The 57,671-nt window shown below is 44.0% G+C and carries 47 protein-coding genes and 1 pseudogene (2 of these 48 cut by a window edge); 34 read left to right on the top strand and 14 right to left on the bottom strand.

From position 1 onward, the window contains the following. A protein-coding gene (locus RQP50_RS21030; RefSeq protein WP_315746642.1) for a phosphodiester glycosidase family protein crosses the window boundary here: on the top strand, positions 1-3,767 show its 3' portion. 2,419 nt of this gene lie to the left of the window's left edge; the window shows 3,767 of its 6,186 coding nt (coding positions 2,420-6,186); the start codon falls outside the window, past its left edge; it ends in the stop codon at positions 3,765-3,767. Between the two features lie 90 nt (positions 3,768-3,857). On the opposite strand, the gene RQP50_RS21025 is transcribed toward RQP50_RS21030, so the two are convergent. Beyond that, the gene (locus RQP50_RS21025; protein ID WP_155987339.1) at positions 3,858-4,025 is read right to left on the bottom strand and encodes a hypothetical protein; all 168 of its coding nucleotides are present in this window, start codon (positions 4,023-4,025) and stop codon (positions 3,858-3,860) included. Between the two features lie 217 nt (positions 4,026-4,242). On the opposite strand from RQP50_RS21025, the gene RQP50_RS21020 reads away from it, so the two are divergent. The 12 genes from RQP50_RS21020 (at position 4,243) to RQP50_RS20965 (ending at position 19,861) form a co-directional block, all read left to right on the top strand. Next, the gene (locus RQP50_RS21020; protein WP_251482000.1) at positions 4,243-4,866 is read left to right on the top strand and encodes a TetR/AcrR family transcriptional regulator; all 624 of its coding nucleotides are present in this window, start codon (positions 4,243-4,245) and stop codon (positions 4,864-4,866) included. A 107-nt stretch (positions 4,867-4,973) separates the two neighbouring features. Then, positions 4,974-5,834, top strand: a complete 861-nt coding sequence (locus RQP50_RS21015; RefSeq protein WP_315746640.1) for a PEP/pyruvate-binding domain-containing protein — start codon at positions 4,974-4,976, stop codon at positions 5,832-5,834. A gap of 33 nt (positions 5,835-5,867) precedes the next feature. After that, the gene (locus tag RQP50_RS21010; RefSeq protein ID WP_315746639.1) at positions 5,868-7,334 is read left to right on the top strand and encodes a PEP-utilizing enzyme; all 1,467 of its coding nucleotides are present in this window, start codon (positions 5,868-5,870) and stop codon (positions 7,332-7,334) included. A gap of 154 nt (positions 7,335-7,488) precedes the next feature. Continuing rightward, positions 7,489-7,968, top strand: a complete 480-nt coding sequence (gene rlmH / locus RQP50_RS21005) for a 23S rRNA (pseudouridine(1915)-N(3))-methyltransferase RlmH (protein WP_072730943.1) — start codon at positions 7,489-7,491, stop codon at positions 7,966-7,968. Positions 7,969-8,170: 202 nt separating this feature from the next. Beyond that, positions 8,171-10,027: a DEAD/DEAH box helicase gene (locus RQP50_RS21000; protein WP_315746637.1), complete on the top strand. Its 1,857-nt coding sequence runs from the start codon at positions 8,171-8,173 to the stop codon at positions 10,025-10,027. Beyond that, a complete protein-coding gene (locus RQP50_RS20995; RefSeq protein WP_315746636.1) occupies positions 10,014-10,436 on the top strand; it encodes a hypothetical protein in 423 nt (140 codons plus the stop codon). The genes RQP50_RS21000 and RQP50_RS20995 overlap by 14 nt, the downstream gene beginning before the upstream one ends. A 193-nt stretch (positions 10,437-10,629) precedes the next feature. After that, positions 10,630-12,195 (top strand): HD domain-containing protein, encoded by a 1,566-nt coding sequence (locus tag RQP50_RS20990; protein WP_315746634.1) that lies wholly within the window; start codon positions 10,630-10,632, stop codon positions 12,193-12,195. A gap of 56 nt (positions 12,196-12,251) precedes the next feature. Next, complete coding sequence (locus RQP50_RS20985; protein WP_315746633.1) at positions 12,252-12,854, top strand: CYTH domain-containing protein; 603 nt, start codon at positions 12,252-12,254, stop codon at positions 12,852-12,854. Positions 12,855-13,393: 539 nt separating this feature from the next. After that, a complete protein-coding gene (locus RQP50_RS20980) occupies positions 13,394-13,882 on the top strand; it encodes a hypothetical protein (protein ID WP_072730945.1) in 489 nt (162 codons plus the stop codon). Positions 13,883-14,095: 213 nt separating this feature from the next. Beyond that, complete coding sequence (locus RQP50_RS20975; protein ID WP_394358423.1) at positions 14,096-17,236, top strand: hybrid sensor histidine kinase/response regulator; 3,141 nt, start codon at positions 14,096-14,098, stop codon at positions 17,234-17,236. 294 nt (positions 17,237-17,530) lie between these two features. Beyond that, a complete protein-coding gene (locus RQP50_RS20970; protein WP_315746630.1) occupies positions 17,531-19,270 on the top strand; it encodes an ABC-F family ATP-binding cassette domain-containing protein in 1,740 nt (579 codons plus the stop codon). A gap of 234 nt (positions 19,271-19,504) precedes the next feature. Further along, a complete protein-coding gene (locus tag RQP50_RS20965) occupies positions 19,505-19,861 on the top strand; it encodes a nucleotide excision repair endonuclease (RefSeq protein WP_072730988.1) in 357 nt (118 codons plus the stop codon). A gap of 205 nt (positions 19,862-20,066) precedes the next feature. Here RQP50_RS20965 and RQP50_RS20960 read toward each other — a convergent pair whose 3' ends face one another. Beyond that, entirely contained in the window at positions 20,067-21,512 is a 1,446-nt protein-coding gene (locus RQP50_RS20960; RefSeq protein ID WP_315746629.1) for an alpha/beta hydrolase family protein, read from the bottom strand. A gap of 169 nt (positions 21,513-21,681) precedes the next feature. Continuing rightward, a complete protein-coding gene (locus tag RQP50_RS20955) occupies positions 21,682-22,230 on the bottom strand; it encodes a DsbA family oxidoreductase (protein WP_315746628.1) in 549 nt (182 codons plus the stop codon). Positions 22,231-22,509: 279 nt separating this feature from the next. On the opposite strand from RQP50_RS20955, the gene RQP50_RS20950 reads away from it, so the two are divergent. From RQP50_RS20950 to RQP50_RS20885, 14 genes and pseudogenes are all read left to right on the top strand, one after another. Next, the gene (locus RQP50_RS20950) at positions 22,510-24,639 is read left to right on the top strand and encodes a methyl-accepting chemotaxis protein (RefSeq protein WP_315746627.1); all 2,130 of its coding nucleotides are present in this window, start codon (positions 22,510-22,512) and stop codon (positions 24,637-24,639) included. Positions 24,640-24,766: 127 nt separating this feature from the next. Continuing rightward, positions 24,767-25,210, top strand: coding sequence for a cell wall hydrolase (locus RQP50_RS20945; RefSeq protein ID WP_065291060.1), 444 nt, complete (start codon positions 24,767-24,769; stop codon positions 25,208-25,210). A gap of 244 nt (positions 25,211-25,454) precedes the next feature. Further along, a complete protein-coding gene (locus RQP50_RS20940; protein ID WP_394358421.1) occupies positions 25,455-26,669 on the top strand; it encodes a hypothetical protein in 1,215 nt (404 codons plus the stop codon). Between the two features lie 70 nt (positions 26,670-26,739). After that, positions 26,740-27,183, top strand: a complete 444-nt coding sequence (locus RQP50_RS20935; protein WP_174810225.1) for an SMI1/KNR4 family protein — start codon at positions 26,740-26,742, stop codon at positions 27,181-27,183. A gap of 225 nt (positions 27,184-27,408) precedes the next feature. Next, positions 27,409-28,182: a GMC family oxidoreductase gene (locus tag RQP50_RS20930; RefSeq protein WP_315746625.1), complete on the top strand. Its 774-nt coding sequence runs from the start codon at positions 27,409-27,411 to the stop codon at positions 28,180-28,182. A gap of 710 nt (positions 28,183-28,892) precedes the next feature. Next, positions 28,893-30,023, top strand: coding sequence for a hypothetical protein (locus tag RQP50_RS20925; protein ID WP_315746623.1), 1,131 nt, complete (start codon positions 28,893-28,895; stop codon positions 30,021-30,023). Between the two features lie 140 nt (positions 30,024-30,163). After that, a complete protein-coding gene (locus tag RQP50_RS20920) occupies positions 30,164-30,517 on the top strand; it encodes a thioredoxin family protein (protein ID WP_315746622.1) in 354 nt (117 codons plus the stop codon). A gap of 334 nt (positions 30,518-30,851) precedes the next feature. Further along, entirely contained in the window at positions 30,852-32,132 is a 1,281-nt protein-coding gene (gene codB / locus RQP50_RS20915; protein ID WP_315746620.1) for a cytosine permease, read from the top strand. Beyond that, positions 32,107-33,375: a cytosine deaminase gene (locus tag RQP50_RS20910; RefSeq protein WP_315746619.1), complete on the top strand. Its 1,269-nt coding sequence runs from the start codon at positions 32,107-32,109 to the stop codon at positions 33,373-33,375. The genes codB and RQP50_RS20910 overlap by 26 nt, the downstream gene beginning before the upstream one ends. Before the next feature lie 224 nt (positions 33,376-33,599). Next, positions 33,600-34,448, top strand: a complete 849-nt coding sequence (locus RQP50_RS20905) for an AraC family transcriptional regulator (RefSeq protein ID WP_174809545.1) — start codon at positions 33,600-33,602, stop codon at positions 34,446-34,448. A 165-nt stretch (positions 34,449-34,613) separates the two neighbouring features. Then, positions 34,614-35,303 carry a lysoplasmalogenase gene (locus tag RQP50_RS20900; RefSeq protein ID WP_315746618.1) on the top strand — a complete coding sequence of 230 codons (690 nt, stop codon included), beginning with the start codon at positions 34,614-34,616 and terminating at the stop codon, positions 35,301-35,303. A 241-nt stretch (positions 35,304-35,544) separates the two neighbouring features. Next, a complete protein-coding gene (locus RQP50_RS20895; RefSeq protein WP_315746617.1) occupies positions 35,545-37,101 on the top strand; it encodes a hypothetical protein in 1,557 nt (518 codons plus the stop codon). 143 nt (positions 37,102-37,244) lie between these two features. Next, positions 37,245-37,769: pseudogene (locus tag RQP50_RS20890) on the top strand (ABC transporter substrate-binding protein); the annotation flags it as partial. A 40-nt stretch (positions 37,770-37,809) separates the two neighbouring features. Beyond that, positions 37,810-38,124: a cupin domain-containing protein gene (locus RQP50_RS20885; RefSeq protein WP_315746616.1), complete on the top strand. Its 315-nt coding sequence runs from the start codon at positions 37,810-37,812 to the stop codon at positions 38,122-38,124. An 82-nt stretch (positions 38,125-38,206) separates the two neighbouring features. Here the strand turns inward: RQP50_RS20885 and RQP50_RS20880 are convergent, their stop codons facing one another. Both RQP50_RS20880 and RQP50_RS20875 read right to left on the bottom strand, forming a co-directional pair. After that, positions 38,207-39,346 carry an agmatine deiminase family protein gene (locus RQP50_RS20880; protein WP_174809551.1) on the bottom strand — a complete coding sequence of 380 codons (1,140 nt, stop codon included), beginning with the start codon at positions 39,344-39,346 and terminating at the stop codon, positions 38,207-38,209. Positions 39,347-39,415: 69 nt separating this feature from the next. Further along, complete coding sequence (locus RQP50_RS20875; RefSeq protein ID WP_315746615.1) at positions 39,416-40,252, bottom strand: MerR family transcriptional regulator; 837 nt, start codon at positions 40,250-40,252, stop codon at positions 39,416-39,418. Between the two features lie 521 nt (positions 40,253-40,773). Between RQP50_RS20875 and RQP50_RS20870 the strand changes: the two genes are divergently transcribed. Further along, the gene (locus tag RQP50_RS20870) at positions 40,774-41,832 is read left to right on the top strand and encodes an ATP synthase beta subunit C-terminal domain-containing protein (protein ID WP_174811160.1); all 1,059 of its coding nucleotides are present in this window, start codon (positions 40,774-40,776) and stop codon (positions 41,830-41,832) included. Positions 41,833-41,987: 155 nt separating this feature from the next. Here the strand turns inward: RQP50_RS20870 and RQP50_RS20865 are convergent, their stop codons facing one another. Together RQP50_RS20865 and RQP50_RS20860 are read right to left on the bottom strand one after the other, a co-directional pair. After that, positions 41,988-42,776: a TIM barrel protein gene (locus tag RQP50_RS20865; protein WP_315746614.1), complete on the bottom strand. Its 789-nt coding sequence runs from the start codon at positions 42,774-42,776 to the stop codon at positions 41,988-41,990. A 19-nt stretch (positions 42,777-42,795) separates the two neighbouring features. After that, complete coding sequence (locus RQP50_RS20860; protein WP_315746613.1) at positions 42,796-43,773, bottom strand: Gfo/Idh/MocA family protein; 978 nt, start codon at positions 43,771-43,773, stop codon at positions 42,796-42,798. A gap of 131 nt (positions 43,774-43,904) precedes the next feature. On the opposite strand from RQP50_RS20860, the gene RQP50_RS20855 reads away from it, so the two are divergent. The 4 genes from RQP50_RS20855 (at position 43,905) to RQP50_RS20840 (ending at position 47,344) form a co-directional block, all read left to right on the top strand. After that, positions 43,905-44,741 (top strand): AraC family transcriptional regulator, encoded by an 837-nt coding sequence (locus RQP50_RS20855; protein ID WP_315746611.1) that lies wholly within the window; start codon positions 43,905-43,907, stop codon positions 44,739-44,741. Between the two features lie 156 nt (positions 44,742-44,897). Next, positions 44,898-45,605 (top strand): DNA alkylation repair protein, encoded by a 708-nt coding sequence (locus RQP50_RS20850; protein ID WP_315746610.1) that lies wholly within the window; start codon positions 44,898-44,900, stop codon positions 45,603-45,605. Positions 45,606-45,641: 36 nt separating this feature from the next. Beyond that, positions 45,642-46,607 carry a helix-turn-helix transcriptional regulator gene (locus RQP50_RS20845; protein WP_315746609.1) on the top strand — a complete coding sequence of 322 codons (966 nt, stop codon included), beginning with the start codon at positions 45,642-45,644 and terminating at the stop codon, positions 46,605-46,607. Positions 46,608-46,717: 110 nt separating this feature from the next. Beyond that, positions 46,718-47,344: a type 1 glutamine amidotransferase family protein gene (locus tag RQP50_RS20840; RefSeq protein WP_315746608.1), complete on the top strand. Its 627-nt coding sequence runs from the start codon at positions 46,718-46,720 to the stop codon at positions 47,342-47,344. Between the two features lie 161 nt (positions 47,345-47,505). On the opposite strand, the gene RQP50_RS20835 is transcribed toward RQP50_RS20840, so the two are convergent. The 7 genes from RQP50_RS20835 to RQP50_RS20805 all read right to left on the bottom strand — a co-directional run bounded on the left by RQP50_RS20835 (position 47,506) and on the right by RQP50_RS20805 (position 54,008). Further along, entirely contained in the window at positions 47,506-48,657 is a 1,152-nt protein-coding gene (locus tag RQP50_RS20835; protein WP_315746607.1) for an ABC transporter permease, read from the bottom strand. Position 48,658: 1 nt separating this feature from the next. Continuing rightward, positions 48,659-49,783 (bottom strand): ABC transporter permease, encoded by a 1,125-nt coding sequence (locus tag RQP50_RS20830; protein ID WP_072730962.1) that lies wholly within the window; start codon positions 49,781-49,783, stop codon positions 48,659-48,661. Between the two features lie 27 nt (positions 49,784-49,810). Next, the gene (locus RQP50_RS20825) at positions 49,811-50,746 is read right to left on the bottom strand and encodes an ABC transporter ATP-binding protein (RefSeq protein WP_315746606.1); all 936 of its coding nucleotides are present in this window, start codon (positions 50,744-50,746) and stop codon (positions 49,811-49,813) included. A gap of 147 nt (positions 50,747-50,893) precedes the next feature. Continuing rightward, entirely contained in the window at positions 50,894-51,997 is a 1,104-nt protein-coding gene (locus RQP50_RS20820) for a sensor histidine kinase (protein ID WP_315746605.1), read from the bottom strand. 19 nt (positions 51,998-52,016) lie between these two features. Beyond that, positions 52,017-52,742: a response regulator transcription factor gene (locus tag RQP50_RS20815; protein WP_021257471.1), complete on the bottom strand. Its 726-nt coding sequence runs from the start codon at positions 52,740-52,742 to the stop codon at positions 52,017-52,019. 16 nt (positions 52,743-52,758) lie between these two features. Then, positions 52,759-53,271, bottom strand: a complete 513-nt coding sequence (locus RQP50_RS20810; protein WP_315746604.1) for a GNAT family N-acetyltransferase — start codon at positions 53,269-53,271, stop codon at positions 52,759-52,761. Positions 53,272-53,405: 134 nt separating this feature from the next. Next, complete coding sequence (locus RQP50_RS20805; RefSeq protein ID WP_315746603.1) at positions 53,406-54,008, bottom strand: DUF4062 domain-containing protein; 603 nt, start codon at positions 54,006-54,008, stop codon at positions 53,406-53,408. A 311-nt stretch (positions 54,009-54,319) separates the two neighbouring features. Between RQP50_RS20805 and RQP50_RS20800 the strand changes: the two genes are divergently transcribed. After that, on the top strand, positions 54,320-56,881 hold the full coding sequence (locus RQP50_RS20800; protein ID WP_315746602.1) for a DUF4855 domain-containing protein: 2,562 nt from the start codon (positions 54,320-54,322) through the stop codon (positions 56,879-56,881). Positions 56,882-57,313: 432 nt separating this feature from the next. After that, a protein-coding gene (locus RQP50_RS20795; protein WP_394358420.1) for an FAD-binding oxidoreductase crosses the window boundary here: on the top strand, positions 57,314-57,671 show its 5' portion. The gene runs 1,064 nt beyond the window's last position; 358 of the gene's 1,422 nt are visible here — the first part of the coding sequence; its start codon is at positions 57,314-57,316; the stop codon falls past the right edge of the window.

The raw sequence follows: 57,671 nt of genomic DNA, 5'->3' as shown, positions 1-57,671 counted from the left end.
ATGGATTTTATCCACCTAAGGGCGAAATTCACTACACACCAAGTGTACCTTTGGCAGACGGGGTTCATGTCGTGATGGTCAAAATTCGTGACCTAAACGGGAATCGAGCAGAGAAAGAATGGATGTTCACAGTCGATACTGGGGCATCGAGGCTGGTATATACGGGAGCAGACAATGCATATGCAGGCAATGTTTATAAGGTAGAGGTCAAAGGATATAAGCCTTCCAATATTAAACGTGCTGAAGTCGGATTTAAGGTTGACCCGAATTTGATAGAAAAAATAGAAGTAGTTGCAGGCGATAAACTTGCTCCCGCTAATATCGAGCATCATATTGCCCCGGATGGGAAAGTGAACCTGAAGCTGTCTGATGTGAATCAGTTGAACTTGAAGGATGACGAAGCGCTTGCACGGATTGAATATCACCTGAAATCGGATGTGTCGGGCACATTTAAGGTTGAATTTCAATCCGGAAGCATTGCATTGGCAGATAAGGGAAATACCGATTTTAGCTTCTTCGGTCTGCCTATGCACGCAGCTATTCAGTATCATTTACGCTTGAATTGGAATGCAGACGGTGTAGCTGAGGGGCAAGACACTGTGCTTGGGGTTGTAGATGAGGTTGGTGCTCCGGTGCAGGGAGCGCGTATCGTGACACGTGATGGAATAGAGTTAGGTGTAACGGGCGCTGACGGCAAGCTTACCACGAATAAACTGACGGGGACGGTACGCGAATACGAGCTGCAAGCGAACGAGGGAGTACGCTTCAGTCCGGTTGTGAAGTTCAAGGTATCTCCACTAGCGGGCAGCGAATTGCCTTACAACATCAGTGTGTCGATGGGAGAGGATCCTGCAACCTCTCGCGGATTTACATGGCATTCGAAGATTAACGTGGATGCTTCAATAGTAGAGCTCGTGAAGAAGAAAGACTTCGTCGATTTTAACAATGCGAATGTCATTCGTGTGAACGGTACGAGCAATATGTTCCATACGTGGGATATCGGTACGGTTCGTGTACACAAGGCAGTTGTGCAAGGACTTGAGCCGGGAACGGATTATGTATACCGTGTTGGCAACGGCAGCGATAAGGTGAGTGAGCAGGGCGCATTCAAGACGGCTGAGCTGGACGGTACACGTACAAAATTCCTCTTCTTCGGCGATTCCCAATCCGAAGATGAGGCAGGGTTCAAACTATGGAGCAATATTGTGCGAAAAGCAGTGACCGATCAACCTGATTATGACTTTATCCTTCAGGCTGGCGATATGGTAGAGAACGGATTTAAAGAGGCCGAGTGGAATATGTGGTTCAAGGCCGTACAGGATACGTTCTTGAAGACGACAGTTGTATCGGTGGTCGGCAACCACGAGGTAACGGGAACTCGGAAAAATGATGATTTCCTTGCCCATTTCAACAATCCTCAGAATGGAATAGACAGCTTAAAGGGCAGCAATTATTCATTTGATTATCATAACGCTCATATTGCAGTGCTGAATAGTGAGTACGACTTCGAGGAGCAGAAGGAATGGCTGCGCCGTGACTTGGCTGCAACGGATAAAACGTGGAAAATCGTCACGTTCCATCGTGGTCCATATGGCAGCAAGAATAATGAGAAGCGGATTCGCGAAGCTTGGACATCCGCATTTGATGAACTGAATGTGGACGTAGCCTTGAATGGCCATGATCATGTTTACCTGCGTACGTATCCACTCCGCGGCGGCAAGCCCGTCGGGGAGGGAGAGGGTACAACCTACATCATTGCAGGCTCTTCTGGGCCGAAGTTCTATGAGGTTGTTGCACAAGACTGGCAGTACAAAATAGACGGAACGAAGGCGCAAATTTATGTAGCCGTTGAGGTTGTTGGCAACGAGATGAAGTTCCTCGTGAAGAATATCAATGATGTAGTCATTGATGAGTTCTCGATTCGGAAGCTGGAGCGTAAGCCTCCTACTTCGGTAGTGCTTGATCAGCCGAGTGTAAACTTGGCTGTGAACGAAAGCGTTAAGCTGAATGCAAAGGTTCTGCCAGACCAAGCGTATGATCGTTCTGTTACGTGGTCGGTCTATGGATCGTCAGAGGATGGCGTTGCGGCGGTAAGCGCAGATGGAGTGGTAACCGGACTTAAGCTGGGGACTGCAATCGTACGGGCGACGAGCGTCGTAGAATCGGTGTATGCAGATAGTCTTATTACGGTCGATCGCTTGCCAGAGGTTCGCATTGACGAAGTTCGAATTGACCGTAACGAAGGAACGTTGAAAGTCGGAGATACGTTGCAATTGAATGCAACGGTATTGCCGGACAACGCAAGCAATAAATCTGTTGTATGGTCTGTGTATGGTTCTTCTTCAGAAGGAGTCGCAAATGTATCGCTGAATGGACTTGTGAAGGCATTGAAGCCGGGCACAACTGTCATTCGGGCGATGAGTGCGGCAGATGCAACGAAGTATGCAGACTTTCAACTGAAGGTAGAACTAGAAGATAAGCCAAATATTCCGGATCCGTCAACGGACAATTCGAGTTCGAACGGTTCCAAAGAAGAGAACAAGCGTCCAGAGCCGCCGAAGCCAGATCCAGGAGCAGCGAAGCTGGAGAATGGCAAGATTGTGGTACAAGCGAAGCGGGATGCAGGTAGTACAACAGCGAAGGCAGTCATCCCTGCTGAGGTATTGGGGGAAGCTGCTGACAGCTTGAAGCCGGACTCGAATGGTGTGAAGAAGGTTCGGATTGAAGTGTCGGCAGACAAAGAGGCTCAGAATATTCTTGTATCCATGCCAACATCAGCATTGACGGATACAGCGTTGAGGCAGCAATTTGAGATCGTTACACCTCATGCAGGTGTGACGCTTCCTTCGAATGTGGCGAATGGGAAAACTCCTCAAGGAGCTAAGACGATTGATGTTGCCATCGTTCAACCAGATCAAAGTGCATGGGGAACAGAGTTGCTTAGACGTACTGCAAATCGTCCGGCCGTTCAGTTGGAACTGCGCGTAGATGGAAAAGCGCTGAAGGACATTGCAGTCGGAGCAGCTATGCAGGTAGCGATTCCGTATCAGCCAAGCACAGATGAGTTGACTCGTCCACATGCAATCGTTGTATGGGGTGTAGATGAGCAAGGACGCCCTGCTATCATTCCAAATGCAAAGTATGATGCAAAGACAGGAACGGTACAATTTGCAGTGAAGCAGCTTGGTACGTATGCAGTTGGCTTCTCTGCGGTAACGTTCCATGACATCAATAAGCTGGAATGGGCGAAAACAGCTATTGAGTCATTAGCTGCCAGAGGAATCATTCAGGGTCTTGGAGCGGATCGCTTTGCTCCGAATACGCAAGTTACACGTGCAGACTTCATCGTCCTGCTGACACGCGTGTTGAATCTGCAATCTGTGCAGTCGATGAGCGGATTTGAGGATGTTCCTGCGAATGCCTATTACGCAGATGCTGTTGCTGCTGCGAAAGAGCATGGAGTTGTGCAGGGTAGGGACGCACGGACATTTGGCCCGAACGATAAGATTACACGGCAGGAAATGTTCACGATTACGGCGCGTGCACTTGTGCAATTCAGCAAGTTGAGCTCGACAGGGGATGCAAATGCGCTTCAGGCGTTTACAGATTACCGTGAAATTCAGGATTATGCGAAGGAAAGCTTGGCAAGTCTGCTTCGTGAGGGATTGATCCAAGGCAACGGACAGAAGCTTGTTCCGCAGGGACATGCTACGAGAGCAGAGGCTGCTGTCTTCTTGGAGCGAATCATGAACCGTGTATCAGAATAAGACATAACCTAACACGGTAGCACAAATAAAGGGGCTGGATATCCAGCCCCTTTTGCATGTCAATTTTGTAAAAAAATAATGGTTGCTAGGTTACAGTTGGCCCGACAAGAACACGATGAAGCAGAATGCCGACATCACGGATGCGTAGGTGACGGAGTATTGTGTTCTCTTCTTATTGTTGTCGAGCAGGTTGAACAGAAACAGGAAGCTGAGTACGGGAATAAGCAGGTAAGCCATGTACAGAATGATCGTCGCCATTCTTAACACCTCCAAGTAGTAGTTGTTGATAAATACCATGTAAATATTTGCATAGACGTATTCTATCATGCTTTTACGCGTTTGGGTATAAAAGTTTTTATTTTTTTGTGAAAGAAGAGCAAAGCTTTTCAATTTGCATATTGACCAAAGTGGTCAATACAATTATGATAATAATTACCAAATACTCGAAGTAAACAACTAAAGGGTGACAGTCGCGATGAATTCGAAGTTTATGACCCTATCTACAGAAAAGCAGGATCGAATCATAAACGCATCCATGAAGGAATTTGTACGAAAAGGATATGAGCATGCATCGACCAATGAGATGGTGAAAGGGGCTGGGATATCGAAAGGCTTATTGTTCCATTATTTCAATAACAAGCAGGAGCTGTTTCTCTCTTTGTATGATTATGGGGTTGAGAAGGTTATGAGCCTTTTTTACGGTAGAATCGATCTAGAGGAGAAGGATTTCTTTATTCGATTTAGGCAGGTTCAACAGGTGAGATGGGAGCTGCTTATGCAGTATCCGGAGCTGTTCGAATTTCTAAACGCCGCATATATCGAGACGGCAAGCGACATTAGGCCGCACATCGAGCAGCGAAATAAGGGACTGACGCAGGAAGCGTTCGGCAAAGTGCTTGCAGGGTTCGATCGTTCTAAGTTCAAGGAAGGCTTGGATATCGACAAAGCAATTAATATCATCGTCTGGACGTTCCATGGATTTCTAAAGGATAAGATGAAACGTGCAAATGCAATGCAGATAAACTCTGATGACTATGTGCATATGGTGAAGGAAGCGGACGAATATATCGACATGTTTAGACAGAGCTTTTACAAATAAGGGAGAAAGCGATATTTCTCGAATAACGATTATCATCAATCGCCATCATGAGGTTCAATCAGCATCCGTATGTATTCGGGGAAAGCATATGGGAGGAGCAGCTGCTCATGGGAAAAATGGTTGTGCATTTCGAGGAATTAACGCCAGCATTGCAAGCAGATGCCGGAGGCAAAGGAAGCATGCTGGCTTGGATGTATCAGCATAAATATCCTGTGCCGGAGGGTATCGTCGTACTGACGTCGGCTTTTCAGGATGGGGAGCTACATGTACAGGCTTGGTCAGCCGTGCAAGTCTATGTGAAGCGTATGCGCAGCCACCATGGGGAGGTGGCATTCGCGGTAAGATCTTCGGCGCTTAGCGAAGATTCTGCGCAAGCATCTTATGCAGGGGAGTTCGAGACGGTACTAAACGTAACGACGGATGAGCAAATCCGAGAGGCAATTAGGAGGGTATATGACTCCAAAAGCTCTGAACGGGTGGAGGCTTATAGTGCCGTAAAAGGAATGGAGCAGGCGCATGAAATCGCGGTCGTCATTCAAATCATGGTTCGTTCCGAGCTATCGGGTGTCCTTTTCACTGCTGATCCGATTACAGGCAGCTATGCAGCTATGGTAGGCAATTATGTGCATGGATTGGGAGAACAGCTCGTATCGGGTGAGGCGAATGCTTTGTCATTTGTGCTCCAAAGACCAAAGGGAAGGTACGAAGGCCCAGATGAGTGTAAGCGGCATGCATCCAAGCTGTATCGATTAGCGTCTAAGCTGGAAGAAGAACTGGGAAGTCCACAGGATATCGAGTGGGCTGTAGCAGAAGGTAAACTATATATTCTCCAGACGAGACCGATCACTACGCTAGTGCTGGGGAATCTGGATACGTATGAATGGAATGAAACGAACTCCGGCGATTTTCTATGGACGAATACGAATATCGGTGAAGCCACTCCAGACGTCATGACGCCGCTGACATGATCCGTATTAAGAGCTCTTGATGAGGAATCGAATATGATATCGGGCTTCCGCATTATGTCGGGCAATATATGTGGGAGGGCATATACAAATATAAGTTTGCCAGTGTCTATATTTCCGGCATTGGGAATACCGCTAGACATCAGTCTGGATAAATTGTCCCAAACACTTGGCAAGATTCCAGAGGGAATGGAATTTCCCGTATACCCTTATTCTCGTTGGCATGTGTTTACAAAAATAACTCCGTCTATTTTTCGTTTTGCGAAGAAGGTCAAGACTACGCTTGAGGATATCGAGCAGTACCTCGCCGACAATCCCGATTGGTGTGCGAGGATGACAAAGCGTATTCAGGCAACAAGTTCGTGTGAGGAACTGTGTAGCATATGGAGTGATGAGCTGTGGCCTTATACATGCAGGTCATGGTGGGGCTTAATAGCAGGCGGACGGAAATTCGGGGATGCGAGTTATAAGCTGAATAAGGAACTTACTAAGCTCTCTGGTACGGAGACTGCGAATGCGTTAATGTCGAATTTGCGAGGAAAGTCCGGATTGGCCAGCCTTGGGCCGGTTATCGGCATATCACAGGTGCTCCAGGGGACGATGAGTCGAGAAGAATACTTGAAGCAATACGGCCATCGCGGCCCGCATGAATTTGAACTATCTCTTCCTCACCCGGGAGAGGATTCGAAGTGGCTAGAGATTCAAATCGAAGAATATGAGAGATCGGACACGAATGTGGAGCAGCTTCTGAACCGTCAGCGGTCGCAATATGAAGCTGCTTGGGAACGGTTTGAGCAGAAATATCCGCAAAAAGCGAAGCACATAAAGAAGCAGATTGCCAAGGCTTCGGAGTATGCTCATCTAAGAGAGGAGACGCGATCCGAATTTGTGCGGGTGTACCGCGTTATTCGTGCATTTGCGTTGCGGGCGGGAGAGATTAGCGGGGCGAGGAGCGACGTGTTCTTTCTGTATATGGAAGAAGTGCAGAGGTTGCTTGCGGGGGATGGCGCAGGTATGAAGCATGTTGCTGCCCGTAAGGAGACATACGAGAAATACTTGGCGCTGCCGCCGCTGCCTACGTTGATTCGTGGGCGGTTCGATCCGTTTCAGTGGGCGAACAATCCAGAGCGAAGAGTCGATGTCTTCGATGCATCCATGCCTCCAGTTGTGGAAGAAGGGAATGGGCTCACGGGTTTTGCGGGCGCTTCAGGCAGAGTAGAGGGAACTGTCCGGGTTCTGAACCGACCTGAGGAAGGCAACCACCTGCAATCGGGCGAGATTCTAGTGGCATCTACGACAAATGTTGGCTGGACGCCATTGTTCCCAAGAGCGGCTGCCATTATTACGGATGTCGGAGCACCTCTCTCTCACGCGGCTATCGTGGCACGGGAATTGGGTATCCCCGCTGTCGTAGGTTGTGGCAATGCAACAACGAGATTGAAGACAGGGGATCGGGTCATCGTGGATGGGGGCCATGGCATCGTTCAAATTTTGAAGGGGTAGTGGACGTTGCGATCAAGCAGCGAGAGTACCAACATGGACGAAGGAAGCAGATGTCGGGTACACTAGAAGCATAATGGCTGTATTAAGGGAGAGCGTGCGCTGCTCTCCTTTTCTATATTACGATCAAGATCAGGAAACGGGGTAAACGACAACAATGAACATTCAATTGGTATGCGTAGGGAAACTGAAGGAGAAATACTTGGTGCAGGGCATTGCGGAGTACAGCAAGCGGCTGGCACCGTATGTAAAATTCCAAGTGTCCGAGGTACCGGACGAGCAGGCACCAGAGAAAATGAGTGATGCCGAACTGGAGCAGGTTAAGGATCGTGAGGGCGAGCGTATTCTTGGTCATATTAAGCCGGATGCCCATGTCGTGGCGCTGGCGATTGATGGTCAGCTCTGGTCGAGCGAGGACTTGGCCTCGCAGCTCGATCGATTGGCGACATACGGGACAAGCAATGTAGCCTTTGTGATCGGCGGTTCCAACGGGCTATCCGATGCGGTTCTCCGTCGAGCCAATTCGAAGCTGTCCTTCGGCCGTATGACGCTGCCGCACCAGTTGATGCGCTTGGTACTCGTGGAGCAAATTTACCGTGCCGTGAAGATTAATCGAGGGGAACCGTATCATAAGTAGGGCGGAGAATGATATTGTGGTTAGGAATGGAGAAGTGAAGCAGTTGTAAGTACAGACAGAGTGTATTCATAATTAATTTTATATGGTAATATTGCCCTAAAAGACGACACCGTTCTATGACGGATGTCGTTTTGTAGTTTATAAGAGTATGTCGAATTAAGTCATATTTTGAAATTATAGAGGGAAGGATGCGGATGGGACTATGTATTTCAGAGAGACCCCCTGCTTTATTGAAGGAAACAATAAGCTTCGTAAGCCTCAAATTGAGGCTTATTTAAGAATTCAATCTCATTTTGCATTGAGCCCACAAGAAGAGGCTTTAGTGGTACTTCCAACCGGGACAGGAAAAAGTGGATTAATCGCTATCGCTCCTTTTGGTATATGTGAGGGAAGGGTGCTAATCATTACACCGGGGCACGTAACAAAGAAAAGTATTGCCAAGACTATAGAAGCCCTAGACGAAAATTTCTGGATTAATACAAATGTGTTATTCGATATACAAGATAATCCTGTTCTTATCTCCTTTGAGAATGAAGTGTTTGATAGCGAGTTAAATAACGCCAATATCATCTATACCAATGTTCAACGTTTAAATTCTAGTAATGGTTTATTGAGCCGAGTTCAAAGGGACCATTTTGATATGATAATAATTGATGAAGCACACCATGCACCTGCCGATTCGTGGCAGAGAGCATTAAATTACTTTTCAAACGCGAAGGTACTGCATGTAACTGGGACACCATATCGAGGAGATGGGGTTGCTGTTCCTGGAAAAAAAGTACATGAAACAAAGTTATCTGAAGTAATGGAGAGCAGGTACGTTAAATGGCTTAGAAACAAAACCATAGAGTCAGAGAAAATAACTTTTTACCTAGAAGACGGAACGATACTCTCCCTTGAAGAGGCTAAAGATTTAAAAGATGAGGCATGGGTGCAGAAATCCGTTGCTATGTCTGATGCATGTTCTTTGGAGATAATAAGAAAAAGCATTGAAGAGTTAAATCAACTTCGAAAAGTATCTCCTCAAGTGCCACATAAAATCATGGCTTCTGCGTGTAGTATAAAGCATGCAGAAAAATTAGAGCAGTTGTTCAGATCGGAAGGCATGAATGCCGTGTTAATTCATAGTAAAATGCCGCGCGATGAGCAAGATATTAAGTTCCAAGAAATCGAACAGCATAAATATAATGTAGTAGTTAACGTAGATATGATGGGTGAAGGGTACGATCATAAATATTTGACAGTTGCCGCATTGTTCCGTCCATATAAAAGCCTAAATAGGTTTGCACAGGTAATTGGACGAGTATTAAGAGCGATTCCTGATAATGAGATTACGCGATATGAAGTTGATAATAATGCAATAGTAATTTACCATGATGAACTAGGATTAGATGAACTTTGGGAGTTCTTCAAAAGGGAAGTTGAGGATATTGGCCGATATAAAAAGGTTCGTGAAATTGAATTTGGTGACGACGAATATGAAAAGCGGGAAGTTTTCTATGGGCAAGCTGTAATACATGGGGAGTCTACTGAGCAGATTGACTCCTACAGTGGACTTATTGACTTTCACAGTGAATTTGAAAAAGCGAGAATCTTAATTCTAGAGGAAACCGAAGTTAAAAGACAAGAGTTAAAAGCCATTGGTATGGATGATGAACTTATTGAGGAAACATTGGAGAAGATGGCTCGAAAGAAAATTAGAGCTAAAACTGATGAATTTAATCATATCTATAATGAAAAGAGACCCCTTGAACGAAGAAAAATGATAAGAAGAATACTAACTGAAAAAATTCAGTTAGTGGCGGTTGATCTGCTTGAAGAGTTTAACATCGAACCAAAGGCAAACACGCTCTATCCGAAGTTCAAACGTTTACTACCGCAGTTTACGAAGCCGACAACAAATAATGATGGCGTACTGGTCATCTTTATGAATACAAAAATTAAAATCAAATTTGCAGGAAGAGACGTAATGGAAATTGAAGATTTAATAAGTGCACAAGAGTATCTGGAGGATATTTTACGACCAGAACTGGAGAGGATATTACATGGGATTTCTTGATGTTCTAAAAATGAAAGTGGAAGAGCTGGTGTATTTTGAGCTGGATAAAGGGGTAACCCCAATTGAGTTGGCTTCAAGCATTTACGAAGAAGACTATACAGAGGTAAAGATAAAAAGACAATTTGGAAATATTCATTGTAGTGTACAATTTTTTGACGCAGGTTTTTTTAATGATAGGAAAGTCAAGCATGAGTATCGTTACATTTATGACTGTAATAATTATCTTCAAGAAATTCATCATGTTTTAAATAAAAAGAATAGTCTCCTCTGGTCACGAGCCGATGAACGGGCAAAATTACTTAATACGATATTTGAAATTGCAAGTTATACGGATAAAGCCCAATTGGTTAATTTCCCAATAGAGGGACTGCCTGAAGGAGTTAGAACTCATTTGAGAAGCATACTGTAAATTAAAGAGATAGCCCGGTTTCGGGCTATTTTATTTTCCCCTCGTACTTAATTGATTAATTGTAATGTAATTATATTAGTGCAGGAAAATTTTATTTTTGGATGAAAGATACCTATTGTAGAAATATGGAAGGTTTTTCGGGAGGGTTTGAAGAATGATAATAGTAAATATTGTGAAAGGGTGTTAGTGTGCTATGAATCTCTTAAAAGACTTGCAGTTAGTACGCAGTATAATCGATCCAATCCATGGGGTAATCAAACTAACCATGGACGAAATGTTAGTAATAGAAGATCCGCTTTTTCGTAGATTACATCATGTTAGACAAAATTCGTTTCTATATAAGGTGTTTCCATCAGCTAAGCACACTAGATTTGAACATTCTATTGGAGTAATGAACTATGCACATAAAATGCTGCATTCGATCATAGAAAATGGTTATATTGCATATTTACGAGGAGATATTGCCGAAGACGTCCAATCGTTTGAAGGTGGTATAGGAGTAAACTTAGGAGAGTTACTTCATAACAATGGAGATGCCTTAAAGGAAACTTTCATTGAACTACGCTTAGCAGCTTTGTTACATGATATTGGCCATGGCCCGTTATCACATCTATTTGATGCTTTTGCTCCTAATATTGAGGAGTTCATGGAGATTATGTGTAGTGACGAACTTGCTGGCGCAGACAAAGAATTTATAGACAATATGGGAATAGTACTTTTTCGATTTGAAGAAAAGCAAAAGAAAAAAGGGAAATCGGATGTAAGGATTGAGCATGAACATGTGTCTTCATATTTTGCTTATAAGGTTTTGAGTAAAATTGATGGAATTAGTAAGGAACAAATTCGTAATGTGCTTACAATATTGAAACCTGAGCTAGAATTAGGAACCAGAAAGATTAAAGCATTTAATAGAGACGTTGATGTGCTACCTTTACTAAATGACATAGTGGCAAGTGCACCAATAGACTGTGATAGAATGGATTACCTTAAGCGCGATAGTTATTTTGCAGGAGTCCCATATGGTGATTATTCTGAAAGCAGAGTACTTAAGTCTATGTTAGCCTATGTAAATAATGAAGGGGATTTAAGACTAGGATTAAAACAAAGTGGACTTCATGCTGTAGAGAATTTTCTTCAGGCTAGATATGAGATGTATGTTCAGGTTTACGGTCATAAAACTAATGAAGCATGTAGAGCAATGCTAAACTTTGTTGCAGAAGAAAAAGGGCTTACTTATACTAGTTGGTCTAAAAAACAATTAACAGCTAAGGAATTCGAAGAACTGTATATTTCCTTAAGTGATGAGCAGTTTATTGATAACTTACTTTCAGTATTGAGTAGGGAGAGAAAAGACACACTACAGGCTGTGAAGGATAGGGATTTATGGAAGAGGATATATGAGTTTGAAGAGTTCATTGACGAGAAAGATAAAGTTACAGAAATAAGTAAACATTTTGCTGAGAGTTTTATAACAATGAAAAAAGAATTCGGAGAAGGGGAATTTAGAGAATTTAGAGATGAACGGTTCCCATTAAAAGATATGGATTCCGGTGCGTTGCTGCTTGAAAAATCAAGTAGAGGATATTATGTTGTGTCTCCCCAAAAAATCCGAGAAGGTTCCCAGATTATTAGTTCATTGAATAATGGTTTGAGAATACTAAGGGTTTATAGTATCGATAGTGAAAACGCAACAACGTTTAAAAAGTATGCATCAAAAAACATATTATCCAAGTTTATTGGCGTATCCGATAGAGTATAGAGTGTTAGAATAGTATGAGGAAGATTCATAATTGAGACAATGAAGGAGATGATTTTATGGCAACAATAGAGAGGGAATTGAAACTACTACTCCAACATGACTCATATAAAAAAATTATTAATAGTGTTGAACAAAACCCCACGCCAATACGCCAAACTAACTATTATTTTGATTCTCGCGATTTCAAGTTGGAAAAATCAGGGGTAACGCTAAGAATCCGTAATGAAGATACACAGTGGTTATTATGCGCAAAAATTAAATCTAATAGTGATAATAGCTTTATTTCTTCAAAGGAAATTGAAACATCTATCACAGAATTAGAATTTGAGTATCTCAAAGGAAACCCATCAGAGATTTTTAAAAGAATTAATAAAGACGAAGTGGATCTTTGTAATATTGTCGATTCTTCTGAGTTGTTTCTTTTGGGTTCAATAGAAAACGAGAGGTTAAAATTAAAATTATTTAGTGATTATATTCTAGAACTGGATCATTCTATATTTCCAGGTGGCAATGAATCATATGAACTCGAAGTAGAAGGTGTCAGTTCCGAAAAAGAGTGTAGCAATATAATGAACCAACTTCAAAAAATGGGAATAGACTTCTATTTAAATAATAAAAGTAAATACAAGAGATTTGTGGAGTATATAACAACAGTCTAAATTCTACTCATTTAGTTTGCTTCAATCAGAAGAATCAGGGCCACCTTGTAGGTGGCCCTGATTCTTCGTCGTTAGAGTGATACGGAGAACCGTACCATAAGTGACGGCGAAAAATTTTCGCCGGAGATGGAACAATTGGACGCAGCCGAAACCTTTGCTGCTCCCCCGTCTCCGATTCTCGTTATGCGACTGGTGAAGAGCGTATGGGAACATGGAGTGCTGAGGTTTTTGGTAATGACACCTCGTGTGAGATCAAGGAATATTTCTATGAGAAGTACAATCGGGGTTCCGAAGTTACTCAAATTGTAAGTATGTACACCCAACGCTTACTATCTACAGTTGGCATTGGAGTTCAATACAATCTTGCTTATCCTCAGTTCACGATCTCTATGAAAAAGGGCATTGCTACACTGGAAGCAAAATGAAGGCCTATACAGTGAAAAAATTTCTAAGGAAACGATTACTAGATTATATAGCTTAATAGTCCTCAACAAGTAGCTGTATATATTAGTAACTTAAGATATAAAGGGGGATTTATTATGAATATTGTTGTTGCGGAACATTGGAATCTTGAAAAGCATGAACTGCCCGGCATTAATAGCATCATCTTTCCAAATGGCACTGTAACAATCTTAAGTTGTTACAGCGCATATAACCCCAACACAAATGAAAGTAAATTTTATTGCTCTCCCTTGTGTGACACAACCATTGAAAGCATATCAAAGTATAATGTTGAATGTTGGACGATCGTTGATGAATGGGTCAGTATTGATTATCAAGACAGGAAAATCTGTGGCGGTGATGGTCAAATGGGAAATGAAGGATTTATTGCTTGTACGGATGCTGAAGACCGTTTGGTATGGGGAATATTTTTTGAAAATTCAAACCCTATAAAAAGCTTAGAAATTAAAGATAAAATCCTAATCGCTATTAATGAGCATACCGAATTACAAATTGAAATCAACTTAGAAAACCTCACCCAAATTAAAATGACTTCCATTAAACCCAAAAACGAGCCAACTAATTGATGAAACAAATACCAAGCACGAAATTTCCTTTGAACAACAAACTCGCGTAATTCCAAGTAGGTATTTCTATTTAATAGACATAAAGATGTCTCTATCGTCCGTTTCTCTGTTATATTAACTGTGGTAAATTATGGAGAGTGATTATTTAAATGTCTTAGAAGAAAATGACTAGGGGAGAAATACTTCTTGGAAACTCACTCATCCAAATATCAAATGAAAAAGAGCTATATTATATTATTGCTAGTGTTCATATTAGTTGTTTTAACCGGTTTGCGCATTTTATGGATGGAAGCGTTTCATGTTCCCAAACAGGCGTCAATTCATAATGGGCAATTCGATTTGCGCAATTGGAATGCAGAAGATGGCAGCATTCTCTTACTTGATGGGGAATGGGAGTTTTATCCCTCGCAATGGTTGATAGATGGTAGTCGGCAACAATTGTTAGGCGATAATGCGCCAATGCATATTCAGGTACCGGGAGGATGGAATGAAGCTTTGCATGCTGACAAGCCATCTCCATACGGATATGGCTCTTATCGTTTGCGTCTTTATGTAGACCCTGCAAAGCATCCTAATTATAGTATTCGTGTACCCAGCGTACGCACTGCATCAGAATTATATGTAAACGGTCGCTTGCTTATTAATTCTGGACAGGTGGCGACAACAAAGGATGAATATATTTCGAAAGACCTACCTTATTCTACAACCTTTACAGCAGATGACAACGGTGTAATCGAAATCGTCATTCAGGCGGCGAATTATGTGGATAGTCGAAGCGGGGGCATTGTCCGATCCATTAAATTTGGTTCAGAAGAAGCTATAGCCAAAGAGACGAATGCTTCCGTTTTTATGCAGTTTTTGGCAGCGGTTATATTTATTATGCATGCTGTCTATGCACTTATTTTGTATGTACTAGGAAATAAGGAAAAGAAGCTGCTTTATTTCAGTTTGCTTGCATTATGTGTAACGATCACGAGTGTCTTTAGTACGGATGAGAAGTTGTTCCATCAATTATTTTATATTGGAAGTAATTGGGATTTTAGGCTGACTAATATTGCTTTCGTTATTGCAGCCTATGCTTTGCTCCAGTGTATGAATCATCGCGAGCTTCCATATTGGCGTAGGATGTACCCTATCTATAAAGTAATGAATCTAGGGACTGCCGGCATCACGTTGTTTTTAGATCCACCTCAAGTGATTATGCTCTTTCCGGTTTATTATTTATTAGTTGTTGTTGCTGGAGTTATCACGTTAATTACAATGTTTAAAAAAGTAATCAAAGATTTAAAGAGCAATCTTTTACTGCTTTTCTCTTTTCTAGCGTTGGTGAACCATTCTCTTTGGTCGTTAATCTTGCTGAATAGCGGTTTGAGTCTTGTCTACTATCCGTTCGATATGATTATTGCGATGGGTTGTTTAGCCTCTGAATGGTTTAAGGGTTACTTTATCATGCATGCGAACACCAAAGAGCTTGCTGCAACCTTGCAAAGAATGAATGACCATAAGGATCAATTTCTGGCAAACACTTCACATGAATTTAAAAATCCGCTACATAGCATGCTTAACATGTCACAATCCGTTTTAAAAAGGGAACAGCATCTATTGCAGGAACGGAGTATCAAGGAGCTTGAAACGGTTTTATCTGTAGGACGTCGGTTGTCATGGATATTAAACGACTTGATTGACGTGATGAGTTTACGGGAAGGCAATCCACGTCTACAAAAGGAAGTAATATTTATCCAGCCAATTATGACTGGAGTAATGGATATGCTGCAATTTAACGCAGAAGTAAAGTCTATCACAATTGCAAATCAGATTTCGGAAGATTTCCCCCCGGTAATTGCGGATGAGAATCGAGTGATCCAAATCGTGTTCAATTTACTTCATAATGCTGTGAAATATACGAATGAAGGGACAATTTCGATACAAGCTTTTGCCAAAGACGGAAGAGCGTATATTGTGATTGCCGATACGGGGATCGGAATGGATGAGCACATGCTAAAGCGCTTATTCCGTCCGTATGAGCAAGGCAGTACGAGTGTGACGATGATAGAAGGCGGTTTTGGGTTAGGTTTAAGCATAAGCAAGCAGTTGATTGAGCTTCATGGAGGTACGTTAGATGTATCCTCTGTTGTAGGGGAAGGCTCGAAATTTACATTTTCGTTAAATCTGGCGGATGAGGAAGCGGAGGAAGAAAGTGAAGGTTCGAACCGATTGGAACCGTTCGTATTACAATCGATGGCGATGCAAAAAATAGCCTCTACTGATGATTTGGACCAAATGGAACTTCCGCTAGCTGCGAAAGGGGCAACACCAACAACTCCATTCCAAATAAATCGTAATCGTCCGCTCGTATTAATCGTCGATGATGATCCTGTCAATCTTCAAGTGCTTGAAGCCATACTGCCACCTGACGTATACGAAGTAACGATGGCAACGAGCGGTAAAGAAGCGTTGGCTTTGCTGGATACCAAGGACTGGGATCTGGTCATCTCCGACGTTATGATGCCGCAGATGTCCGGTTATGAGCTGACGCGCATGATTCGCGAGCGATTTACACTTACAGAGCTTCCCGTTCTGCTCCTTACCGCAAGAAGCCAACCGAAAGATATTCAGAGCGGTTTTATAGCGGGGGCAAACGATTATGTGACGAAGCCAGTGGAAGCAATAGAAATAAAATCACGGATCGAGGCGTTAATTACGATTAAACAATCCGTTCGGGAACAACTGCGATTAGAAGCTGCCTGGCTGCAAGCGCAAATCCAGCCTCATTTTATATTTAATGCGTTGAATGCTGTAGCAGCTTTAAGCGATATTGATTTGGATAAAATGCGTAATTTGCTCGATGAATTCAGCAATTTTTTGAGGAATAAATTTAAATTTCAAAATATGGATAGGCTTGTTCCGGTCGAAGAGGAGTTAAGTCTAGTGCGTTCTTATCTATATATTGAAAAGGCTCGGTTTGAAGAAAGGTTACAGGTTATTTGGGAGATAGATGGCTACGGGGACATAAAAGTCCCATTTCTTACGATCCAGCCTCTCGTTGAAAATGCGATAAGACATGGCATAATGAAGCGCAATCGTGGAGGAACGATTCTTATTCGGATTTTTGTCTATGAGACGCATGCAGAGATAACCGTTGAAGACGATGGGGATGGAATAGACGAGGTTCAATTGCAACGAATATTAGAAAGAAAAGTGGATAGTCGTTCAGGCGTAGGATTGATTAATACGGATCAGCGATTAAAAAGGCACTTCGGAACAGGACTTCATATCACAAGTACGTTAGGTACAGGGACAAAGGTAACTTTTCATGTACATAACAGGTTGAATAGCAGGGATAAAGCTAGGTGATAAATAAGTGATTGAATGAGGAGCATCCTTGGCTGCTCCTTTCTTCATTTTCGCTGATAGCCCCGTTAAGCTGAACCGTATCATAAGTAACGGCAAGTTTTTATTGTACAACTCAAATGAAATGGAACAGCTAGGCTATTCGTCAGGAAGCAGGATGGAACTTTTTACCGATATTCCAAGCGATGGGATTCAAATGGTTTGAAGTTGGTTGTAAACAGTGTTACACTCAAAATCTATATTTTGTAATACACCTAAGAATAGACACTATTTTAGTTATAAAGGAAGGTAATACTTGTGATAAAGGTTGATAACTTATCCTTCTCATTCCCGCAAAAAGAACTATATAAAAACATTTCATTTACGCTTGAAGAGGCACAGCATTGTGCTTTTATAGGAACGAGTGGCAATGGGAAAAGTACATTAATAGATATACTGATGGATCCAGAAAGATATTTGTTCGAGGGCAAATTAGAAGTTGACCCGACTTGCAAAATTGGGCATGTAAGTCAATTCTCTCAACAAGACAAAACAAAAGAAACAACAGTTTTTGAATATATAGCGGAAGAATTTATTAAGATACAAAATGAAATAACAGCTATTTGTACAGAGATGGAAACATCATCGGATATTGATTCATTATTAGAAAAGTATCAATTAGCTTTAGACGCATTTGATTCAATCGGTGGGGATGATTTCGAGAGCAAAATTAATAAGAAACTAAATCTAGCAAACCTCATGAAGCTAAAAGATGTTAGGGTATCCGATCTGAGTGGTGGGGAATTCAAACTTATTCAAGTGATGAAGGAAATGCTTAGTAGTCCAGACTTAATGATTATGGACGAACCCGATGTATTTTTAGATTTTGAAAACCTAAATGCGCTCAGAAATCTTATTAATTCTCACAAAGGAATGCTGCTAGTTGTTACGCACAACCGATATCTATTGAATCATTGCTTCAACAAAATTATACACCTTGAAAATAAAGAGATCCAAGAGTTTGATGGGCGATATATTGATTATAACTTCTCATTACTTCAGACTAAAATTGAGTTGCAAGAAATCGCAGTCGCTGAACAAGAAGAAATTGAGAGATACGATAACATCATTGATAATCTTAGAGCTATCGCGACTGTTAATGCAGATGCATCTAGAGGGAGAGCACTAAAAGCCAGAGTTAAGTTTCAAGAAAGATTGGAAGCACGTAGAATTAAAGCGCCATTTGTTGATATAAAGCAACCGAATATTCGTTTTGATATGGATCATGAACTGGAAGATACCGTTGTTGTAAATGTTAATAATTATCGTGTTGCCTATGATGAGTTGCTGCTAGACAATGTTAACTTTGAGATAAAATCTACGGATAAAGTAGCCATTATTGGTCCAAACGGTACCGGGAAAACGACTTTACTCCGAGATATCTATAAAAATAATCAGGATTCAATTGAAATAAATGCTGATGTTAAAGTGGCTTATTTATCTCAGATTCAAGGCGAAATGCTAAAGGATTCTAATACAATACTCGAAGAATTTATCGATGCTGGATTTAATACGTATGATGAGATTAGATCGTATATTTCTGGCTATGGGTTTGAAGGAGAAATCGTTAATCAGAAGATAGAATCTCTATCTGGTGGAGAAAAAAATACGCTTCAATTGGCCAAAGTTGCTGCCAGTAAAGCAAACGTATTGCTTCTAGATGAACCGACAAGCCATTTAGACACTTATTCACAAATCGCATTGGAGAAAGCCATTGAAGACTACAAAGGTGCGATTCTCATGATTTCTCATGATTTCTATTCTGTTGTAAATGGTATGGATTATGTTTTAATCATCGACGATAAGACGATAAGAAAAATGAGTATGCGTAAGTTTAGACAGATGATTTATGCTAGTCATTTTAATAAAGACTATTTAGAAGCTGAACAAAATAAAAAAGCAGTTGAAATGAAGATAGAAATGGCTTTAAAAAATACTGATTTTGAATCTGCAAAAGTATTGGTTGATGAGCTAGAAGAGCTGATTAAGTTGCTTTAAAATACACCTCTCTTATTGAAAAGAAGACCCCTCGAAAAAGGGGTCTTTGTACTAGGTCAAGAATATATGGCGCGATAAGCCCAGCGCCTTTCCTGCCTTGAAACTAAGTACCTTACCATCGAACTTCCTGCATGGAATAGACAGGTATGTCCATAATAGATAGAATATAACCTAGACTCGAGAACATGAGGCGAACCGAAAATAACAATGACACAGAAGAGAGAGTGAATGTTTATGATACAAATAACGATTCCAACACCGGATGTCACGATTTACAAACAGATTGATCCTAAATTAAGCCATATATACGGGTTTACGGATTTCATTCAGATTCCTAGAGATAAAGCGGGGATCTTTATGTTCTACAATGATAAGGATGAACTCCTATTCGTCGGCAAGGCGCGGAAGCTAAGACCTCGGATCAAGAAGCATTTCGAGGATACGGTGTCGGTCATCAAAGATAATCGGGAGGAAGTAACCAAGATCGAGGTTTGTTTGGTTGAGGATGCCGTCCATAGAGAAATATACGAGACGTACATTATTAACGAATACAAGGCTAAGTACAATGTAGATAAGGTATTATACAAATAATAGACAGAGCTCCTATCGCCCAAAGAGCCGTGAAATGATAAGATAACGCAAAAATGCCTTTAACCCGCTGAATGTGGATTAAAGGCATTTTGATATATGTGCCGAGCTACATGTGTAAGTTGGTTGCGGGGGCAGAACTTCAACCCATCGCCAAAGAACGTGGGTCACTGTGGAGAGCATGCGACGTAAGAATCGATGCTATGGATCAGTTGTTCACCTTGAAATTCACTTCTGGGTACTTGGCGGCCAGAACTTGCAGCGCAGAATCGTCTTTCCCTTTTAAATACCGATCGAAGAAGGCAACACTGAATTCGTTCACGATGCGGTGATCCCGCCGTGGGTTTTCGTCGCTGAGGCCAAGCAGGGGAGAGAATAACGCAAGATCGGTGTAGCTTGCATGCTTTGAACCCGGAATAAGGATCGACATCCCTCCGCCTGCCAGAGCATAGCCCGATTTTTGGATATATTCTTTCCTCGGGGCTTCGAACGCTTCACGGCTTACCCCACCTAACTGTTTGGCGACATCATCGTAAGAAATCATTACATTGCTGTACGTCTCGTCTGAATACATCATGAAGAAAGGCTTTCCGAATCCTTTGACCGAAACCGGCGGACCATAAAACCCTCCATCCATACTAAGGGCAGCCTTCACACGCGAATCATTCTGTAACATTTGCACCGTAACGGCTCCACCGAATGAATGTCCAAGCATGCCGATTCGTTCAAGATCGATTCTGCCTGTGAATCGACCCGCAGTATCCTTCTGATTGAGCCTCTCCACTTGATTGAGCACAAACGCAGCGTCGCTGGTCCAAAGCGGGATATGCCCCCCATACTGAGCAATCGAAGTCAAGTTAGGGTCGGTCTTACTCACGGCGACTCTTCCGTCAGGGTAAACGGAGGCAGCAGCTTCGTAGGCATAATCGATAGCGATTACGATATAGCCGTGGCTGGCCAACTCCTCTAGCTGGTACATATTCTGATTGCGATACCCGTTCATCCCATGGGAGAAAATCAGAACCGGATACCGGCTCTCCGAGTCCGAGAGCCTAGCCTCCACCAAAGCATGCGTCTTGATCAACCCTAGATGGCTTAGCACAAAAGCCGGAAGACCCATCATTTTGCTTGATATGGCTGTCGTCATCTTAGACGCGTTCCGGAGATATGGGCTTCTCTCTTCTCCGACGCCTTTGGCGGCCGGATACCAAATCTGCGCCATCAGCTCGCGCTTATCAGCAGTGTTATCCGAATATGTTTCTCGCCGCTCATCGTCAACCCAATGATAAACCGTCGTTCCGACCGCATAGGGCCCCGTGGGTTGTTCAAACGAGAATACTGGCAGCATCGCAGGTGGCACGACCGAGACCAACAAATATACGATCAATAGCATCGCTTGAACGGTAACAGCAATCCGGCTTTTACTGGCTTTCTTCCGCTTGTTAATGAAGAAATAAGCCATCAATAAGAGTGGCGTCAAGTAGGCCGGAACCATCTCCCACCGTCCACCTTCCACGACAATCTGCACAATTACCAAAGCGTAGGCGATCCCTAAAGGGATGAACCATCCCCGTCCGCCTTTCTTGTTCGCGATTACCGTCCAGTACAACAGGCCAAAATTAACAACGATCAAGCCTATTTCCCAAAACCTCATGCCGATATCCCTCCCTTTACCACAAATATGAACTTGCTCCAGATTACAAAAAAATTATAAAGATGAAAGGGGGAATATTATAAATTTTTTATGAATGTCGTGGGCAGACATGGCAAACGCACCGAAATTAAGAGGAATGGTTATTTTCGCTCATTTTCAACGTTCCCCATCAAGAACTCTTTGTTGTATAGTAGAACTCCCCTAAGAGATCCCCTATTTCATAACTTCCTGGTGCAAGTTCTTTTTCAACAAAAGCGTTGATCCCCGACTTGTCGATCTCATACATCACTTCAATTTCTTTAGAAAATAATAGCTTTTCTTGCGAAAGTAAGTTCGAAAGTGATGGTTGTTGCCTTGGCTTAATTTCTCCCGTATTTAACACTTGCTGAAGGCCCTCAACATAAGACTCCAACGGACGACTACCTACGATTTTGGCTCCTTTATTCTCTTCATTGATCATGACGATCGTTGGGAAGCCTCGAACACCAAGGCTTCTAGCGAGTCTAAAATCCTCATTCAATAAGGATTGTCCGGATTGATGTTCAGCATCTTGAATGATCGCTTCTCCATCCAGTCCAAGCTGATTTACGATGTCAATCATGACGGATTCCTTCGCGATATTTCGATTAAATGCGAATAAAGCTTCTCGCGATCGTCTTAAGCAATCATAGGCTACTGTATTGCCATGATGTTGCTGAATCACTTTAAATACAATCATCACTGGGGCGAGGCTTTTATCCATACATGATTACGCAAAACGCGTCCATGACTTCAGCGTCTAGCGCATAACTAACACTCCAGCAAGATTCATGAATGGAAACCAACTTCATAAAGATGTCTGGGTGAGCATCATTCCAGCGTTTCAAGAGAAATGGCTTCATCCTATTTATCTGCTAGAAAAGGTTGCTGGCTATGATATTTATCACAAGTGTTTGGTAAACTTCATCGGTAAAATATACTGGACATCTAAGAGAATACATCATGGGGGTAAGAAAGTATGTTAGAAAGATTATTAAGTCCATTTACTTCGATTCTATCGAGGCTAAAATATGGGCAAAAGTTTATGCTCATCAGTGTACTATTTATTATTCCAATAGTAGTCCTTCTATATAATTGGAACGCGACACAGCAAACTCAAATAAAATTCATCAAAGGCGAACAAGCTGGGGTTGAGCAGATCAGTGAAATAATGCCCTTCATGCTACAAGTACAACAACAACGTGGGCTTATTAATGGTTACTTGAATGGAAATAAAGAAGCAAAGAGTGCTATTGAGGCGAAGCTACAAGAAATTGCTCAATTGATTGAAAACATCGAAACAAAATTCCAGAAAAAAAACCTGCCCCAGTCATATGAAAAATGGGCTTCTATTCATAGAGAATGGATTGAACTGCGTGATTCTTATGAAAGCTTAAAGGCATCAGATAGTTTTGTTCGTCATTCAAAACTGGTGGAGCAGATAGAAGAACTTATTGTCAGCAGTGCCGATGAGTCTGAATTATCACTTGATAATGAAATTAATTCATACTATTTGATGAGGCTGGTCGTTCAGGAACTGCCTGCATTGATCGAAAACTCCGCTTTTATTCGGGGAACTGGCAATGGTATTCTTGCATCGAGAACACTAACGGATGAGTTGAAAATCCAGCTACTCCTGAGAGAATATGAGAGTAAGACTGCTCTTGTCAGTCTAAATAAATCCCTTTCCAAAATTGCGGAATCTCAGAGTAACATTAATGTGAATCTGGTTGAGAAGGGAGGGCAGGTTGCACAAAATATTCAAAACTATCTTGTTTTACTTGAACAAGAAATTATACATAAGCAAGAGATGAGCATGAATCCTGATACCTTTTTCACTCAAGGGACGGTTGCGATCACAACAGCGGATGAGGTATTCAAACTAGCCATAATGGAATTAGATCATATTCTTCAAGAACGTATTGATGACTACACTGCTGAGCGCAATGTAACATTAGTGATCATGGTAGTAGTCTTGCTATTAGTAGTCATATTTTATGTAGCATTCTTTAGGAGTGTTATGGATACAGTGAGTATCTTAAAGCAAAGAGCGGAGTCGATGGCGAAGGGGGATTTCTCCCAAGACATTGTACTGAATACTAAGGATGAGCTGCAGCTTGTAGGTGCGGCCTTTAATGAAATGCAAAAATCGATGAATCGAGTGCTTAGCTTAAATCAACAAATTTCCTTAACAACATTTCAATCCTCCCAGCAACTAACTGGAATCTCAGATCAATCTATACAGGATATGAAGAAAGTTGCCGATTCTGTGCAGAAAGTATCGGATGGGACAGCTTCACAAAAGAGAACGACAGTGGAAGCGTCATCTGCAATGAATGAGATGGCGATTGGGATTACACGAGTTGCGGAAGCGGCATCTGAGGTTGCTTCGGTTGCCATTCGCGCAAGTGAAAATGCAGTAATTGGGAATCAGCAACTGATAGAAACCATGGATCAAATGGAGAGTATTAAGAAGACTCAGGCCGACTCTGCCCAGATTGTAGCTAAGCTTGATGAGCATTCAGTACGTATAAGTCAAATTATAGAGTCAATTTTGGAGATTGCAAAGCAAACAAAGCTGCTTGCCTTAAATGCAAATATTGAAGCAGCACGCGCGGGAGAGCATGGTCGTGGATTTAGCGTAGTTGCACAAGAGATAGGAGAGCTTGCTGAAGAAACATCAAGCTCTGGGAAATCCATTTCTGACCTATTGATTGATATTCGATCTCTTGTTGGAGCAACGGTATCCGCTATGGATTCGATACAAATCGAGACGAATATGGGAATGGAATCTATTGAGCGAACGAAGGAGACCATTGATTGCATTCTTAGTGAGGTTAAGCTTGTAAGTGAACAAATTCAGGACGTATCCGCAACCACTGAGGAAATGTCAGCTGGAATGGAGGAAGTGGCGGCTTCTATTGCAGATGTATCCGATATTTCTCATCGTACATCGAATGAAGCTGAGGTAATGGCTACAGGTACAGCAGAACAACTAGTTTCCGCGGAGAAAATCCAAATTTCCGCCAAAGAGTTAAGGGATATGTCACAGCAATTGCAGAATGACTTAAGCAAATTTGTATTGCGCGATGACGTTAAAATAAATTAATTTCGTATGTAATTCAGGGCACCGATCTCAGGTTGCCCTGATTGATACGCTCTTTATTTCTGCCAGAGTAACACTTCCGCTTCGCCTACAATATGATGAGTCTAGAGAAATCTAAAGAGGTGAGCAAATGGCAGTCGTAAAAGCCAGGCAACAGGATATTGATATGTTGGCAAGATTGCTTCGAGCTGAAGCTGAGACCGAAGGCGAACAGGGCATGCTCCTTGTTGGAAATGTTGGCATTAACCGAGTAAGAGCGAATTGCTCTGATTTTAAAGGCATCCGGACAATTCCCCAAATGATCAACCAGCCGCATGCGTTCGAAGCGTTGCAACATGGTTTGTACTATCAAAACGCAAGAGATAGGGAACGGCGTCTGGCGCGACGGGCTGTGAATGGGGAGCGGAGTTGGCCAGCTAAATTCTCCCTATGGTATTTCCGTCCAGGAACGTTCGAGAATCCCGGACCATGTCCGGACACTTGGTATAATCAGCCACTCGCAGGACGATGGAAGAAGCACTGTTTCTATGAACCGACTGCAGAAGAATGTGAAGAGGTATACAATACGTTTTAATTTTATAGTAGGGCGAGCATGTAGAAGATGTGGAATCGTTCAAAAGAGGGTGTCTCGAAGTCCTAAAATGACGGAGAGACACCCTTTTTTTCATGAAGGAGTGAATCGTGCGCATTTCCAAAATTCAGGTAATAAGTAGGTAGATTCAAGACAATCGATCACTATAATGAAAATAAGATACCTAATTATATAGGGCTATATTAGCTAATGAGCATCAAACATGTAATCAAGGGTAGAAGAAAGGATGACGGAAGTGCCAATTCATAACCAAGCTCACTCTTCTGATTCTGTTACAGAAGATGGTAGTTATCCCATTGACCTGACGGGCCCTCACAGCCACACGCTTGTCCTTCGGCCCGGCGTGGGCAGCCTATCAATCGGACCGCCGCAACTGGGGAAAAGGGTGGATCTTCACGTCGAGCCAGACGCGCGCATCGATTGGACCGTATTCGATGCCTTTTCTACGCCAGCGGGCTCGCCTTGGCCGCGATTTTTGTACTATTCAGGCAGTGACACGGGCTTCTTGGACTGGGCGCGGACACGTCCTATTGAAGAGATGACGTGGGCTCCAATCCTGTCTGCAGATACGGTGGTGGATGCCAGTCAGTCCATTGTGCATGTCTTGCATATCGAGCTGGGCCAGTCCGCAGAGCGTCTGAGCTTGAAGCTTCCGAAGGGATCTTTCCGCCTGAGCGTGTCTGGCGATCTATTACGCTTATCGGCCACTGGAAATATGCCGTATTCTCTGACACTGGCGCCGCGCACCGGCCGACGCAAGAATGATCCTCCTTTCAGACTGCCCGACCTCGGTGAATTGCACCAGGTGACGAGCCTGACGCTGCAAAACACGCCGCTGGGACAGCCCATATCGCTGGACTGTCTAGACCGGTTCCCCAATCTTGACTCACTGAGCTTATGGGGGAACTTTTGCGACATGGACTTGTTGGCTCGTCATGCCCGGTTAACGAATCTGGAGCTGCGCTTCATGTCTGATTTAGAGGACATGCCCTCCTTGGACACGTGGCCGTTGCTTGAAGGATTTATCGCCTACAATGTGGAAGAGGCCGCGGGCAAGCGCTTAAGGCAGCAAGTGAAAACACGCGCCAAGACACGCCCATGGGCCGGCTATGCTTCAGTGAGCCAATTGCGAAAGCCTGAGTGGTGGGAGAGCGAATATGGCCGCCCGTTCTCGTCTTGGCCTAAACGTCTGGCCAAACTGGCTAACGAAGCTTACAATGCTGCACAGGCATCCTTGGCGCAGGCTCGCAGCCTTGCCGATGCCGAGGCAGCCATTACCACCTTCACCATGCGCTTCAATACCCTCAAAGGCATCGAAACAACCGAAAGAGAAGATCTTGGCGAAGCAGTATGGCAACTCAGCCAGTCCGATCACCAGATTGGCCACCCTATAACGGAGGAGATGGTCGGGCGCTGGTTCGATGCAGCTCGCGATTACTGATTGAAAGGAGATGGTAAACGGGGAACAACTGCTGAACTAAACTGGGGAATTATTGAGAAGGGGATTACCTATGAAGGATGCGTTAATGGAGAGATTAAAGATTTTTCTTCATCAGGAAGATAATGAAACACTAGTAGGCATTCCGGCAAGCCAAGAGGAAATTGTTAGTGCGGAGCAACGGCTAAATGTAAACTTTCATGAGGACTACGTACACTTTATCAAGACGTTTGGAGGAGCATATGCAGGTCTTGCGATACATGCATTCTCTAATGGCTCTAGTCTCGGCAATGAAACGGTTGTCGATTTGACGTTGGGGTTCCGAGAGCAATTCAAGGGACATCCCTTTGCAGAGGTTTTACGAACCAGTTATGTCATTTCCATAGATGGATCCGGCGATCCGATTTTCATGAATCAGACAGGAGAGGTTTTCATCGGGTATCACGATACCGGGGAGATCAAGTTATTAGCCAATACATTCGAGGAAATGATCGAAGAGAATTTTTATGAATGGTAATTTGTTGAATTCGGCAGATTATGCTAATCAAAGAAGCCATCCCTCAAGTAGATTGATCTACTTTTGGGACAGCCTCTTTTTATCTGGTCAGTCAGACCGCTAATTAAGCATTCTGCTCCTGTTACAACTTAAACTGCTTTATTTTCTCTTGGAGTTCTTCTGCCATGCTGGACAGTATATTTGCAGAAGATGTAACCTCCTGCATAGAAGCTAACTGTTGCTCCGTTGCGGCAGCAATATTCTGTGTTCCGCCTAACATCACAGATACTACCGGTAGTTGGTGATGATCCTGATCAACCGATTATTTTAGGCGCATTTACAGCTGAAAATAAGGATAATGTAGGGGAGGGCCGCCGCCTTCAAATTCTAGGAGTCCCCGCACCACTCTTTATTCCAGCTTCAGATATAGCAAGCAATGGGTGGGAGCTGGATTTAGTAAATAAGCAAATCAATGTTATGAGTTTTGGTCTTATAGACCTTAATCCACGGAGTAAGGGGACGATTATGGCCTCCCACAGCGATCCCGAAGCACTGCCGTCCTTTTCCTTTAACCCATTGCAACAGGCAACCAATGATCTGGATTTCTTGGTGGATCAATATATTAATATGTACAACATTATTCAAGAGGCTAGAGTAAATAATAGCGGGATAAAAGCTGTGGTGTACCCGCCGGAGGCATTTTTCCAAATAACCGATGAGGCAGAAAAAAGACGGCAGCTTAGTGATTTCGTAAGAGCATCGTATTCAAATTTCTATCATTATGGCGGGCAGTGCAAGATGGGGAAAAGCGTTCAAGATGGGGTTGTCAACGGACAGCTGGATGTATTCGGTACAACCAATCTTAAAGTCGCTGATCTTTCGATCGCACCTATTTTACCGGACGGCAATACTAGCCTAGCTGCTCAAATGATAGGATTAAATGCCGTACGCTTTATTCAACATAATTCTTGTTCTTACGTGCTGGATGATGATGATTTTGAGGACGAATTAGAAGATTAATAGGTGTAATGCCAGACTGGAATGCATTCAAATATACTGTTGACGGATAGAGCTGGCGGCGCCGGCTCTTTTGTCGTTTTTATCGATAGATCCGGTAGGCTGGATCGTACCACAATTGACGGCAAGTTTCTCGGAGGGGATCGGGAGGATTCTTTGCAGGGCAAGGCTTTCACGGGTGCATCCAAGCGCTTTGGAAGGGACGGGGTAATGAGATCCTACGAGAATAGAAATAACCCTCAAAATAGAAGGGGCACGGAAACTTTTAAAAATCTTGTTAGCACTCTATAACACGGAGTGCTAACAAGATACAGGGAGATTCCACATGTAATAGTTAAGGGATTTGGTCGAATTTGGACGAAAAAAGGCTAAAATCGCCGAATAGCGACTTTAACCTTTTTGACTTTAAGCATAGGAAAAATATACAATAAAATTGGGACAGAGTCTTCCGATGTCCGTTCGGTAGGTCTCTCAATGTGGGGACATTGAGATTACTTACTTAATATAATTATCCGTTTCCATTAACGATGAATTTATACTAACAGATTTCAGTCATACTAGGCAAGAATAAAATAGTACCATTATAAAATGTTCATTTTATGTTCGCCTTTTCGTTCGGAAATATGAGACGGATTTTGTAAGAGCGGCAAAAAGTTAGGGGGTACATATAGGGGATTTCTTCCTGTCCCACAAAACAACAGGAAGGATTGATTTTGTTGAAAAATTATTTGAGAAAAAATGAGATTATAGAATTGTTGGATAGAGGTACTGAAATTGACCAAAAGGTATTTGAAGAAGTTGACGGCGAAGCGTTTGCAGCGAGTAAGGAGACTGTATTGATTAATGGTCTCGTTAATCCAGTCAAGCTTTTGATTCCGAAAACAACTTGGACAAAGCAGGATTATATTATCCAGCTAGGAGACCTTGAGTTGATTGGTACTGAGAAAGATACTGATAAAGACACTCAACTACTTCTTGGAGTTAAAGGTATTGAAGAAACATTCATCACGACATATGAAGCTATTTCTCAGTTATTTTCCGAATGTAGCATGGGAAAGTACGCTAGTTTTTTATTAAAGGAACCTGATGAGCATTTTTCCCTGTTGGAGCATAACTTTAATTATTGGTTCAAGGGGAAGTTGGCTGAGAAAAAGGTTCTTTTACGAACTGTTGTTGAGAATGGACAAAGAATTGCACGCTGTTTTGCTTCACCAGAGATGTATCAGCAGATTGATAATCATATTCTGCTTTACTGTACAATATGGGCTTTGGATAAGCTTGGATTCAGATTTAATTTAACATCTCAGGACATTAGACATTCTCGGATGACACTTAAATTTACCTCCGAAGAAGTATTTAAAATTCCGGGTATCGGTATTGTTTCGTATGGCTTTACGGTTCGAAATTCAGAAGCAAAGACGCATTCTGTTGAGCTTCTTCCAACATGTCATGTTCAAAACGAGGATGGGACGTCAGTTCCCATTGTGTTGGATAAAATTATTAGAATTCGTCATTTTGGAAAAGAAATCAATTCCGTAATTTCAAAGATGATGGAGCTTGAAAAGCTCCCAGAGCATGTTGAAAATGCTGTGGAAGTTATTAAGTTGATGAAAACACAGAAGGTTAACGATTTGCTCATATATCGGGTACGAAGAGAACTTATTGATATTATTGGTGACAGAGCCTTCAAAAAGTATAAAGAAAAATATGCTGAAGTTCTTTCAAGCAACACGTATAATTTGCTTCAATTCTTTGGACGATTAAATGAAGTTCCTGTTGATGATGAGCAGAAGAAACTCGCCATTGAAAGCATGTTCTGGTCATTCATGCAGAGAAATGATTAGTTTCTTAGAGTCCTGAAATTTCAGGACTCTTTTTTTAACTTTCCGTTACATTCAGCGCAGAGAACCGTACCTTAAGCAGGGGATTCCAATACAGCCCACCCCTTGCGAAATATAATAAATTTTTATACTTGGAGGTACCCATGGGAGAATTCGAGCAATTAACAAGTGTCGAATCGGCAAATGAATTTATAAGGAGCCATCGATTATCATTTCTCTATATCACCATGACAGGCTGCAGTGTATGTCATGGATTGCAGCCACAGGTACAGAAATTATTGACGAAATACCCGGATATCCAACTGGCGACGATCAATGCTCAAGAAGTTCCGGCGGTTGCCGGGAGTTTTTCTGTTTTCACCGCGCCCGTTTTATTGCTTTACGTGGAGGGGAAAGAATATATACGTGAAGCGAGAATCGTGCATCTGGATCTGCTGGACGAAAAAGTTCGTAAAATCTATGACTTAGTGACGAAACCATCTTCTGGAGGGGAATGACAGCCAATCATCGATGTCCTGCCCGTCGCAGCTTACGTAACTTCCAATATTTACACTTGTTGATACTGATATATTTATTTATAATAGTGACAATTTAATAAGATACCTTTAATTCAGTCCCGTGAGGCTGACAAGGACAGCGGAATGTATGATCTTTATAGGGATACGTGTGTATATGCACGTGTACCTATTGTTTTACTGCGATCGTAAACGGCTTATTGTCAGGGCAACTGGGCAATAAGCCTTTTTTATTGCTCCTGAAAGCCATCGATCATTCCCGCCTGTTCCATCTGCTTGAGCATACTCGGTATCTAGACGATCTGGAGGATGGATAATGGAAAAAGTGGATTTGGAATTCTCATTGCAACCTGTACCACAAGCACATCGGAATGGATTTTGGAAAATACTCGCCGTAATGCTTGGATTTACGTTCTTCTCGGCAAGCATGTGGTCAGGCGGAGCGTTAGGAAATGGTTTAACGTTCAGTGCTTTTATCGGAATTGTACTGGCAGGGAATCTAATCTTGGGCGTTTATACAGGAGCGCTTGCGTATATTGCGGCCAAGACGGGTTTATCGACTCACTTGCTGACGAAATATGCATTTGGCACGAAAGGTTCCTATTTATCTTCAGGATTGCTAGGTTTTACGCAGGTAGGCTGGTTTGGTGTAGGGGTGGCGATGTTCGCAGTTCCAGTTCAGAAAGTAACGGGAATGAACGTGTACGTCTTGATTGCGATTGCAGGAATCCTAATGACGGTGACCGCGATCTATGGAATTAAAGCATTGGCGATACTCGGCATCGTAGCTGTACCGTCGATTGCGATATTAGGAAGCTATTCAGTCTTCGAAGCGACTTCAACAGCAGGCGGATTGCAAGAATTAATGAATTATCAGCCGAAGGAAATGATGGGTCTTGCTACAGCATTGACCGTCTGTATCGGTTCCTTCATCAGTGGTGGTACACTAACACCGGATTTTGCACGATTTGCAAAAACGACTCGTTCAGCGGTTGTATCGACAGTCATTGCGTTCTTCCTTGGAAATTCGTTGATGTTTCTATTTGGAGCAGTAGGCGCGATTGTATATGGAAAAGCGGATATCTCAGATGTTATGTTTTTGCAAGGCCTGATTATGCCGGCTATCATTGTGCTAGGGTTAAATATTTGGACGACGAATGAAAATGCGCTGTATGCATCCAGTCTGGGCTTTGCCAATATTACAAAGCTGCCTAAGAACATCATTGTTGTCTTTAATGGAGCAGTAGGTACGATCATGGCGATGTGGCTGTACAATAACTTCGTAGGCTTCTTGACGGTACTTGGCTCGATTTTGCCGTCGATTGGTGCAATTCTGCTAGCGGACTTCTATATTCTGAACCGTGGCTCCTATAAGAAGTTCGAAGAAATGAGCTTCAAATCCGTGAACTGGATTGCGATATTGGCATGGATCGGCGGTATTCTGATTGCTCAGTTCGTCCCTGGCATCCCGCCTATTAATGGCTTGATCGGTACAGCTGTGCTGTATGTTATAGGTATGAAGTGTTTCCCGGAAAAACAGTTTAACGTAAACGAGAAAAGGGGAATGAACAGTGATTATACAACAAGCGAAGCTTAGAGGTCGTGAAGGTTTATGGAATATCGAGATTGTGGATGGAGCATTCAAGAAGATTACCCAAAGTCCGCTTCCCACAGAAGGACATGAGGTCATTGATGTGAACGGGAGCCTGGTGCTTCCTCCTTTTATTGAGCCGCATATTCATTTAGACACAACCTTAACAGCAGGGGAGCCAGAGTGGAATCAGAGCGGTACTCTATTTGAAGGCATCCAGCGCTGGTCGCAGCGGAAGGAAACTCTTTCTGTAGAGGACGTCAAAACGAGAGCGAAGACTGCGCTTAAGTGGCAGATCGCTCAGGGCATCCAGCATGTGAGAACCCATGTGGATGTGACAGACCCTACTCTAGTAGCGCTTAAGGCGATGCTGGAAGTGAAGGAGGAGATGTCTCCTTATGTGGATCTTCAGCTCGTTGCTTTTCCACAGGAAGGTATTCTCTCCTATCCAAATGGAGTAGAGCTGCTTGAAGAAGCTATGAAAATGGGGGCCGATGTGGTAGGCGGCATTCCGCACTTTGAGTTTACACGCGAGTATGGCGTAGATTCGATGAGAATCGCATTTGATATGGCGGAAAAATATGATCGTCTCGTCGATATCCATTGTGATGAGATTGACGATGAGCAGTCTAGATTCGTTGAGGTAGTTGCCAAGGAAGCTTACGAACGCGGCATCGGCGCACGTACAACGGCCAGCCATACAACAGCGATGGGCTCCTATAATGATGCGTATGCGTACAAGCTGTTCCGTCTGCTGAAGATGTCGGGGATCAATTTTGTATCCAACCCACTTGTGAACATTCATTTGCAAGGACGTTTTGATACGTATCCGAAGCGCAGAGGATTAACACGGGTAAAAGAGCTTCAAGAAGCAGGACTCAATGTGTGCTTTGGTCATGATGATATTTTTGACCCATGGTATCCGCTTGGGACAGGCAATATGCTTCAAGTTCTGCATATGGGGATTCATGCTTCGCAACTTATGGGCTATGAGCAGATCGTGAACAGCATCGATTTGATTACGAAGAACAGCGCGACTACGCTGCAAATTGAGGATAAATACGGGATTGAGGCAGGGAAGCCAGCCAACTTTATCGTATTGAATGCGGAGAATGAGTATGAGGCCATTCGCAAGCAGGCTGCGGTACGATATTCTTTCCGTAACGGTAAGATCATTGCCGAGACTAAACCGAGCGAGACGAGCGTGAAGCTGGGCAGTGTAAGTGAGATTGTTACGTTTCAAAAGTAAAATAAGAGGCAGGCCTTAGGGTCTGCTTCTTTTTTATTATCATGAAAAGAGAAGTTCAATTCAGAGAAACCACTCCATTGTCAGGAGTGGCTCTGTCTTTATATACTGATGTATATCTTGTGGTCAAAAGATGCTATCTTCGACAGGCTGACTTTTTCGTGCAGGAAATGCACGGTATTCATTTCTTATCTCCGATAACATGTATCTTGAAGGGAGGGAACACGATGGATTGGTTAGATAGGATGAATAACGCCATGGAATATATCGAAACAAATCTAGCAGACCATATCTCCTATGATGAAATAGCGCAGAGAGCCTGCTGCTCTACCTATCATTTTCAACGAATGTTTCCGTTTATTACGGGAGTCGCGTTATCTGAGTACATACGACGTCGACGGTTGACGTTGGCCGCATTCGAACTGCAGACAATAGATGCAAAGGTTATTGATGTAGCTATGAAATATGGATATGAATCGCCAGAAGCGTTTTCGCGGGCGTTTAAGAATCTTCATGGGATCATGCCGATATCTGCGCGCGATAAAGGTGTTTCTCTAAAAGCCTATCCTCGAATGTCCTTTCATATTTCAATCAAAGGAGATATCGAAATGAATTACCGAATTGAACAAAAAGAGTCTTTTGAGATGTTTGGAGTTTATGGTCTTGTGAATTCGGACAGGAAGACAGCATTTTCTGAAGTACCTGAATTCCGTGAAAAATGTGATAATGATGGCAGTGTTGTTCTTATGAACGAATTACTGGGTCGTTTTAGCAACACCATACTGCACGCTGCTTTATATGATCAAGGCGGGGAATATTTCAAGTATATGATATGTTATCACTTACCTAAGGGGCTTGAAATTCCGGAGAGATTCACAAAGCTTTCTGTCCCGGCATTAACATGGGCTGTTTTCCCGGAACCGCAATGTGATTTGCAAACACTATGGGAACGAATATATACCGAATGGTTTCCGACTTCTGAATACGAACAGGTTGAAGGCCCTAGCTTCGAAATGTATTATGGAATGAAAGGGCACGTTACTGGGGAAATTTGGATACCAGTAAAGAAAAAATAACGTAGATGAATATCTAGCCCTTAATATCGCTTAAGGGCTTTTTTTCATAATAGCACCGCAGTCGCATCAGACAGCCAGTTGAGTAATGTGGACGCGAAAATAGGCATACGTATCAGTCAGAATCAGTTCAAGCAAATACCCAAAATGATGGGGAGGACTTGATTTATGCTTCGGAAATGGCTGGTTTTTGCAATTATCGTAACAGGTGTGATTCACTTGGCAACGCTGTCCTTGAACAGTAGCGTACTAAACTGGGTCTTCAAGCTTCTGCCGATGGTGCTGATCATTGTGCTCGCAGTCAGTTCGCCGTCTGCGGACAAGTTGAAGATGTATAAGGTTTTGGTCGTGATTGGATTGGTTTTTAGCATAGTTGGTGACGCGTTGCTGCTGAACAACGGAAATGAGTGGTTTATGCTCGGATTGTTGTCTTTTTTGGTAGGGCATCTGTTTTATGTAGCGGCCATGATAAGGCGTTGGGAATTTTCGTTGTTAACGTTGGTGTGCGTGATACCAATCGGCTTATACTCGTGGCTTATCGGTTGGCAGCTGCACAATGGGATCATGGCGAACAGCGATAATAGCGACTTATTGCTGTCGGTCGCCGTTTACGTGAGTGTCATCTCAGTCATGTGCTGGACCGCCATCATGAGCCGGAACTGGCATGCTTCGGTCGGGGCGATTTTGTTCGCCGTGTCGGACTCGATTCTGGCCTGGAATAAGTTCGTCAGCGCCGTGCCGGCGTCAGGCTTTTGGATTATGCTGACCTACTTCGCTGCGCAGTTGTTTATTGCGGGCAGCATTGCGAATGTATTCGGTGGTAAGCAGTTATCGAAGGGTCGCGTCGTGAGGATGTAGGTGGAACGCTTTAAACATGACATGTGGGGAACCGTATCATAAATGACGTCGAAGATTGAAGTGTGGGGAAGGTATAGAGGTTTGCAGCGGGCAGATAATATTTTCCATTATTATAGTATAATGATGTTGAAGGCTGAGGACTATTACAATGATTTGTTATGAGAAATGGAGAGGACGGGGACTCTGCACTACTTTGGCTTCGACTTGCCCTTGATCGCATGAACACGGAAAGGAGCAATACATGACGATACAACCAGGGGACGTATTCGGATTCTGGAATTCATTATTGAATGCTTATGTTGCATGCCAGATTACGCATATTGTGCCAGCAAATCAACCAGACGAGGAAGACAGTTATGCCGCATTGATGCTGCATTGGACCGGAGGGGAGCTACCTTCCATTGATCAGTTGAAACAGGTAAAGCCACTTGAATTAAACTATTATTTCTGGAATGAGCTGGATCATCTCATTAGTGAAGGCCCGATTCCTCCGAACTATACCTATATTGGGAATCTTGAAGTCCTTGTACATGAGCTACCGAGAAGTTACGGAGACTGGGATCGCGAGAACAGGCAGTATCGTCAGCTGCAGTGGGAACGCATTCCAGAGAACAAACGGCATAATTTCAAAGCGGCCAGTAAGGCGGACTGCAGCCAGCAGGTAGAAATAGCTGGAGTCATGGTGCCATGGGGTCTTCGATCCATTTCTCTGGATGAGGTTCCGGATCTAACTGACTACACAGAATTGGATCGTCTGCCTTGTCTGACATCCTTGAAGGTTTTCGATTGGAGTTCTGCACTGGAGAACTATGTAAGGACTCATGATTTTATTTACAAGCTGGAAATAGATCTCGAGGCAGAAGTGGAAAGGATCGATTTGCAGCACACGCTCATCACAGAAATTACAATAAAGCCACCAAACATCCATGAGCTGCTTTTGCCTAACGACATGAACCAGATCATACTTGGGGGAAGTTTGCAGCATGATGTTCATATTAAGCATGAACGGGAAGGGCGCGGCATCAGGCTTCAACTGAATGGCGAGGCAGTGAATTCCTACAGTTGCTTATTGGGACTCGAGCATTTGTCTGAGCTGGTTCTGTACGCTGTCGATGACATCGATTTAGGAGACGTCATCGATAGGTTTCCTTGGCTACAGAGCTTGGATGTGGGCGGCAACCCAGGCTATATCCGTGGAATAGAGCAGTTGTACAAGCTCGAACAACTTCAAATGTTCACGACAAAAGACATGTTTGGCTTTTCAGGAGATCAATTCCCACGCCCGGATCAGTTGCCGCAGCTGCACACGTTATGGATGACCAGCTTACCGGATGATGCTGCTAAGACGATCAAGCAAGCTTACAAGCAAGCAGCCAAGCAAGGTCTGGATTTGTACATTCGTCAACCGCGCAAGTCAGAATGGCTCGCCGACAATCTCGATAATCCATTTCGGGCGTGGGACGGTCGGGAAGGAATTACACCTGCGCAAGCGAAAAAAGCTGCTTCGCTGTACAAACAAATACGCGGGCAACTACGGGAGCTTGCAGCTCAGGCGCAAACAGGTGATATGTCATCCCAGGACGTGCAGTTGCAGCTCGAACACATCTTTTCTACCTATATTGAAGGTTTTAACAAACTCGACAAGCGCAAGGTGTTTATTTATACCGAGGAACGGGAGGAGATTTTTGATGCTGTGACTCCACTTGTATCCGGGATTGTTGAGGAATTGCGGGCGAATCAGCTCGAAATTGATGAACATGCGCTGTGGGAATATACCGACCAGCTCCGCGATTTTTAATTCTTACGCCCCCCTGTTTGTGAGAGCATCACAATTGGATGCCGTTACCCGGCTGTTTGAACATTTGCCGGGCAGCGGCATTTTTATTGCCCAAACATGTTGACAATGATAATCGTTATCAATAATGTGGAGATAGAAATGATAAAAACAAGGATATTTATGGAAATTTGCAATATGGACTCCGTACAGTGGCCGAGATTATTGGTAAAGAAGATGAAGCGGAAAAAGTTATTGATAAAATGATGAAAGAAATCACAACGGGGCGCGAAGCATTAAAGACGATTCAAGGAGAGTCAGTAGCATTTATATTGTCTTGGGATGGAAAGACTTTTAATGTTCTAGGTGAAGGGAATCCTGTCTATACACTTGCGTTTGACAAAGAAAAGGGACTGGGACTTACACCAGATAATACATTTAAAGGTTCTATTAATAAATTTAATACGTTTGAAGGAATTTCAACGGTTCAAGCAGACCATATCTTCCTTATAGGTGACATTACAAAAAAGGAAACATTAATGAATGACTTAAAACAAAGTAATGTATGGAATAAACTGAATGCCGTAGAGAAGGGAAATGTCTATTTAATGGATAGTTCCGCTATTACTGGTGGCCCATTAGCTATCGAATACGCTTTGCGAAATATAACAAATGCCTTACATAAACTCTAAAAAGTCGAGAGCATATCATTAAAATCAAGGAGGGATTCATATGCATTACGAAGCTATTAATCTGAATGAGCAGCTATCTGCATTCAACGATCTCTGGTCTCCAAAAGTTGTTGCTGAATTAAATGACTATCAATTCAAGCTTGTTAAAATTGATGGGGATTTTATATGGCACGAGCATCAAGGTGCCGATAAGGTATTTATTGTGCTCGAAGGGGAAATGTTCATTGCTTTTCGTGATGGTCAGGTGAAAATCTCTAAGGGTGAGATGTTTATTGTCCCAGGGGGAGCCGAGCATAAGCCTTTCACCGAAAAGGAATGCCATATCATGTTGATAGAGCCCAAAGCGGCAGGATAAGTTTTGAGTCACAAGAAATAAACAGAGTAAAGGGCCATCCGCTAAGGTTGGCCCTAAAACTTGTCGTTACAGACAAGCGCAATTATTTTACATCAGCGGGTTGTTGTTGTGTCACACAATGGATCATTCCACCATCTTTATAAAGTTCTCTCACGTCAATTCCAATAACCTTACGGTCAGGGTATAGTTTCTGAATTGCAGCGTTTGCGATTTTATCATTCGGATCATGATAATTTGGTACTAATACAACGTTATTTCCAATGTAATAATTGATATATGAACCTCTGTAACCCAATTTCTTTCCGCTATTTAGCACGACATTGTTTTTGGTAATCGGTAAATACACAAATTTATAAGGTTTGCCATATGCATTCTTAGCGTTCATCAATGTGCGAATATCCTTATTGGAGACGCCCCATTCTTGCAAGTCCTCTTTTTTCATTGTAATCAGTGTGGACTTATCATGAAATTTAGCAAAACCATCAATATGGAAGTCCGTAATATCTAGACCTGGCACACCATCTAGCCAAATAAAATTCGTAGCGCCAAGATTTTCTTCGATTACTTCCTCAATTTCTGCTTCTGATAATTTAGGATTTCTATTCTTATTCGTAACTGCACTGCGCGTTGATAAAAATGTACCATTACCATCTAATTCAAATGCGCCGCCTTCCAGCACAACATCATTTAGGTTGATTCTCTCCATTCCCAACTGTTTGCTTAGTTTGTTCCCAATGGCGGCATCTTTTTTGTATGGGGTTTTCTTGCCCCATCCATTGAAGCCCCAATCCATAAGTTTAAGATTGTTATCTTTGTCGTATACAAAAATCGGAGCCGTATCCCTTGCCCATACATCATCCGTAGGAATAATATAAAAATCGATCTTGTCCATATTGATGCCCTCTTCATACAGAAGATCATAAATATATTCTTTTTCGTATCTATCGTAGGCAATAATATGAACATTTTCCCCTTCGCTTAGAGCACTTGTCATCTCGATCCAAATGGATTCCAGTTTTTCTTTATGACCCTTGCCATAGGTAAAGTTGTGCGGCCATTGCAACCAAGTGCCTTCATGCTTGCTGCTCTCATCAGGCATGGTGTAGTGGCTTGCATTTTGTTTGTTCATGGTTGGCCCCTCATCAGCTTTGCTTTGCGTGCACCCTAATAAAATCCCAGCTGTTAGTACTGCTCCAGTGCACATTGCAATCATCTTATTCATGTTCAAATCCCCTTACCTTCTCTAGTTGCTTTCTCATGTAGTAGAATAAGCTTTGACATTGTGTCAAGGTCAAGCCATTATGGTTTTGTTTTTGTTGAGGACGGGAAAACAGACTTGTGTCACATACTCTTCCACAGGACAATCACATTCTGGGCCTTTCAAGTAGGTTTCATAAGGCGACCCATCCAAATCATAGCCGTTGCTTTCCAACCATTCTTCAAGAGCCATATGCGCGTATCCAATATAGTCATAACTTCCAATATGCAAGGTAGTAGCAATGAACGTTTTGGGGAGTGTCCTAATCTGCCAATCACAAGATGTATCTTCGTCATTCATATGCACGATCGGGATCATCAACTCAATATCGCTGTGTTCAGGGGTATATTCTTCATCGAGAAAACTAGCAGATGGGACACCCAGCAAGCGAATATTACGCTCTTCCGCTTTTCCGTATAGGGAATCAACATACTTATCCATGTGATCCAATTTCATTTGAACCCGTTGACTTAGGATTCGGATCTCGTTTCTCATGCCGAGCAGGACATCATAAGATCTTTTCTCTACTGGAACTAGATCCGCCTTGTCTTCAATCATTTCCTGCATTTCGGCGATAATCAGTTTAAATCTATTCATCTCATTAGATAATTCATCGATTTTTGAGTGAATTAGTCTGGTCAATGCTTCCTTGTCTGGTGTCTGGAGGATCGTTCTAATTTCCGGTAGGGAGAATTTATATTCTTTCAGTCTCTTGATCCATAATGCCGTCTCTAATTGACTTCCCTCATAATATCTATACCCGTTCGTTGTATCTACATGTACTGGTTTTAAGAGTTCTTCCTTATCATAGTGTCGCAACATGCGTGCGCTCATTTTGCATAGCTGAGAAAATCTGCTGATCGTGTACATACTACTCTCTTCCTTCGCTGGGCAGTTCGCCATTATGTTATTCTAATACCTGAAATTTATACAAATATCAAAAGGTAAGCAAATCATTTTGAGAAAGTTATGAAAATATATGCCAAATCATGGTTCGCTATGTATATCAAGCGCAATCCTGAAGGTTCGCTGTAAAATTTACTAGCCCCATGTGAGATTTATCTTGCAGGGGCTTTTTCAAGTGATTGTAAGCCGATAGCTCCATAGTCATATAACCTGGTTGAAGTAGTTCTCTACTTGGACGAGGAGCGCAGTAGGCAGTTCTTCCGCGCGGTGCAGCGTGTCAATGTCCTGCTGAATCTTAATTAATCTCAAAATGCACACCCCCTAGAAAAGGCTGTCTTAGATTTCAAAAAAATAATAAATATCTGAAAAGCTCATTGTTCAATTTGAGTCTGCGGGTGGGAAAATTTTTTTCACATTTTCAAGTTACATGATATTGCTTTATAGAGTAATTTAATTTACTATACAGAGTAAGGAGGTGTTAAAATATGGATGAAGAGTTACAGCTTAACGTTCCGCTGTTGCGACGTCGAGTTCCCAATCTTACTTCTGCAGCACGGGAAGCTGGGCTTAGAGCTGCGACTGTTTCCAATCTTTGTACGGGGAAAATACCAGTTGGTCGAGCTGAAGTTAGAACTTTGGTAGCCCTTGCTTCTTTAGCAGGATGTAGTCTTGATGAACTCATTATCAGGGGGAGTGGAGTGCGAATGATTGAGACGGGGATCAAAGCCTTGGATTTACTTGCTCCGGTCGCGCGTGGAGGAACGGTTGGCTTTGTGGCAAGACCAAACATGGGTCAGTTGGTGTTATTAGCGGAATTTATGCTTCGAATGAAGAGACGGGGATTTGCAACTGTCTTTTGGGATCCGGGCTCTGATACTCCTGGCATCAACCATGTGCAAGCACAATCCGAATTTAATCACACAACAAAAGATGAAGTATATCAACGCATTGTGAATCTTCGTGAAGAAAAGGATATTCTCCTCGGGGTTGATCGGAGCAAGGTATTATCCGGTGAGTTGTTGTCTTTGCGAGAGAGTCTTAAAGAGGTTGGGGCTAGACCAATTACAATTGCTCTTGTCGACACAAAATGTGAGGTTGTCGACGATGAAGGTGCGTACGGTCCTTTGGACACACTCTGGAAATTTGACGCAGAATTAATTAGCCGCAACATTTACCCAGCGATTGATCCCATTGCGTCAACATCTACAGTCCTGGAAGGAGCACATTTAGACGCTGTTCACCTTTCGACTCAACAACGTGCTCGAAAACTACTTCGCCGTTACCGAGAATTGAGATCACTTGTGACAACACAAGGGTTTGACAAAATTTCTGAATTAGATCTGCAACTTTACAATCGGGGGGAGAGGCTTGAATCTTTTCTTGCACAACCCTTTTTTGTCTCCGAACCGTTCACTAAGAAGACAGGTGAATGGTTGACTCTTTATGAAACATTGGAAGATGTTAAACGGATATTAGATGGTGAATTGGATCAGGTTGGAACATCGGAGTTATTTTTTAGAGGTCGTTTGGAGGTTAGGCAGTAATCTTGATTAGGGTAGGACAGTGGGCCAGTCATTTTTGACTGGCCCACTTTGCTCTCATTTTGAAGTGAAAAAACTTGCCGTTTCAGACAGCGCGGAGAGCCGTACCATAAATGACGTCGAAAATTAAAGTGTGGGGAAGGTTCGTGCCGATTCCGCTATGCGTATGACTGCAAGCTTCCGAACACTGGCGTAACAATGTCCCGCTTAAATTGCTCCACCGCTTCGTCGGTGTCGATTGTATAGCCGCCTTCCAGGCCGACGAATCCGGAGAAGCCGGTTTCCTTAATCGCGCGCAGAATATTCACGTAATTTAGCTCGCCTGTGCCTGGCTGATTGCGGCCTGGATTGTCTGCAATGTGGAAATGATTGATTCGGTCGATATAATTGGTAGCGTTGCGAATGACATTGCCTTCCGTGACCTGCTGATGGTAGACGTCAAAGACGAGCTTGACGTTCGGGCTGTCTACTCGATCGATCACTTCCACCGATTCATCCGAGCGCTGAAGGAAATGTCCGTAATGGTCGACGAGCCCGTTGAGCGGTTCCACCTCCATGACGATTCCGGCTTCCTCGAGTAGCGGCGCGCAGCGTTTGAGCGTCTCCACCATTGCGGAGCGCTGAATCTCGCGAGGCACGCCTTCCAGCTCGTTGCCCGTCTGGGAGATAATTGAAGTGACGTTTAGAATCTTGCACGCTTCAATCGTTTCACGTATCCCGGCAATGTAATCGTCCCTGAACGATTCATCAACTAGATTGAAGAACTTCGTGCATGTCGCGCTGATGCCAACCCCGATGCGCTCTTGCTCCTTCGCGATTCGTCTCAGATCATCAAGATTCCACCACGAATAATACTCCAATCCGTGCAGGCCATGCTCCTTAATTTTCTCCAAATGATAAATGACATCTTTCCCGCTATAAGCGCCGATGCACAATGAGAACTTCACAGTCGATCCCCTCCAATCACTAGAATGAACCAAGCAATACAGGTTTGCCGGAGACGGCAGATTCAGTGGCTGCAATCGTAATTTCGTGAGTTCGGAGCGCATCTTCATAATTGGACTTAATGCGGGAGGTGTCGCCAGTACGGATCGCATGGATGAACGCTTCATCTTCAGCGATAGTGAGATCAATCGTATTTCCGTGGGTTTGGACGCCTTCCGACTCGATCACCTTCAATGAGGTGTCACGCACCTCGAGCACACCTTCGTCCGTGTAGATATCGAGTCCGACGTGGTGGCCAACGGGCATCATACAGGTGTTGGAAATGGTGGCAACCATGCCGTTCGCAAGCTTCATCGTAACCGTCCCGACATCGGGAACATCGGTTCCTTCGACTTTCTTGCCCATTGCTTGAAGCGCGTATGCGGCATATACTTCGTTCACTTCGCCGCACAAAAAGCGAAGCATGTCGACGATATGCGTCGTCTGTTCGACGAACTGTCCGCCTGATCCTGTCATCACTCTCCACCAAGGCACCATCGGCATTCCGCCCATCCAGTATCCGAGTGCCATGCCGGGAGTCCTCTCAGCCAACAGCTTCTTAGCTAAGTGTGCCGTTTCGCTGTATCGCCAGTGATACCCGACGGACGTGATCAAATTTTTGTCCTTGATCGCCTGACTGATGGCGGCGGGGGTGTCGCGGTTGATGCCGATCGGCTTCTCTACTAGAAAAGGGATTGCCCGTTCGATTAATTGCTGTTCGGCATCCCCATGGGCCAGCGGTGGAACGCAAATGTAGACGCCATCGAGCTTACTGTCGTCCAACATGTCGTCCAGCTTCGCGTACGCTTTCGCATCATTGTGCTCTGAAGCCGCTTTCTGTGCACGGCCAAGGTCAACATCGTAGAATGCAGTCAAGGATACGCCTTCGATTTGAGCTAAGCTGCGGATATGATGATTGGCGATTCCTCCGGTTCCGATAAATCCAAGCTTCACCGTCATAATCGTGATCACTCCCGTTTCAAGGATATAATAAATATCAACTTTGTAAGTTATTCTAATCGAACCCAGTCCGTTATAAAATATCAGATATAACGCTTTCAATATCAAAAAATGAAACTGGAGGAGCGGTTATGGACATCAGCTATGGCAGGCATTTCATAACAACGGAGCGTGACCGGGGGCTGCCGCTTCACCTAGGCAGTGTCGGCTTGATGACGCACCAGGGATCCATTTATCGGGAACATGGCTATCACGCTTTCCACTGGCTGCATACGGTAGAGGGAGTCGGTGAATTCTCGGTGAACGGCACAACGGTGAAGTTGTATCCGAATCAGGGCATCTTGCTCAAGCCGAACGTAAGCCACAGTTATCGTGCGGAAACTAGCATCTGGTCAACATGGTTTATGACCTTCGACGGGGCGCTCGCCAATCCCATCACAGCGTCACTTGATCTTCAACACATGAAGCCGTTGAGTTGGGGTGCCGATTCACCGCTCGCAGAAATCCACCAGCAATACGATCATAAATGCAATCATAGCTTCGATCTTGCCGGGGTTAACGGTTCGCTAGAGGTATATACCTTCCTGACGCTTATCAAGCAGTTCGGACAAGCTGGCAGTGAACCCTCCTTATCTGAAGGTCATGAGAGGCTAGCGCCTCTATATTTGCTTATTGAAGAAACGTACGGGAACCCTGATCTCGGGCTGGAGCGGATGGCGAATACGCTGCAAGTCAGTCCGCAATACTTGAATACGTTATTCCGCAAGAGCTGGGGAATAAGTCCCTATCAATATTTACTGCAATTCCGCATTCAGAAATCGAAGGATATGCTCCTCTCTGGGAGATGCCCTACTGTGAAGGAGATTGCTGCATCTGTGGGCTTCCAAAGCGATAGTCACTTCGTCCATACGTTCCGTCGAGTGACCGGTATGACGCCGCTACAGTTTCGAGCGCAATATGGGAAATAGGTGGATCCAAATAATGGGGAATACTGTACAAGTCCCAGCGATAACGGATGAGATAGTTCTCTTTCTGATTTCATTGGATCCAGGCTGCTTTATGATATATTGAAGTGAAGAAGAGCTTATTCCGTAAGACAGCCTATTGCAAAGGAAGTATGAATCATGAATCTAGAGACGGTCATGCAAGAGCTTGATGCTCTCGGCAAGGAACGCACCAAGAAAATATACCTATCCAATGGCGCGCATGAGCCGCTTTTTGGAGTAGCTACAGGTCAGATGAAGCCTATCTTCCGGAAAATAAAACGCAATCAGCCATTAGCCGAGGAGCTCTATGCTACAGGGAATTACGACGCCATGTACTTTGCCGGGGTGATCGCGGATCCTGAGGCAATGACTGCGGCGGACTTCGAGCGGTGGATTGATCAAGCCTATTTCTATATGCTATCAGATTATGTGGTGGCCGTAACGCTGGCAGAGACAGATATTGCGCAGGAAGTCTCCGATAAATGGATTGCAAGCGATATAGAGCTTAAAATGTCAGCAGGCTGGAGCTGTTATTGCTGGATGCTCGGAAATCGCCCGGACAGTGATTTCTCTGAAGCCAAAATTGACGATATGCTGGGACTTGTGAAAAATACGATTCATGATGCTCCTGAACGTGCGAAGTACGCGATGAATAATTTTATCTACACCGTGGGAGTATCCTATCAGCCGCTTCATGATAAGGCAGTCGAGATCGCAAAGGAAGTGGGCCCGGTGGAGGTCAATCGCGATTCTGGAAAGAGCAAGTTCTTGAATGCATCCGTGAATATTCAAAAGGCGGTAGAGAAGGGGCAGATCGGCTTCAAACGGAAATATGTAAGGTGTTAGTTCTTAAATCTTGAGTGAATTACGAAGGGTTATGCGATGCCAAAAAACGATAATATGCTGGCAATATTGTGGTTGCTGAATTCGGGCGCCAAAATGACTGCCAAACAAATATCCGAAAAGCTAGAAATAAATATTAGGACTGTCTATCGATATATTGATGCACTATGTGCCAGTGGAGTGCCTATCGTATCTGATTCAGGTCATTATGGCGGATATAGCTTGCTCAATCATTTTATCAGAGCCCCTCTGCTATTTGATATGGAGGAGAAAAAGGCGCTCCTTCATGCTGCCATCTTTGCAAAAGAAGCGGGATATCCTCTAGGCGAAGCATTAGACAATGCGACATCGAAGTTGAAAAAGTATTCGAACCAGGAGCAGGAACGCACACTTAATCGTCAGTTAGCAGGGTTTGAAGTAATCAACCAAGGGGGAGCTCCTTCTATTCAGCCGGTATTGCTGGAATTGGAGCAGGCTGTAGAACAGGAATGCTCTCTAGAAATCGATTACCGCACAGTCCGGGAGGAGCAACCCAAGCATAGGGTCATAGACCCCTATGGGACAGTGAACTGGAATAATAAATGGTATACCGTTGCATTTTGCCACCTAAGGAATGAGCTCCGCATCTTCCGGGCAGAACGGATTGTACAAATCAAGCGTACGTCCATCCGATTTAAGCGTCCCGAAGCCTTTTCAGCTCGTGAGTTTGTTAAGCAAAACTTGCTGCCTGATTTGGTGGGCAATGACAGAGCGTTTTCTGTAATTATCGAGGGCAGAGCAGAGGCATTGGACGACTTATGTCTGCACGGGTTCTTGGGGCACTATTTGCAAGAGAGGACGGCAAATCAAGCAATCTTTGTACTTGAGGAAGCATCAATGGATACTTATGTTCCTCATCTTCTCTTATCCTATGGGAAATCGATTCAAGTTATCGAGCCACAGCTGTTGAAGGATAAACTTATTGCTGCTGCATCGGAATTAATGGAATATTATCAACGAAAATAACTTCACTGACAGCAGTTGTCAGTGAAGTTATTTTATGATGAAGACAATCATGGATTACCGATAGATGATGAGAATCCGTTGAATATTGGGTAGAGAAGGAGAACGTACACATGAGTAATACGGTATATCTGTATGTATTTGACACAATGTCAGACTGGGAGATTGGTTATGTAACTGCTGAATTGAATTCGGGAAGATTTTATAAGAAGGGGATGTCCCCCTCAAAAATTGTTGCTGTGGGGAATGAAAAGGCCCCTGTGACAACGATGGGTGGATTGAAGGTACTCCCTGACATTTGTCTGGATGAGTGCAGCTTGGCAAGTACAGATACATTGATTTTGCCTGGTGGAGATACATGGACAGCACCCATTCACCAACCGATCTTACAAGTTGCCCAGAGATGTATAGAAGAAGGTATACTGGTTGCCGCGATTTGCGGTGCCACAATAGGACTGGCCCAGACAGGATTGTTGAATTCTCGAGAGCACACAAGCAATGATCTGGAATACCTGAAGATGGTCTGTCCCACTTATGCAGGCGAGCAGCATTACAGGAGGGAGTCAGTTGTAACGGATGGGAAATTGATAACGGCATCTGGAGTAGCACCATTGGAATTTTCTGCACACATCTTGAGAGCATTGGGTGTGTTTTCAGAAACAACATTAGATGCTTGGTATAGTCTAAATAAGACCCATAAACCCCAATATTTCTTTGAGTTAATGAGCTCAATCCAATAAAAGTATCAGCATGAAATGAATCAGCTTCGGGTGAAACGAAAGTATGATCCGCATTATATGTTTCGTTTTGCCCAAGACAAAGAGGCTGCACGCCGGCTTACCCGGGTGCAACCTCTTTGCTATTTTTATGCCCCAATATATTTCACTGCAAGCCATGAAAGCTAAACGAAGTTCCTCGTATCGTTGTTCCGTCCGAATTTGTACGTTGCAATCAGGAAGAAAACAACCGCAAAGGCGAATAAAATCGTTAGCTGAAACCAGATATTGCCCATCGCTTCTCCGGACTGTAATTTGTCGATCGACTGCAGCGCCCAACTCTGTGGCATGAAGTCGGAAATGCGACGCAGCATTTCAGGCATAATGCTTCTCGGGAAGAAGCAGCCCGCGAGCAGACAGGTTGGAGTCACAATCAGATTTTGAAGCGCTCCAGCCATCGCCGAGTTTTTGGAGAAAGCTACAATCACCAGCGACACGCTGACGGATACAAGCGCAAAAAGCGTTAGAATAATAAGCATTTCCCCCATTGAGATTCCTGGATCCAGATTAAACACGACCCGCATGAAGAACAAAGCGACGATAATTTGCGCGATCATGACGATAATATTCACCAAAACATTCGCCAGCACATAGATCCTCGCATTGATCGGAGAAGAAAGAATGCGGTAATAGGTTCGGTTCTCCCGGTTTTTCAAAATCAGCTCCGATAGCCCGGTCGCAGAGTTCATCATAAACAAGAGCAGAAACCCGATGGATTGAAACGACATTGCTTTGGTTACAGATGTATCATTTACGGATTGGGACGTCAGCTTAAAGTCCGAGGAATGGTAAGTATCATACAGCTGCCGGAATTTGGTTTGGTCGCCTCCAGATATTTTCGCCATTGCCGCGACATTATCGATATATCCGTGCAGCATCGATTTCATGTACGCCGTTACTTGAGCCCCTTTCACCGATTCGATGGAAATATGGCCTGGATTCCCGTTCAGCACGCTCTCCGAATAACCCGAGTCGATAATCAAGCCGCTGTCCAACTTGCTCGCAGCCAGCTGTTCCTTGAGCTCGCTTGCCGTGACGTTTACGATTTGCACATGGTCGAGACGCTGCACAAAACCGATCGTATCCGCCGCAATCTGTTGACCCTGATCATCGTTAACCACGCCAACCCGTAATTGTGTCTGCCCTTGTTGGCCATACAACAGTATGGAACCCAAAATACCGATAATCGGCAGACCGAAGTATATTAATAGCGCACTGCGTTTGCGAAATGTCGCAATCAGCGTTTTGGTAGCTAGAAACCAGATCTCACTCCACATCTTACAATCCCTCCCGGCGTCTCATCACGATAATCGATGCACCTAGAAACAATACGGCGAAGCCGATGTTTATGCAAACAACCGGCCAGGCTGCCGATACGTCATTTCCGTAAATCACTTGCGTCAGACCATGGTTAGCCCAGCGGATGGGTGACAAATTGATGAGGAACCCCATCAAGCCACTGCCGGAATCATCGCCGATTGGGAAATAGGCTCCTCCGAAAAAAGACATGAGCTGAACGATCAAACTGACGAAATTGCGGCCTGCCCTGCCTTTTATCATATAGCCGCATGCAAGGCCAAGGCCCATCGCCATGATGACCACCGACAGCAGAACGATGGCAACTATCCCCATATGGCTGCCCCAATAAGCTTTAAACACATATTTGCTGAACAGGACCATCGCTATCACGCACAATACATTCGTCATCATTCCGCCCAAAATCTTGCCCGTAAAAATTTCGCCTTTACTTACCGGAGCAATGATAAGCCGATTTCCTGTGCCGCGACTGATCTCGCTCTGGATCAGCCCGCCTGCTGACATGGCCGCCCACATACCGACCATCACGGTCATGGCGAGCGCATAATAATCGACGGAGCTTGGCGTTCGGTTCGGCGTTATGGACATTTCTTTGATGTAGTCTGTTCCGCTGCTCGCGAATACCGCCTCGGTTTGGGCCGGTTCGATCTTGGCTACCGCCACAGCCGCATTATATTTATCCGTAAAAGAAGCCAGCATCCCCTGCACAATATTGCTTGCGATCGTATCGCGGCTGCTGCCGTAAAGGGAAATTCCTTGCGGAGTCAACTCGACATAATCCACATAACGGTTATTTTCAACTTCCGTCCGTCCATCCATCCCAGGCTGAAGAGACTCAAATCTCACTCCCGTTTTGCCTACTTCCTTCGTAAAAGCGTTAAACGCTTGAGACAACTCTCCGCCGCCGGTTGAATCCTTTATCAAAACCTTCAGCTCTCCGATTTTGACATCGGAACTGAATGCATTGCTCAGCGCCATACCCAGGATTAACATAAGGACGATCGGGAAGCCCAGCATGAACACCAGCGTACGCCGATCGCGGAGATCCTGCTTTATTTCTTTTAATGCAATCGATAATATATTCACCGTGGTAACCTCCTTTTCCGCGATCTATTAATCCCGTAAATTGCGCCCGGTTAATGTAAGGAATACCGTTTCTAAATTAGGTTCCTGTTCTTCAACCGCGCGGATTTCTTTGCCATTATCCATAAGCTGCTTCAATATCCGGTTCAAGTTATCCACCGCGGCATCACTCTGAATCCGAATTACCTGTTCATCCTGAAGTACATTACGCACCCCCGGAATGGTCTTTAAACCTTCGCTTTCCCCGCCTTGGGCCGATTTCAATTCAATGCGAATATCTTTGACGTCGGTGACCGTCGATTTCAGCTGCTCCTTGGTTCCCTCAGCGATGATTTTTCCGTGATCCACAATAGCGATACGGGAGCAAATTTCCTCGACTTCCTCCATGTAATGGCTTGTGTAAATAATCGTACAGCCGGATTCGTTCAGCTTTCGCACCGAGGTTAAAATATAATTGCGCGATTGGGGATCGATCCCTACGGTCGGTTCATCCATAATAATCAGCTTCGGTTTATGCGCAATGGCACAGGCGATGTTAAGGCGACGTTTCATCCCGCCGGAGAAATTTTTCGGAAAACTCTTGGCCTTGTCGCCGAGACCGACAAACGTCAGCGCTTCCTCTGTCCGCTCCTTCAGCTCGGTCCCCCGTAAACCGTACAGCCCTGCAAAAAAGCTTACATTCTCATACGCAGTCATATCCTCATAAATCGCTAAATCCTGGGGGACAACGCCGAGGTTCAATTTGGCAAAGCGGCTATGCTTCATGATGTCCTTCTCCAGAATCCAGATTTCCCCATTGGTTGGACGCAGCAGCGACGAAACCATATTGATCGTTGTGCTCTTGCCAGCTCCGTTAGATCCGAGAAAACCAAAAATCTCACCTTCCCGAATGGACAGCGACATGTTATCTACAGCGATAAAATCGCCAAATTTCTTCGTAAGCCCTCGGATTTCCAATACGTTCATCTATCATTCACTCCGTTTCGTTGTTCTTTGGATGACTTTATCATAATAAAAAAGGATGCTCTTATATCAGTGCATAAGTTCATCCTTTTTACATGAGAAAATTCATATTTTGTTAGGAGTGGGATTAACGGCAAATGAGAATTTTCATTAGTCACCGTACGGAATCAGGGTTGTGATGCTAAAACCGCGGGTGCCGTCGGCGACGACCGTCCCGTTGACGTGTGCAGTCCGCTCCTCCATCCCGATCAAGCCGAGGCCTTTGACGATTTTGGAGGCACCTTTGCCGTTATCGGCTACGACGGCTTTAATAAAACGGTTCAATACCCGGACTTCCACATGAACGGCCGAAGCGCCGGAATATTTGGCACTGTTGGTCAAAGCCTCCGTGACATTTTCATAAATAATTTTCCAATGAAGCGGTGTGATCTGATCGATGTTTCCTTCATGGACGACCGAGGTCATGAGTCCCGTTTGGCCTGCAAAAGCTTCAACCGCGGTCTTCAAGCGGCTAAACCCAAGCTGCTCCATTGGAGGCTTGTTATGTTTCAGCGTAATCCGGATTTCTTCAATCGCCTCCTTGGAGATGCCGATCGCGTTTTGCAGCAGCGTCTCCGCCGTTGCCGAATCGCTGCCCAGAAGGCGTTTGGCCGCTTCCATCTGAATCAGGGCGCCGGTCATCGCATGCCCGATGCCATCATGAATTTCCTGAGCCAGCCGGTTGCGCTCCTCCAGCTTGACCATATATTCCGACGCTCTGGCGTATTCCCGATTTTCGTTGAGGCTTTTCGCCAGCTTCTGCACGTCCTTGCGCATCCGTTCAAGCTCATCCTCCTGTTTAATGACCCTCCCTATATAATGTCGAACCATCACATAACCGAAGAAACTCCAAGCAGCTACAAAGGCATACAAAATCACCATTTCACCTCGCAAAAACAATATCGGAAGGAATACGGCGATCAGCAAATAACCGTTTTTCCGCGGATGAAAGGACGACAGCTCATTCATGCTAAACGGAAGCAGCAGTGCAAAATACGGATAGTGAACCGTGCAACTGACCAAATAGATGATAATTCCCAAAATAATTATCTGCTTGGTGACGCTCTTCTTCACGATATGCAGGACTAGATTCAGCGCCAAATAAATTAGAAAATAGAATACAAACCATGGATCGGCCGCTGCCGCCGTAAAATAAGAAGCGATGACAACAAACAGCAGCATGATCATTTTATTGCCAACCGTCCAAACTTCCATGCGATAGCCTTTCCCTTCTCTAACGGGTTTTGCCCGTCAGATAATAAATCGCAATCTGTGTCCGGTGCGATAGCCCGGTCTTATTCAAAATTGCTGTGATATAATTTGCCGTCGTTCCTTCGGAAATAAATATTTCCTTAGAAATTTCCTTGTTCGATAGGCCCTGCGCGATGAGCGACATGACATCCAGCTCTCGTTCCGTAAACAAACTGCGGTCGAAGGGCCCGTCATTGGGGGAACTCTGCTCCCTTTCAGGACTGATTCCTGCTTTCTGCATTCCGATGGATGCAGTCGGGGCGGACATTTTACTCTCCGTCGACTCCCGGCTCCCTGACATCTGGGATTTGAGCTTTTCCAGCACCACATCCTGCAGGACGCTCTGCCCGTTGTGTATGCTTTTGATCGCATCGCGGATCCGCTCCGGGTCGGTGTTTTTTAGCAGATATCCCTTTGCGCCGAACCGGATTGCATCCAGAATATATTCATCATCGTCAAACGTTGTCAAAATGAGCGGTTTGGTTGCCGTCTGCTCGCTAATCAGCTTGGTGGCCTCGACTCCGTTCATATTCGGCATCCGTACATCCAGCAAGGCAACATCTACTTCATGAGCCTGGCAGTATTCAACGGCTTCTCGGCCGTCCTCCACTGTGGCAAGTACGTCGAATTCGCCGAATGTGGTTAAAATAATCTTCATCCCTTCGCGGATGAATGAGTTGTCATCGGCGATTAGTACGCGAATTTTCATCATACGCCTCCTTGCTTTATTTCAGCATGATTTCATAAACGGCTTCTTCCTGCTGTGTATCTTCGAACCATTCCGTGCCGGCGTATGTAAAACCTATTTTTTCAAGAATCCTGCTGGAATCCGCATTTTGAGGGTCAACAGAAGCATGGATTCGCTTCACGCCGCCATGATTTTTGGCAAGCTCTAAGCAAGCCTTTGCCGCTTCTGTCGCATATCCTTTTCCCCAGCTTGACTTGGCAAAATGATAAATGAGTTCAACCTCATGGACTTCTCCCGATATATTAAAACCGCCGGCTCCTATGACCATGTCCGTTTCTTTTTCCACCACCGCATAGACGGACAATCCCTTTGCCTGATGACATTCGCGGTAAGCTGTAAGAGTCAAAGGCAGCTTCTCATGGGCGGAGGCACCAAGACAGTACCGCATCACTTCCTCATCGCCCCAAAACCGCTTAGCAGCCTCAACATCCTCTTCTTCAAAAACGCGCAGAGCAAGACGCTCGGTTTCAATTTCATATGCGGATTTCATGGTTTATCTCCTTCTTAATGGAATTCCATGGGCCTATCCCCAGATCTTTTGATATTTATTGTACTCAAAGGATGTTTTTATGGGAAGAAAAAAAGTACAGCCCCCATCTGACGATGAAGCACTGTACTTCGCTATCACTGATTTTCTCTTTTATTTTTCTCCAGCTCAGCTTGTAATTTAGCATTCTCTCTCAATAAACTCGCATTCTCTTCCAATAACTTTTGTACGTCTGGGACATCCTTGGCAGCAATCCAGCCGTGCAGATCATCTCTTCTTTCATACTCTGGCAATTGATCACGCATAACCATCTTAATGTGCCGTATGTCTTCAACATAATAGGTAGGTACTTCCTCAAATACGGATTGTTTAAACTCTTGGAGCCTCTCATAATACTCCCCTACTACAAAGTCGTATGGCTTTTGTCTTAATGCTTCATCTGTGACTACAAAAGCAAATCTGGGTTTACCAACTTCGCCCGCATAATCATATTCCCAATGCGTATAACTCTTTGATTCATCATCAGGAAGCGTTAAACCATAGAATCCTCCGAGAATTAGAATATATATATCGGATTCATCGATCCATCTTTTCCTAATGTCCATTGAAGTTTCCTTGAAGAATAGCTCAACTCCTGCAGGAATATGCCCAGCTTTACGCACGGCTTCTACAGCGGTGTATCTTTCCTCAACCAAATCAGAAAAAGTAGACGATATGTAGATTTGTAGTTTTTTTTTCATAGGCCACCTTTATGAATTGAAATGAAATTAATATGGATCATACCGTCACATTACTTTATGTGTCAATATTTAACGATACTGTGTAGGTTACATGCGAAGGAAACGAGAGAGCGGGGTACATCGTCATCGTGATTTTGGGATGTAAAGAAGTGTATATCAAAGTAAACAACTATCTATTACTGCGCATAAAAATGTCTCATAAAATCTATGGTGAAGAGGCTACTTGGAATAATTGGGCGTCAGGGTCAGGCTCATGTACCAGACTTGTACAAACGTAATTGTCATTTCAATCTAAGAAATGGGGATGAAAAATGAAGCAGAGTCAAAGGTATCCAAGACGAGGTTCGTTGTTGTTATCACTTGTGCTAATCTTCTCGATTGTTTTTTCTGTCCATCCATCGGTACTGAATGCAGAGGGGGATATACCGCCGGAGTTTACGCAGGGGCAGGGAGATCAACAGCCTTTGCCTGAAACTCCTACTCAGCCGGAGCAAGGGGGAATTCCTCAGCCTGATCCCGATCCACAGCCACAGCCTGATTTTAATCAACAGCCCCAATCTGATCTCGAGCAACAGCCACAGCCTGCCATAGAGCAGCCTCTTGACCTTGCCGCTGCGACGGGATATTTTCCACCCAACACCGCGGCATCTGGAAACGTGAAAAATATGGCCTTGCTGTACACCGGATATTACGGCGGACGAACGACATACGAGGGAAAAGAAATCGGCACGTATGACAAAAATACATTGTTGCCTTATGTTGCGCACTACAACAGCAATAATGTGATGGACGACACCTTCTTTGACTCGTTCCTGTTCCTAGGAATCAATACGCCTGACTATCGGGATTTCGGTGATTCGGCTGACCCTGCCAAGTTTACCTACAAGACGGATTGGGAGTGGTACATCAACCGTATTTTCACTGCCAATCAACAGCTGGACGCCCTGAATCAAGCTACCCAGCAGGTTGCAGCCACGCTAAACCAACCAAACTACAAATCCAAGGTATATATTATGATACCTTATCCCAACAGTAGAATAACCAATTTCGGGGATGTCGATAACGACGGCATCAGTGAAAATTTAAAAGCCAATCCCAGCAACTTGACCAAGGTAACCAAATGGTATATCGACACCGTACGAAGCAAATGGAACCAAGCCCAATACAGCAACCTTGAATTAAAGGGTTTCTATTGGTTCCACGAAGATATAGACACCGGCAATCAGGGTGAGGTTAATGCGATTAATAACACTGGAAACTATCTGCACTCGCTTGGCTTGAAATATTGCTGGATTCCATACTTTGGTGCAGGACAAAGCAAAAACGCGCATAACTATACCTTTGATTTCAGTATCCAGCAGCCCAACCACTACTTCGTCCCGAGTTCAGACTATTCGAGAATGACCGCTGTTACTACCCAAGCTCAAACCTACAATCAAGGCATCGAAATGGAATTTGACGAGAGAGCGATGTCTGACCCCGATTTTAAGAACCGTTTCGATAATTACTTAAAGGCTGGCGCAGAATACGGGTACATGACAGGGGCGATCAAAGGCTGGTACCAAGATATCTTCGGTATATATAACTTCTATAAGAACAAGAACAACAACGGCGTAAGCGGCATTTATGACGGCAGACAAATGTATGAAGACATCTACAAATTCACCAAAGGAACGTACACGATTCCGGGAAACCTGGCAAGCGGCAAGACGGCTGTAGCCTCTTCAAGCCAAAGTTCTTCTGTATCCGCCGATAAGGCGGTCGACAATAAGTTCGGCACCAGATGGTCAAGCCAGCAATATACAAATACGGAGTGGATCTACGTTGATCTCGGGCAAGCCTATAACGTTAACCGAGTTAGGCTGAACTGGGAGACCGCATACGGCAAGAGTTACAAAATTCAAGTTTCGAACGATGCTACCAATTGGACGGATGTCTATACAACCACGACTGGCGTTGGCGGAGTCGACGATATTGGATTTGTGCCAACAACGGCAAGGTATGTGAGAATGTACGCTACGGAACGAGGGACGATCTATGGGTACTCCCTTTATGAGTTTCAGGTATATGGGGATAGCGTTGGGTCCGCCACCACAGCGAATCTAGCGTTAAATAAGACAGCTTCGTCATCTTCCAACCAAGACGCAACTCTTACGCCGAACAATGTGGTGGACGGCAATGCGACGACAAGATGGTCTAGTCAGTTTACAGATTCAGAATGGGTAGCGATTGACCTCGGTCAGTCGTATAACATTAATCGAGTCCTATTGAATTGGGAGCTTGCTTATGGAAAAGGCTATAAAATCCAAGTATCCAATGATGCGGCCAACTGGACGGATGTATATACCACGACAACGGGTAATGGTGGCATCAACGATATATTCTTTACACCGGTGAATGCAAGGTATGTACGAATGTACGGGACGCAAAGGGCTTACACCTTCTACGGATACTCCTTGTATGAATTCCAGGTTTATGGCAGCAAGCCAAATCTAGCGCTAAATAAATCGGCAACAGCTTCTTCCAACGAGACAGCCGCATACACGGCTGATAAAGCGGTAGATGGCAATCCGACGACGAGATGGTCCAGTCTATATTCCAACCCGCAATGGATCTACGTAGACCTTGGACAACAATATCGCGTCAATCAGGTCAAATTGAACTGGGAGTTTGCCTATGCGAAGGGCTACAGGATTCAGGTGTCGAACGATGCCCTCAATTGGGCGGATATGTATACGACATCAACGGGCGATGGCGGCATTGACGATATCTACTTTGAACCAGTAAATGCGAGGTATGTCCGCATGTATGCAACGAACCAGGGTACCGGCTACTGGTATTCGCTTTATGAGCTCGAAGTCTACGGCAGCTGATCCACTGACCTCGCATAAAGATTGATATGTGGTTCTCCCCCTAAATAATAAAACAAGCCCATGCACCAGAAACACCGTGCTGGGCTTGTTTTGTGTTGTTTACGATGTAATTAACGAATATACTGCTCAATTCCATCTAGTATCCTTGCGAGACCATAATCAAGTTCGAAACAATAGGAGCTGTCATCTTCATCATCATCCTCAGCTGAATAAGCACCCGCAAGTACAACAGGCCACAAATAGGGGAAACGTTCTGAAGTAACTTGATGCTTCGTGTACCATTCCTAATGAAAGCCATGTTTAAGGCTGTCACGAAAATGATTGTAAAGGCGGCTAACGGAATTGAGCTAACGAATTATAAATGGTGAGGAAACAATGCCTACAAGGCAGGTGCCGTTACCAGGTCAGATGTCCCGACATAGGAATAAGCAGATGAGTATAGCTTACTCCATGGACGAGGATGGTGGACATTCGATGGCAAAGCAGAAGAAAAAAGGGGCAACCCGATTAACGGGAAGGATTGTGCGGCCGGGGAACCCTTCATATCATAAAGCAAGAATGGAGTACAACAGGCGTTTTTCCAAGTTTCCGCGGGTTATCGTCTTCTGCAGACGAACGCAGGATGTGATTAACGCAGTCAAGTGGGCTCGCGAGCGGGGGGTACGGCTGAGGGCGCGCAGCGGGCGCCACAGCTATGAGGGCTTTTCGTCTGTCAATGGCGGGATTATTATCGATGTGAGCGAGATGAATAAGGTTCAGGTGGATCGCAAGAGGATGGTGGCCCATGTGC

Source organism: Paenibacillus suaedae, from assembly GCF_032337355.1.
Classification (GTDB): Bacteria; Bacillota; Bacilli; order Paenibacillales; family Paenibacillaceae; genus Paenibacillus_B; species Paenibacillus_B suaedae.
Note: the sequence above shows the minus strand (reverse complement) of the source record. Positions and strands in the feature narration are given on the sequence as shown.

Coding starts and splice junctions, on each gene's coding strand:
- RQP50_RS21020 (WP_251482000.1), top strand. CDS start 4,243: ATGAATTCGAAGTTTATGACCCTATCTACAGAAAAGCAGGATCGAATC.
- RQP50_RS20990 (WP_315746634.1), top strand. CDS start 10,630: ATGAATCTCTTAAAAGACTTGCAGTTAGTACGCAGTATAATCGATCCA.
- RQP50_RS20960 (WP_315746629.1), bottom strand. CDS start 21,512: ATGAGGTTTTGGGAAATAGGCTTGATCGTTGTTAATTTTGGCCTGTTG.
- RQP50_RS20905 (WP_174809545.1), top strand. CDS start 33,600: ATGGATTGGTTAGATAGGATGAATAACGCCATGGAATATATCGAAACA.
- RQP50_RS20805 (WP_315746603.1), bottom strand. CDS start 54,008: ATGAAAAAAAAACTACAAATCTACATATCGTCTACTTTTTCTGATTTG.
- RQP50_RS20935 (WP_174810225.1), top strand. CDS start 26,740: ATGAAGGATGCGTTAATGGAGAGATTAAAGATTTTTCTTCATCAGGAA.
- RQP50_RS20945 (WP_065291060.1), top strand. CDS start 24,767: ATGGCAGTCGTAAAAGCCAGGCAACAGGATATTGATATGTTGGCAAGA.
- RQP50_RS20950 (WP_315746627.1), top strand. CDS start 22,510: ATGTTAGAAAGATTATTAAGTCCATTTACTTCGATTCTATCGAGGCTA.
- RQP50_RS20940 (WP_394358421.1), top strand. CDS start 25,455: ATGACGGAAGTGCCAATTCATAACCAAGCTCACTCTTCTGATTCTGTT.
- RQP50_RS20825 (WP_315746606.1), bottom strand. CDS start 50,746: ATGAACGTATTGGAAATCCGAGGGCTTACGAAGAAATTTGGCGATTTT.
- RQP50_RS20815 (WP_021257471.1), bottom strand. CDS start 52,742: ATGAAAATTCGCGTACTAATCGCCGATGACAACTCATTCATCCGCGAA.
- RQP50_RS20880 (WP_174809551.1), bottom strand. CDS start 39,346: ATGAATAAGATGATTGCAATGTGCACTGGAGCAGTACTAACAGCTGGG.
- RQP50_RS20920 (WP_315746622.1), top strand. CDS start 30,164: ATGGGAGAATTCGAGCAATTAACAAGTGTCGAATCGGCAAATGAATTT.
- RQP50_RS21010 (WP_315746639.1), top strand. CDS start 5,868: ATGATATCGGGCTTCCGCATTATGTCGGGCAATATATGTGGGAGGGCA.
- RQP50_RS20900 (WP_315746618.1), top strand. CDS start 34,614: ATGCTTCGGAAATGGCTGGTTTTTGCAATTATCGTAACAGGTGTGATT.
- RQP50_RS20875 (WP_315746615.1), bottom strand. CDS start 40,252: ATGTACACGATCAGCAGATTTTCTCAGCTATGCAAAATGAGCGCACGC.
- RQP50_RS20800 (WP_315746602.1), top strand. CDS start 54,320: ATGAAGCAGAGTCAAAGGTATCCAAGACGAGGTTCGTTGTTGTTATCA.
- RQP50_RS20980 (WP_072730945.1), top strand. CDS start 13,394: ATGAATATTGTTGTTGCGGAACATTGGAATCTTGAAAAGCATGAACTG.
- RQP50_RS20835 (WP_315746607.1), bottom strand. CDS start 48,657: ATGTGGAGTGAGATCTGGTTTCTAGCTACCAAAACGCTGATTGCGACA.
- RQP50_RS20850 (WP_315746610.1), top strand. CDS start 44,898: ATGAATCTAGAGACGGTCATGCAAGAGCTTGATGCTCTCGGCAAGGAA.
- RQP50_RS20870 (WP_174811160.1), top strand. CDS start 40,774: ATGGATGAAGAGTTACAGCTTAACGTTCCGCTGTTGCGACGTCGAGTT.
- RQP50_RS20860 (WP_315746613.1), bottom strand. CDS start 43,773: ATGACGGTGAAGCTTGGATTTATCGGAACCGGAGGAATCGCCAATCAT.
- RQP50_RS20840 (WP_315746608.1), top strand. CDS start 46,718: ATGAGTAATACGGTATATCTGTATGTATTTGACACAATGTCAGACTGG.
- RQP50_RS20985 (WP_315746633.1), top strand. CDS start 12,252: ATGGCAACAATAGAGAGGGAATTGAAACTACTACTCCAACATGACTCA.
- RQP50_RS20895 (WP_315746617.1), top strand. CDS start 35,545: ATGACGATACAACCAGGGGACGTATTCGGATTCTGGAATTCATTATTG.
- rlmH (WP_072730943.1), top strand. CDS start 7,489: ATGAACATTCAATTGGTATGCGTAGGGAAACTGAAGGAGAAATACTTG.
- RQP50_RS20820 (WP_315746605.1), bottom strand. CDS start 51,997: ATGGAAGTTTGGACGGTTGGCAATAAAATGATCATGCTGCTGTTTGTT.
- RQP50_RS20965 (WP_072730988.1), top strand. CDS start 19,505: ATGATACAAATAACGATTCCAACACCGGATGTCACGATTTACAAACAG.
- RQP50_RS20995 (WP_315746636.1), top strand. CDS start 10,014: ATGGGATTTCTTGATGTTCTAAAAATGAAAGTGGAAGAGCTGGTGTAT.
- RQP50_RS20885 (WP_315746616.1), top strand. CDS start 37,810: ATGCATTACGAAGCTATTAATCTGAATGAGCAGCTATCTGCATTCAAC.
- RQP50_RS20845 (WP_315746609.1), top strand. CDS start 45,642: ATGCCAAAAAACGATAATATGCTGGCAATATTGTGGTTGCTGAATTCG.
- RQP50_RS21000 (WP_315746637.1), top strand. CDS start 8,171: ATGTATTTCAGAGAGACCCCCTGCTTTATTGAAGGAAACAATAAGCTT.
- RQP50_RS20975 (WP_394358423.1), top strand. CDS start 14,096: ATGAAAAAGAGCTATATTATATTATTGCTAGTGTTCATATTAGTTGTT.
- RQP50_RS21015 (WP_315746640.1), top strand. CDS start 4,974: ATGGGAAAAATGGTTGTGCATTTCGAGGAATTAACGCCAGCATTGCAA.
- RQP50_RS20855 (WP_315746611.1), top strand. CDS start 43,905: ATGGACATCAGCTATGGCAGGCATTTCATAACAACGGAGCGTGACCGG.
- RQP50_RS20955 (WP_315746628.1), bottom strand. CDS start 22,230: ATGATTGTATTTAAAGTGATTCAGCAACATCATGGCAATACAGTAGCC.
- RQP50_RS21025 (WP_155987339.1), bottom strand. CDS start 4,025: ATGGCGACGATCATTCTGTACATGGCTTACCTGCTTATTCCCGTACTC.
- RQP50_RS20810 (WP_315746604.1), bottom strand. CDS start 53,271: ATGAAATCCGCATATGAAATTGAAACCGAGCGTCTTGCTCTGCGCGTT.
- codB (WP_315746620.1), top strand. CDS start 30,852: ATGGAAAAAGTGGATTTGGAATTCTCATTGCAACCTGTACCACAAGCA.